This is a genomic window from Chryseobacterium sp. YIM B08800 (assembly GCF_026163565.1).
GTDB lineage: Bacteria > Bacteroidota > Bacteroidia > Flavobacteriales > Weeksellaceae > Chryseobacterium.
The window spans coordinates 1-57,671 of record NZ_JAPDKN010000042.1; the positions used below are offsets into that span (position 1 = coordinate 1).

Consider the following 57,671-nt stretch of genomic DNA (forward strand, 5'->3'; position numbering starts at 1 on the left):
TTTTAATATTCTTTGTTTGCCTTTGCGTTAAATTATACATCATTAATAAAAACGGATAAACATAATTGTTAATTAAAATGATCAACTTCTTAATGGCAAAAATGCTTTAAATATTCACAAACAAAAGATCCTTTCAAAAAATTGAAAGGATCTCCTTTTGATACAATATGAATTAAACTAAGTGTGCTCTATTTTACTGAACAATAATTTTAAAATTGCTGTTCAACTCCTCTCCTGAAACGTTCAGTATATAATTTCCTGAAACTTTTTTCCCGGCAATATTTAAATTAAATATTCCGTTTCCATTAGCATTTATTTTTTCTTTAACGATCACTTTTCCTGTCATATCTAAAATGGTAGCAGTTAAACTAGATCTTTTATATTCAGGAAGATTAATGAAGATCTGGTCTTTTATAGGATTCGGATATACCGTTCCTACATTTTTACTGATACTGAATTCCGCATTTCTCAACACCGCCTGACTGTACAAAGCAGATATTTCTGTTGGAGATAATGCATAATTGTACATCTTAAGTTCATCAAATGCACCTTTATAAGGAGCCGGAGCATTAGCGGTTGACAAAAATTCAAGTTCACCAATATTTCCGATGATCAAATCACTTGCTTCCCCAATTCCTGTAACGGCAGTCTCATCACCTTCAGCACTTAAAACACCATTTGTGTAAATTCTCATTTTATGCGCCGTAATATCTCTCTGGATCACAACATGCACCCAGTTATTGGTAAAATAATTGGCAATTGGTGAAGTGATTTCTTTCTTCGTAACATCATCATCAATTGCATATCGCAACTGACCACCTTTTATTTCTACATTAAAACGTTTCCCGGTGGCTCCTGTCGCTGTATTTTTGGTAAACGAACCTTTACACAACACATAAAGACTCGTCGCTGAAGACGATGGAATCATGCTTGTAGGAGCTTTCATCCAGAAAGAAACGGTGAAAGAATTAGCATTAAATAAAATCTGATCCTGATGCGGAATACTCGCTATGTACGGCGTATTGGGTGAAGTTGCCAGATCTAGTGCATAATTTTCTTTTCCGGGAATTCTTACGCTTGCATTATCATAAGCCACGTTTAATGTTCCATGATTCGCATAAGAAGTTAGATCTGCAATCTGCTCACCCGATAAAGGTGCTTCTGAAAATGGCCAGTTTCCAACCAAGCTCGGCGTCAATGCCCGGAAACTCCAAACATCGCCTGTTACAGAACCCAATGCATTAGACGAATCAATTCTCCAATAATAATTTGTTGCTGTATTTAAATTACTTAACTGATATGATGGCGCAGCAGAATAAGGAACTGTGGCTACATTATTTAAATTTTGTGGATTTGTTCCAAAATAAACAGTGTAAGTAGTGGTGTTGGTACTTCCTGTCCATTTTAAAAGTAAATTCCCATTGTTTAATTGGACATCATTAAAACCATTAGCAGGATTCGGAGCAGTGGCTTTTGTTGGAGCTGACGGAACAGGTGGTGTAGTTACAGAAGCATTTGAAGTATACACAGAAGATTCTGTAGCATTCACTGCTTTCACCCTGTAATAATATTGAGTGTTTGGCGTTAAACCCGCTTCATTATAGGTCGTTGTATTCGCAGGTAATGTTGCAATGACTGTAAATGCAGTTCCGTTTGTAGAACGTTCTAATACATAATTCGTTTCATTGGTTGCGTTATCGTTCCAGTTAACCGTTAATGAACTTGCAGCCGGAGTTCCCGTAGTTACTGGATTAGTAAAATTTAAATTGGATGGCGGAATAATAAAATCCGGAGCAGCGGTGTTGTGTAAACCGTTAATATAAACCTCAATATTCAGATACGGAGCATGTGTTGTGCTTACTGCCAAAGCATCGAAAACATTTGGATTCAGTCCGTTTGCAGTTTCCCAAGCATCGGGCATTCCGTCATTATCGGTATCTAAAGGAGCCGGAGCGCCATAAACGTGTCCCGCTCCACCATTGGTAAACCCAAATTGAGTAGTTAAATCGCTTTGCACATAAACATAAGTTGCGGTTGTTCCTTTCGACATCAAATCTGAAATCATCAACTGATCTACCTGATCACGTCTCGGATAAGACGCCCCTACTTTTGAAACAATATTATCAAAAGCTCCTTGTGCAGTCAAGGTCGGGTTTTTCATCGGATAATCATACGAAGTTGCCTGAATGGCGTTGATATCTCCGACAGGATATCCAGTTAAATTCTGAGGAACCAAAGTCCCGTCCAGAACTCCATTTTTATTATTATCAAAATAATTTCCGGAACCATATAGATTGAAGTTGGCATTTCCTACGCTGAAAGGTGTAGAAACCGTATTACTTGTATTAGGACCACCAATAAAATAATTGTTGATGATGTTTGCGTAAGAAGCTCCCGCAGAATCTCCACCCATAATATAGGCTTCTCCTGATTGGGTATGTCCGTAAGTATTTCCATAATTGCCCCAATTATACACTACATTGTTGACAAATTCATTGATGCCTTTTATTTTATTATTTCGGGTTTTATTACAGATATATAAATTCCCGATCAAGCTGATCTTTCCACCTGGAGGAGGCTGCATTAAACCACCTGCTGAATGATTATGACGATGTAATCCCTGTCCAATAATAGAATTCTGGATCGTGATATTATCAGGAGCAGTGCCATTATTGTCCCAGTTTACAGAAAAAACCTCATCGGTACCCCAAGTAAAGGTCATGTGATCTAAAATAATATTAGCTCCATTCGCAATTCCTGATGCATCTTGATTTTGAGAAGTTCCTCCATAACGGACACGAAAATATCGGGCAATCGTATTATTCGACCCTGAAAATGAAACTCTCGGTCCTAAAAATAGAATTCCTTCTCCGGGAGCAGTTTGTCCGGCAATCGTGGTATTACTTGCAACAGCTACAACCGATTGTAGATTAACAATTCCGCCCACTTTAAAGATAACAAAACGACCTGGCTGACTTACAGCATCACGGAATGAGCCTGCTCCGCTATCATTTAGATTGGTCACCAAATAAATTTGAGGATTAGCTGCTCCTCTCGCTCCTGTAGTAAATCTACCAAAACCGGTAGCTTCAGGAAACGCTAATGTTTGAGCATTCAAATCTGCAGTAGAAAATGTGATTCCGCAAAGCAGTAAAGATTTAAGAGCCTGCTTAATGAGTAAAGATTTGTTTTTCATAAATATTAATTTTTTTGGATAAACCAATCTACCCAGAAACAGAAATATGAGCATCCTGCCCCATCCTGTTGATCTATTACAAATCAATTCATTAGCTACATTTCATCAAAGAAATTAATTTATTGATAAAAAAAATTCGTAACTAAATATATTAAATGAAAAATTCATCCATAAACTTTAAACAATTATGCATGGAATAATGAAAGATTGACTACATATTTAAATTATTCGTAATTTTTCATTGTAAACAATGTGTAAAACACATAAAAACAAACAAAAGCCTATGAAGAAAAAACTACTCTTTAATTATCTTTTAATGACGGCATTCTTTCTCTATTCATGTGGAAAAGAATACACTACAAAAAGTGATATTTCCATTAAAACAGTTTCGATTGTTACATTTATTTTTGGTGGAATTGCTATGTTGATTGTCTTTACCTCCAAAAAAAGGTAATTTTTAAATGTGAATTAAAAAAATCCCTCTCATCACTGAAAGGGATTTATTATATCTAAAAAACTTCTAATTACATATAAGCTTCAATTGGCTCACAAGTACAAACTAAGTTTCTGTCTCCGTAAGCTTCATCAACTCTGGAAACTGATGCAAAGAATTTGTGATCTCTTACCCACTCTAGCGGATAAGCAGCTTTCTCTCTGCTGTATGGTTTGTCCCAAGAATCAGAAATCACCAATTGTTCAGTGTGAGGAGCATTTTTCAATACATTGTTTGCCTGGTCAGCTTCTCCGTTGGCAATCTCATCAATTTCTTGTTTAATTGAAATTAACGCTTCAGCAAAACGATCAATTTCAGACTTGCTTTCAGATTCTGTAGGCTCAATCATTAATGTTCCTGCAACTGGGAAAGAAACTGTTGGAGCATGGAAACCATAATCCATCAATCTTTTCGCAACATCAGCAACCTCAATTCCTAAAGATTTGAACTGACGGAAATCTACGATACACTCGTGTGCTACTCTACCTTCAGTATTTGAATATAAAATTGGGAAATGCTCTGCTAAGATCTCTTTTAAATAGTTTGCATTTAAAATTGCGTGCTCAGTTGCTTTTTTCAAACCTGAAGTTCCCAACATTTTGATGTAAGCGTAAGAAATATTCAGAATCAATCCTGAACCGTAAGGTGCAGCAGAAATTCCTGCAATCGCTTCATTAGAACCAACATTAATGTTTGCATTCGTAGGCAAGAAAGGAACTAAGTGTTTAGCCACACAGATTGGACCAACTCCAGGACCTCCACCTCCGTGAGGAATAGCGAAAGTTTTGTGAAGATTTAAGTGACAAACGTCTGCTCCGATGTTTCCTGGACTTGTATATCCAACCTGAGCATTCATATTGGCACCGTCCATATACACTTGTCCACCATGATCATGAACTAATTTTGTAATCTCTTTAATGTTTGCATCAAAGAATCCGTAAGTTGACGGATACGTGATCATCACACAAGAAAGATTTTCAGAATGTTGCTCTGTTTTAGCTTTGAAATCTTCGAAATCAATTTCTCCATTTTCAAGGTTTTTAACAACCACAATCTTCATTCCTGCCATTGCAGCAGACGCCGGATTTGTTCCGTGTGCAGACTGAGGAATCAACACCACATTTCTGTGACCTTCACCTCTTGAGATATGATATTCTCTAATCACCATCAATCCTGCATATTCACCTTGAGCTCCAGAATTTGGCTGAAGAGAAGTCCCTGCAAAACCTGTGATTTCAGAAAGATCTTTTTCTAATTCTTTAATCATTTCCTGATAACCTCCTGCCTGATTTACCGGTACAAAAGGGTGAACACTTCCCCAATCTGCCCACGAAAGTGGCAACATCTGAGTCGCAGCGTTCAGTTTCATTGTACAAGACCCCAAAGAAATCATTGAATGAGTTAATGATAAATCTTTTCTTTCAAGACGCTTGATGTAACGCATCAATTCGGTCTCTGTATGATATTTGTTGAATACTTCTTCCGTAAGAATCTCATCTTTTCTAAGATTTTCTTCAGGAATGCTGTATCCTTCTTTTATTTCTAATTTGAAAGTCTGCTTGTCTTTAAACTGAGCGAAAGAAGCCATCAAAACATTTAGTTTTTCTAATGTAGTACTTTCATTGATGGCAACACTTACAACCCCTTCTGTGAAATAGTTAAGGTTTAAATTATGATCAAGCATCAATCTGTTTAATCTTGCTTTTTCATCTTCAGCCATCAAGATTTTTACCGTATCAAAGATTGGCTCTTCTGCAATTTCATATCCTAAAGCTTTCAATCCTCCTTTTAATGCATTAGCTTTAAAGTGAATCTGATCTGCAATATAGTTTAATCCTTTAGGACCGTGATAAACAGCGTACATTCCAGCCATTACAGCTAAAAGAACCTGAGCTGTACAAATATTTGAAGTCGCTCTTTCTCTTTTAATATGTTGCTCTCTTGTTTGCAAAGCCATTCTCAATGCACGTTTTCCGTACATATCCTGAGAAACCCCGATAATTCTTCCCGGAATATCTCTTTTATAATCTTCTCTACAAGAGAAAAACGCTGCGTGAGGACCACCATAACCTAATGGAATACCAAATCTTTGTGAAGTACCAACCGCACAGTCAGCTCCCATTGAAGCCGGAGATTTTAATTTCACCAAAGCCATAGGGTCACAAGCTACAACAACTTGTAAATCTAATTTTTTGTACTCAACAATGTCTTCTGTATAGTCTAAAACGATTCCGTTTTTACCAGGATATTGAAGTAAAACTCCGTAGTAAGATTCGTCGAACTGGTGAGTTTTGTGATCTCCTTCTACGATTTCGATTGCTAAACCTTCAGCTTTTGTTTTAAGAACAGAAACGGTTTGAGGCAATACTAAATCAGAAATAAAGAACTTGTTTGCTCCAGCTTTTTTCTGATCTTTTGTTCTGTTGTTAAAGAACATGTGCATTGCTTCTGCAGCTGCCGTAGATTCATCCAACAAAGATGCGTTTGCCAAAGCAAAACCTGTCAAATCGCACACAACAGTTTGATAATTAAGCAAAGCTTCTAATCTTCCCTGTGCAATTTCCGCTTGATAAGGCGTATAAGCTGTATACCAACTTGGATTTTCAAAGATGTTTCTCTGAATTGCAGATGGTAACAATGTATTGTGGTATCCAAACCCAATATAGCTTGTATAATCCGTGTTCTTCGATGCCAATTCTTTCGAATGATTCAGCATTTGATACTCTGAAAGTGGCTCAGAAATGTTCAAATCATTTTCTAAACGGATTGATGATGGAATGGTTTGAGAAATTAACTCTTCGATACTTGAAACGCCAACTTTTTCCAACATTGCCTGTTTATCGGCTTCGTTTAAGGAGATGTGACGGCTCACAAACTGTTCTGTATTCATTTTTTATATTAGATTTTGTTTGTAAAAAAAGATTCGTAAAATTACGATTTTTTAGCTGATTGCACAACCCATGTTAAGCTGATATTAATTCTCTTGACAAGTCATTTTGGTTAAACATTTTAAATCAAAATTTCAATTTAAATCGTTTTAAAAGTTGCGCAAACTCTTTGCTAATCAGCAAATACATATTTATTAAAATATATTAATTATATTTATTCTAAATTAATATATTTGCAACATGAATATCATCACTCCTTTTAAAGTTCCGCCATTGAGTCCTGCGTTTTCTTTCAAGAATGAAGAAATGTTCTGTGGTGACAAAAAATCTTGCTGTAAAAAGTTCAAGAAAGGAAAAAGGTGCAAAAAATGCCCTGGAAGAAAAAAACTGGCTTAGTTAGTTAGACTACTAATTAAAAAGTAAATTGCTAAAGCTAAAATCAACAACCCAAAGATTAATCTGAAAATTTTTGGCTGTCCTTTCCGATTTGTGGCTGTTCTTGGCTGTGATTTGAAAAGCTCTTCTGCCCTGTCTCTGAACTTCTCACCATCAGATTCAAAAACTTCGGTTATAGTGATTCCCTGAACAACGGTTTTGTGCAAAAGCGAATTGGTTGCATGCAACAGCAACTGAAATTTTCCGTTTTTAAATTCTGTGATTTTAAAAATTCTTTCTCCATAAGCTTTCTTTAATCCAAAGGGTAAAACTTTTACCACATCAGCATTTTGTGTTTGCCAGGTGATGATAATCTCCTCCCCTTTTTTTGCATGAATTTTATTAGCCGTAAAAGTTTTAATAGAAGGCGGAACAGTATATCTAAAGCTTTTTTGCTGACTTTCTAAATTCTGATCATACGTAATTCTTCTTCCTTTATCACTCAAAGTCTCATACGCTTCCTGAATTTCTTTGAAACGGTCTGCAAAGAAATCATCGTCTTGATTTTTGTCGGGATGGTATTTTAATGAAAGTTTTCTGTAGGATTTTTTGATGTCTTCATCCGAAGCATCGTGAGGAATACCGAGAAAATAGTAGTAGTCTTTCATGAAAGTGAATACAAAAATAAGGATTTTGTCGGTTTGGGCAAAAATAAAAAAGCCACGAATTCACGAATTTTGTTATTGCGAGCAAAGCGAAGTAGTCTCTTTTTTTAACACTAAAATCGCTAAGGTTTTATTTAAATTATTGAAAATATTTTTCGTCCGCAAGGGCGTTTCACTCAGCCAAGAGAATATTTAATTTTTTGAATTTTATTCTCCGTCGAGTTCGTCATTCCCCACGAATCTAAGCTATTTTTAGATTCGTTGCCGAGATTCTTGCAGAATGACAAACATTGTATTGTTAGAATAAATCATCCGTGAAAATTCGTGAAATCTGCGGGAGATTTTTCAAAATAATATTTCGTGCATTCGTGGCAAAAACTCATTCGCTGCAAAAAAAATTCAGGCTCGGGAAGCAAAGCTTCCCGAGCCTGAATAAGACAATTCTAATTTAGTTATTTCAAACTTATGCTTCGCAAGTGTTATCTTTTCTGCAACATTTTGCAAATTCTTTTTTGAACTTTCCTTTCAGTTCCTGATATTGTTCCTCATCCATTTCTCTGATCTTATCCGCCAATCCGAATGGAGATTTTTCTTTGATTCCGTATTCATTAAAAATACCTCTTACAAATCTTTTTCTTTCGATCACTTTTTTGGCAATTACGGCAACTCCTGCAACAGCAACAGCTCCTAAAATACCTTTTAATACTGAATTTTTCATTTTTTTTAATTTTAAATTTTACTACTTCTTGTTTTTAAAAATGTCTTACTAAAATCAAAAATTTTAACGCAAAGTTCGCTAAGGTTTCTTTTAAATTCTTTGCGTATATTTTTCGTTCGCAAAGGCGTTTCACTCAGCTAAGAACAGAAGGTTTTAATTACTTATAAGACATATTTTGTTTTTTATAGAGACAAATTCGTTCTTATTTTTACTTTACTACTTCTAAAAATTTTTAAACTATTCGTTATTTCTGTTGAAGAATCCGGTTGAGCATTTCTGTCTCCAGATCTCTTTGAATTTTTCTTTTTCTTCATCAGACATTCCTGCCATTTTATGTCTCAGGTGTTTTTCTTTCATATCTCTCATTCCTTGTCCGAATTTCCCATGAAAACCTCCGAAAAGAATTTTACTTAAAATCAAAATTCCCATTGCCTGCCAATAATTAATGGTTTTTACGCCAATAATTTCGGGAAGAATGCAATTCCACAATGACATTACGATCCATGCAACGACAAGGAATATCAAGGGTGGACATAAAATTAAAAGAGCCCAACTTTTCTTATATTTATTATTCATTTTATTTATTTCTAATTATTTAAATCTTCATACAATTGTTTCAATCTGTTTCTCAAATGCTTTACCGCATAATTTTTTCTACTGATGATGGTTTTAATATTTTCACCCTGTTCATCGGCGATTTGCTGTAAAGTTTTATCGTTGAGTTCGTTTTCCATGTAGACCAACTTTTGTTTTTCGGGAAGTTCTTCCAAAGCTGCAAACAGTTTTTTCCAAATTTCGTCCTGAAACATTTTTACTTCCGGTCCTGCACTGTCATCTAGAAGCAGAATGTCTTTTATAGAAAACGTTCCGTCTTCATCTTCGTAGACAAAATCTTCAAGATTTTCGGTTTTCTTTTTACGGTATTTATCGGTGATTTTATTTGCCGTTACCCGGTACAACCATCCGCCAACATTTACAATTTCAGAAAGATTGGTCAAACTGCTGAACTGGTACCAGACTTCCTGCAGAATATCTTCTGCATCTTCGGTATTTTTCACTTTCGGACGAATGAAAGACATCAGTTTTCCGCCGTAACTCGATACGGTTTGAGAAATAATGTTTTCCTTTTCCTTCTGTGGCATTGGTAATTTTTCGGCAATCTCCATATTGCTATGACGACTGTGTATTTTGTTTTACTTTAATAAATTTAAAATATTTTTTCGGAATTTTAGTTTTTCTTTTGTTTATCGAAGTTTTTTAAACACGAATGACACAAATATTTCTTCGCCAATTTCACAATTTTAGTATTATCCATTTGTGAAACTAGTGCAAAAATTAATGCTTATTTGTGTTTAAATAAAAAACGGAAAGCAAAATACTTCCCGTTCAATTAATTATAAAAACTGTCTTCTTTTATTTATTGAAATTCTCAGCAAAGAAACCTAACATCGATTTATAAAACTCAATTCTGTTGGGTTCTTTTCCAAAACCGTGTCCTTCGTCATATTTTACCATGTAAGGAACTTCAAATCCTTTGCTTCTTAAAGCTTTAACGATTTGGTCAGATTCATTGATGTTAACTCTCGGGTCATTAGCGCCCTGAACCACAAATAACGGCTTTTTGATCTTATCAATCTGGAAAACAGGTGAAACTTCTTTTGCTATTTTAGCTTCTTCAGGATTGTCTAAATCATACCAGATCTGTTTTACCATTTCTTTATACGGCTTCCAATATTCCGGGAAAGAATCGAAGAACGTGAAAATATTGGAAACTCCTACATAATCAACGCCACAAGAGTACAAATCAGGAGTTTTAATCAATCCCATCAATGTAGCGTAACCACCGTGACTTCCGCCATAAATCGCTACTTTATTTTTATCAATCCAACCTTGTTCAATTGCATATTTTACGCCATCTTCTACATCATCCATCGCTTTACGGCCGATTTGTTTGTATCCGGTTGTTTGAAACTCTTTTCCATAGCCTCCTGAAATCCTAAAATTAACCTGTAACGTAGCGTATCCTCTGCTTGCGAACAATTGTGTTTCAGGATTGAAACCCCAATCATCTCTTATTCCTTGCGGACCGCCGTGAGGGTTTACAATCAAAGGAACTTTTTCACCGTTCAAAGCTGCTTTTGGGAGTGTAATATAACCATGAATTGTAAGTCCGTCTCTGCTTTTAAACTGAATTGGTCTCATTTCTGCCATATCTTCTTCTTTTAACTGAGGCATCAAATCAAAAAGAAGTTTGGTTGTTTTGGTTTTTGTATCGTATTCATAATACTTTCCATACAGTTTATCACTGTCAACAACAACCAATAATTTTTCGTTTTTATCGTCTGAAGAAGCAATTCCAAACTGTTTATCGCCAAATTCTGAAGTCAGCTTATCATGAATTTCTTTGTAAAATTTACTTACAGGAATCGTTTCATTTTTAATTCCGTTATAACTGATGTAATCCAGCTCATAATTTCTGCTTTTTCCAGCCTGTGCTATTGAAGAAACATCAAATGTCGGGTTGGAATAAACCTCCTTAATAATCGCGTTTTTCTTTAAATCGTATAAAACGATTCTAGATTTATCACTCCCAAGATTGGTTACCAAATAAACCTCATCTTTATTTTTAGAATTGTCATTAAAGCTGATTACGTTAAAGGTATCTTTCCAATCGGTTGCTTTAACAAGATTAAATTTTCCTGTTTGCAAATCTTTGTAAAATAGTTTGGTCGTTAAACCATTTTCAAGAATTGTGTAGCCTCTCAGATTCCCTTGTCTGTCGAAAAGATAATCGTCAATCGGGCTTTTTACATCTTTATTTTCATACAACTGAGTAATTTCACCAGTATTAAAATTGATTTTATACGGTTCGAAGATCTGTTTATTGTTCTTGTTCATGCTCACAATAACAAACTCTGTATCTTTAATCAATCTTACCGAATTTAACGTGATCCCTTCAAAAGGAGTCAAATCTTTTAAGTTTTTTCCGTCAATATCGGCGGCGTACAAATGGATATTTTCGTTTCCACCTTTATCTTGTGTGTAAAACAGACGCTTTTTATCGAGCCAGCCATAACTTCTTATCAAGTCATCTTTTTCAACCAATGCTTTTGTAATTTTACCCGATTTTAAATCTTTTACATAAACATGATTTTTGCTGTCCTTATCTTTTTCTTTGTAGGATAAGTACTGTCCGTCGGGAGAAATTTTAAATTGTGAAGCTTTCGGTCTTGCGAAATAGTCTTCCACTTTGTATTTAAAGTTTCCTTTGTCATAGGAAATAAGCTTTTCTATTGTAGCTTTTGATGAAACCAATGTCGGGTCACCCGGCAATTTGCTATCTTTAGTTTGTGCATTTATCATGAGACTTGTGATTACCACTTGTGTAATACCTAAAATTTTGGAATTTAAATTCATATTTGATGGATTTGGTTAAACTATATATTATAAGACGCTTCAAGTGCACAAAACGTTACATTATTTATCGCTAATTTGTGAAATTAATTGTGTTTTTGTATTTATAGTTTTCTTGTAATCAAACCTAACAGGTTTTCAAAACCTGTTAGGTTAGGTTTATTGGTAAAATATCATTATTAGCCCGGATAGAAACGACATCCTTTTTTGTGAAAACCGGAGCGAAGCGCAGGTTGTAACAAAAAAGATACAGTGGATAGCCGGAAAAAGCTACAAATTTTAAAAATTAGTATAAATATAAAAGCAGGAAGCCAATTTTGACTTCCTGTTTTTATTCTATTGATAGATTACTACATCATCTTTTTTAATTTGATATCCTTTTTTCTTGTACGGAACTAAAACATAGCTTTCTTTGATATGACTTCCGCTTTTCCATATTTTGCCATTTCCTACTCTATCGAGAATAATACTTTTTGCACTTTGATTTGGAATAAAAATCTCGGCTTTTTTCATGTTTTTACTGAAAATGACTGCCGTCATTGAAGTGGAACTTCCTTCTGGGTTTACCTCTTTCAGTTTTATTTTCTGATTAAAAACCTTTACGCAATTATTTCTGAGTTGAGAATAAGTGTAACCAGCAGAAGGTATACAACCGTGAACGTCTCTGTCGCCTCCTACAACAGGAGCTTTCTGGGCAAAAACAAGGGAACCAAGGAACATTGCACTGAATAAAATTGTTTTTTTCATACTTAAATTTTTAAATGTTTTCGATTTGGTAAAAAGTATGCCAAAAATATCGTATCGGCATATTTAGTTCTAAGATACAAAAAAGCCACTCATTTTGAGTGGCTTATAAAAATTATTTTGTCCAGTTGATTTTTGAATGTTTCACCTCTTCAGAGTTTGTACCAATCATGATATCAAATTCTCCGGCTTCCCAGTCGTATTTTAAATCTCCGTTGTAGAATTTCAAATTTTCAGGGGTAATGTCGAAAGTAACCTTTTTAGACTCTCCTTTTTTCAACATTATTTTTTGGAATCCTTTTAATTCTTTTACCGGTCTTGTAATGCTTCCCACCATATCTCTGATGTATAACTGAACAACTTCTGCTCCATCATAGTTTCCAGAATTCGTTACAGTAACTGAAGCCTGAATGGTTTGATTTCCTTTTGGATTTGCGTTAGAAACCGTTACATCAGAATAATTGAATTTAGAATAGCTCAATCCATATCCAAACGGATATAATGGCGTATTACATTCATCCATATAGTTTGAACGGAATCTTTCGTAAACACATTTATCCACTTTATCCTGAGCTAAAGGGCGACCAGTATTTTTAGCATTATAATAAATAGGAACCTGACCAAGACTTCTCGGGAATGTCATCGGCAATTTTCCTGAAGGATTTACCTTACCGAAAAGTACATCAGCAATGGCGTTACCTGCTTCTGAACCCGCAAACCAAGCATTCAAAATAGCATCAGGAGCATCTTTTACATTCGTTAATGCTAAAGGACGACCTGTGAAAAGTACCATTGCGATCGGTTTACCTGTTTTTTTCAATTCGTTCAGTAAATCAACCTGAGATTGAGGAATGGTAATTTCAGTTCTTGAAGAAGATTCTCCGCTCATTTCTGCAGATTCTCCAATTGCCAAGACAATAACGTCAGCTTTGTTGGCAATATCAACAGCTTCTTTTAATAAGGCTTCTTTTGAACGGTTATCTCTGTCGGTTTTTTTACCGTGAGCTGCATAAATATCTTCTAATTTGGCATCGTAATCAATGTTGGCTCCTTTTGCAGAAAGAAATTTCACATCTTTCCCATAATTAGCCTGAAGACCCTGCATTAAATTAACAGAAATTGCATGTTTTGTAGCGACACTCCAAGTTCCCGCCATGTTCAGAGAGTTGTTTACCAATGGACCAATTACTGCAACAGTTCCTGATTTTTTCAAAGGTAAAATCTGGTTTTCATTTTTCATCAAAACCATTGATTGCGCTGCCGCACTTCTTGCGATATTACGGTTTTCTAAATTATAAACTTCTTTAGCCGCTAATTTTGCATCACCGTGCTTGTAGGGATTATCGAATAAACCTAAATCGTATTTAGCTTCAAGAATTCTTCTTGCCGCCATATCGATTTCGGCTTGCGTTACTTTTCCTTCAGCTAAAGATTTTTTTAAAGTAGTTAAAAATCCTTCACCAACCATATCCATATCAACTCCGGCTTTTAAAGCTAAAGCAGAAACCTGCTGAAGATCTCCCATTCCGTGTTCTACCATTTCGTTGATCCCGGTATAATCGGTCACCACAAAACCTTTGAATTTCCACTGGTTTCTTAAAACCTCAGTTTGTAGCCATCTGCTTCCTGTCGCAGGAACTCCGTCGACTTCATTAAAAGAAGCCATTACAGAAGCTACTCCTGCATCAACAGCTGCTTTATAAGGTGGAAAATATTCGTTGAACATTCTTACGTGGCTCATGTCTACGGTGTTGTAATCTCTACCCGCTTCACCTGCTCCATACAATGCAAAATGTTTTACACAAGCCAAAATATTGCTTCCGTTTGCCAAGTCTTTTCCTTGATAACCGTAGACCATGTTTTTAGCAATTTCGCTCCCTAAATACGGATCTTCACCAGAACCTTCGGAAACTCTTCCCCATCTTGGTTCGCGAGAAATATCTACCATTGGCGAGAACGTCCAGTTGATTCCATCTGAAGCTGCTTCTCTTGCTGCAACTCTTGCTGACTGTTGTACCAAATTCATATCCCAAGAAGCTGCTAAACCTAATGGAATAGGGAAAGTAGTTTCGTACCCGTGAATGACATCCATCCCAAAAATCATTGGAATTTTAAGGCGACTTTTTTCAACAGCTACTTTCTGAACTGCCTTAATTTTATCGGCTCCTTTGATGTTGAATAATCCACCAACTAAACCTTGCTCTACTTTTTTTCCGATGTCTGAGCTTTGAGCCTGACCTGTTGTAAAGTCTCCTGAAGTTGGTAAATTTAACTGACCAATCTTCTCATCTAATGTCATCTTAGCTAAAAGAGCATCAACAAAAGCCTTTTTCTTTGATTGATATTGTACGGTCTGATAAGACTGAACCGGCTTTGTAACCATTTCCTGTGCAGAAAACACAGGAGCCAATGCTAAAGTCGCAATTATAATTAATTTTTTACTCATTACTTCTTCATTTTTTTAAGGAATTCGTGAATCTTCGATTTCATATATCTTACTTCTTAAATTATATTTCTTTTTGTTTTATCAATGATTCTATTTAAAGCAAAGAAAAACTAAATAGTTAATTTTTCAAAATTTTTTGTTATTTAATTCAATTATTTTTCTTTTCTCTTAGACAACATCCATTCGTATAACGCTGGATTTGAATAAGTAGAATCCCAAGAATTGTGGTTATCATTCGGGAAGATTGTCAATTCTGCAGACGGATTAATCGGATGAAGTTTTTGGTAAAAATTGAATGCATTTTCCGGCAACACGACATCATCCATTCCGCCATGAAAGATCTTCATATTTAAATTTTTGTACTGATGAATATTCGCATACATCACACGGTCTGTAGGTGCACAAACAGAAACCACAGAAGCAAACATTTCGGGATGTTCCATTGCCAGTTTCAGCGTTCCCCAACCACCCATAGAAAGCCCTGTAAGGTAAATTCTGGAAGCGTCAATTTTATATTTGGTCTGAATTTCTTTAATTAAATTATAAACGCTTACCGTGTCCCACCAAGTATTTTCAGGACATTGAGGAGCCAAAATTGCCACAGGTTCTTTAATAAGATCTTTGTATGTAAAAGGACTGTGCGCTTTTACCAATTCCAGATTATTACCTCTTTCTCCTGAACCATGAAGAAAGACAATTAAAGGAATATTACCTTTTGCTTTTTGGGGATAATCTAAAATATATGAGATTTTTTCCACTCTTTTAACTTCTTTATTCAGTTCTGCTTTGATTTCCTGAGCATTTAAGCTTAAAGAAAATGGCAAAAGTAAAAGTGGTAAGTGTTTTAGTTTTAAATTCATATTTCTTTAGGTTTTGGCTAAAGCCGTTTGATTTTGTTTTTGGTTAAAACGGGCTAAAGCCTGTTTCTATTGATTATTTTGTGAGTCTTGTCAAGGTTTAAAAACCTTGACAAGGCTTGGTTGTATTACTAGCCCCGATTGGAGCATTTGTTTGAGCTCATTTTGTGTATTTCGGCGGCGGCTTTGCCGCCGCCGAAATACACAAAATAGCGAGTGCGGAAAGCGGGATTAAGCTCCTAAAAACTATTTAATATTGTATTTTTCAGATTTAAAGCTTAGTTTTTTCAATCCTTTCTGAATTTCAGGAGCATTCATGAATAGTTTCCATAAAAATCCTGTTCTGTAATTTTCGATCATAGGAGAAATTGTTCCCTGATCAATTGCTAAATATCGTGGCGTCGTCCAATTATCATAATTGATTGACGTTGCGTCGTAAGGTCCTGCAGAACCGATGAATTCTGGTTTTTGAGTATAAATGAATCTCAAAAAGTCCATAGATTCTTTTGGTGAATATGGAAAACTGCTCAAAGCAGCTGTTGGAGTGATTACTCCATGATCGTTTTGCGGGAAGTGGGCATCGTAACCAACGCTTCCGTCTTTGTTTCTTGAATAACCTGCTGTTAATCCCCAATAATTTGGTCCGTAGCCTTTCCATTGTTTTGGGTTTTCGACACAGTATTTGTAATCAATAAGAACTTGATTTTTATTTAAATCGAAGTAATTTTTGATTAATTTATCTGACAAATTGGTAGGATCCAGACCGATGTAGGAATATTGAGTCCAAAATAATGGTCCGCCATATTCTTCGGCTCCATTATGTTTTACATACATCGGAAGTCCGTATTTTTCTTTGTCTGAAAGATAGGTTCCGTTTCTTGTCCAGCCTTTGTAATAGGTTTCAGCATCGATAGAATAAGTTGGTGATGAGGCTGCTAAAATATAAGTAATCAGACATTCATTATATCCTTCCAAAGGAAAATTCATTTCCCATTGATATTCTGGTGACCAATGCCAATACAGGACTTTTTCGCCGCCTTTAGTGTACCAGTTCCACTGAATACCTTTCCAAAGTTCGTCACATTTTTTGGCAAGAGCTTTTTCTTCGGCGTTTCCGTTTTTGAAGTATTCTCTCACCTGAATAATTCCTGTGGTAAGAAAAGCAGTTTCTACTAAATCTCCACCATTATCTTTTTTTCCGAAAGGAACAGTTTTGCCTGTTTCTCCGTTGATCCAGTGTGACCAAGCTCCTTTATGACGATCTGCTTTTGCAAGAAAATTCATTGCGATTGTCAATCTTTTCACCGCATCTTTTCTAGAAATAAACCCTCTCTCAACACCCACTAAAATAGTTGCTAAACCAAATCCAGATCCGCCTGTTGTAACTACATGTTTGTCGTTATCAGGATAGATATTGTCTTCATGATATCTTTCTCTACCCAACATAGAATTGGGTTCTGCATAATCCCAAAAATATTTTAAAGCATCTTTCTGAACTTTATCCATCAATTGCTCATCGGTAATGTTTGATTTTACAATTGATTTTTGAGTAGAATCTTGTTTTGAAACTTGAGAATTTTTGCATGAGACCATAAGTAATGATGTCGCTGCGATTGAGAGTATTATCCTTTTCATTATATCATTTTTTTAAACTTAAATACTAAAAGAAGAGGAGAACTTTCATTCTCCTCTACATATATTTGATTATTAATAACCAGGGTTTTGAACGAAGAGTCCATTACTTTGATTAATCGCATCCATAGGAATTGGGAAAAGTTCATTTTTCCCTGCTATAAATCCTTTAGATCCTAAAAATGTAGCAGCTTGTCCTGTTCTTACAAGATCCGGGAATCTATCCATTTCCATAGCTAATTCTACTCTTCTTTCTTGCCAAATGGCAGTTCTAAGAGCAGCTTGTGTAGAAGCTGTAGTATTTCCAAGATTTGCTCTAAATCTTACTTTATTAATATTTAAAATAGCAGCAGCGGTATTTCCTAATTCATTAGCAGCTTCTGCATTGATTAAAAGAATATCTGCAAATCTTAAGATTCTAAGATTCTGAATAGAACCGTAACCACAGGCATTATTATTCAGAGCTTTAGGTACATAAACTTTTTGGTTCCACATATCTCCCGCATTAGGGTCACCTTTCTTAATTAAGTCGCCTTCAATTGTAGTTTCACCTTCTCTTAAAATAGATAACTCTTTTCTAATATCACCTGGTTCAAATGCATTTTCTAAAGCTGTTGTTGGGGTGAAGAATCCCCATCCAAATTGGTTTCTAACTCCTTGAACTTCTGCATACTGACTACCTACTTCTTTACCTAAAGAAGGATCACAGCCACAATTTACTTCAAATACTGACTCTGTTCCAAATTCACCAGCAGGTCTAAATAAGTGGTTAAAATCTGGATCTAAAGAATATCCCATTGCAATAACCTGATTGGATGTATCATAAGCTTTTTGATAATCTTTCATATAAAGGTAAACCTTAGAAAGTAACCCTAATGCACCACCTCTTGTTACCCTTCCAAGATCTGAAGCCGGATAAGTTTGAGGTAACACTGCAGCAGCTTCTGTTAAATCTTTAACGATAAAGGCATAAACTTCGGCAACAGAATTTCTTGGTTTAGTGTAAATTCCATCAGCTGGAAGACCATCAAAAATAGGAACACCACCGTAGATTCTTACTAAATTGAAATAAAAGTAAGCTCTCAACATTTTAGTTTCCGCTATCAATCTATTTTTTAATGTAGCATCCATTTCTATTTTAGGCACGTTGGTAATCACCTGATTGGCTCTGTTTACAGCTTGCCACTGCCCAATCCAATACCCTCTTACTCCATCATCACTACTTGTAAAAGTAAAGTTGTCATATGCATTAATAAATGACGCATCTCCAGGATTGGATCCTTTCTCTACATCATCACCTGTTACTCCGAAAACATATTGTGCAGGAAAACCTGTATTCTCCCAGCTTCTTAAAAAACTGTAAACAGCATTAGTTGCGCGCATTGCGTCATCCTGTGTCGTGAAGAAATTTTCTATATCAATTTCACCCTCATCTTTAATATCTACAAAATCATCATTACAACTAACAATTAGTGAAAAAAGAGACAGTGTTAAAAATATTTTTTTCATGATTTTTTTAATTAAAATGTTAAGTTCATACCCATTGTATAAATTGCTGAAATTGGATAAATATTATTATCAATTCCCATTTGTACTCTATCCGTATTGTTAATCTCAGGAGAGAAACCGTTATATTTGAAACTTGTCCAAGGGTTTTGTGCACTTACGTACAATCTTAGTTTCGTTACAGATAAAGCATTTGCTAAAGATTTAGGCAGATTATAGCCAACCTGTATGTTTCTGATTCTAATATAGCTACCATCTTCTACATAAAAGCTGTTTGGTGCGATAATTAATTGGTTAGACGTAATCATAGAGTTAGTGTTGGAAGTACCTGCACCTTGCCATCTGTTTTCATACATATCTAAATCCCAAGTTTCGTTTCCGAAACGGCGTTCGCGGTTGTAATTGTAAATCTTATTACCAAATACACCTTGGAAATCGACTGCAATATCGACAGCATAGATATTAAAATTAACTCCAAAACCATAAGTTCCTTTAGGAATTGGACTTCCTAAGAATGTTTTATCTCTTGAGTCAATAACTCCGTTACCATCTTGGTCTGTAAATTTAAACCATCCAGCTTTTGCTCCTGCCTGTCCTGATGCTGCTGCTTCTGCATCTGTTTGGAAGACACCTGCAACATCATATCCATAATATGCACCTACAGGCTGACCAGCTTGTAATCTTACAATAGAGTTTCCAAATAAACTTGCACCTGTTTCTAAATATGATCCTCCGTAAACTGATGTAATCTCATTTTTAAGAGAAGTAAAATTACCATAAACTCCAAAGCTTATATTCTCATTCAACCTAGCATTATAATTGGCAGAAATCTCAAAACCTCTGTTATTAAAAGAATAAGCATTAGTTCTAAATGCATTCCAGTTAGCTGCCCCAGATACTGTTCCTTGGAAAACAGTGTATACAACATTTTTAGAATCTTTGTCAAAATAAGCAGCATCAATTTTTAATTTATTATTAAAAAGCGCCATCTCTAAACCAACATCTTTTCCTACAGTAGTTTCCCAACCAATATTTGTATCAACAAATTGGTCAATAGTAGCTGCAGGATATCCAGTATTTCCAAAATATGCTCCTCCTCCAATAATTGAGATATTTTGATTAAATTCTCTTTTTACATTAGGGTTACCTAGCTCACCATAACTTGCTCTTAATTTTAAAAGATTAAAAACATTTTGCTCGCTCATAAAATCTTCTTTAGATATTACCCAACCAGCACTTACAGCAGGAAAAACCCTCGCTCTATCAACATTAATCTGTGAGCTTGCATCTCTACGAATGGAAGCATTCACCAAATACTTTCCTTTATAATCATAATTTAATCTTCCAAAAAATGATTCGATTCTTTGCTGATCTTGATCTACTGCTAAATCATCTCTATCTATACCACTTACATATAATTGGCCAGTTCCATTTGCAACATTTAAAGAACCGTTAGTTCCATCATAATTAACTCCTCTTGAAGTCCAATAATCTTGAGATACTGTAGTTCTTGTTCTTGAAAAACCAGCTAACACATCAAAGTTATGATTACCAAAGTTCTTTTTCCAGTTGATTGTATTATCCCAAACATAATTTCTGTTTCTGTAGTTTCTAGTCACCAATGTTGATGGTGCCTGGCTTGATACAGGAACATAAGTAAGAGTTGGAGTATATTCATACTGACTTGGACTATAATTATCTGTAGAATAGCTAATTCTGAAATTAAAATCTTTCAAAAACTTCAATTCCCCATATATATTATTTAGCAATCTTTCCTGTCTTACTTGTGAGCGATACATATCTAGCTTTGCTCTAGGATTCGGTATAGAATACCCATTGAAAAACTGATAATCACCGGTAGTAGGATTCATAACAGAAAATATCGGTGGGGTATTGTATGCATCCAACAAAGGGTTTTGCGCTACATCAGTACGCATTTTAGAGAAACTAAAATTGTTTCCGATTGTAATATTATCTGTTATTTTATAACTTAGATTTAATTTAGTATTAAATCTATTAAAACCACTTCCAGAATTAATACCTCTACCTGCAGCCAAATTGCCTTCATCTTGAAGATAACCTACACTACCGTAATAATTAAGCTTTCCTAAACTTCCGGTTGCTGAAAAATCATTAGCATTAATGATGCTTGTACGGAAAATCTCATTAAACCAGTCTGTATCCGCCGGAAAATCTGCTCTAGAAATAGATCCTGCACTAGAGCCATTGTCATTCATCAGTTTTTCGTTGTATAACTCAATATACTGATCAGTGTTTACCATTTTAGGAATGTTGGTAACCTTTTTAAATCCAATATAAGAATTGACATTATAAACAGATTTTCCTTTTCCGGTTTTAGTTTTAATGATTACAGCACCATTCGCAGCCTGTGCTCCATAAATTGCCAAACTTGATGGATCTTTCAAAACACTCATCGATTCAATATCCTGAGGATTTAGATAAGAAATATCAGTAGTAATCATTCCATCAACAATAAACACCGTATTCCCAGTTAAAGATCCAACCCCTCTAATATCTACTCTTGGAGAGCCTCCCGGAGTACCAATATTGGTAATATTTACCCCTGCAAGTTTCCCCTGAACAGAACTCAATGGGTTTGCATTTGGCTTATCTGCTAAATCTTTAGCGCTAACCAAACCAATACTTCCAGTAACATTTTCTTTTTTTTGTGTACCATATCCTATGAGTACAACCTCCTCTATTTTCTGTTCTTTTGCAACAGTGTCTTTAGGAGCAACCTGCCCATTGACATTCATCCCAAAATAGAGAACGGCAATAAGACAAGAGTACTTTAAATTAGTTTGTTTCATATAGTTTAATTTTATCTTGTATAATCAAATGTGTAAAAATAGATTTTCAGTAATTCTATTTTCTCAAAAGAAGACTTTGGTTCAAAAATATAAAAAATATCAAATGATGTTAAATTTAGTTAAATAATTTATTAAATCCTTGTTAATTTGCGAAATATGTTAAATAAAATCAAATTTTAATAAATTTCACAATTAAAAATTTTAATATAAATGAATATTTCACATTGAAGCAAAGCTTTTTTTCAGGCGAAAAACACCCAAAAACTGCTTTTAATGTCTCAAATCTAAGCAATCAGGATTTTTGCATTAAATAACCACTTAATTCCCTATATAAAGACTATTATTATCTCAAACAAATAAATTTTTGTTAAACACACAATTGTCTTTACCTTTGGTGCGTTATTTGAAAATGATAAAAAAATTGACAATGAAAAAATATATTATAGCCGCTGCATTAATCTTCGGAACGGGTGCAGTGATTACCACAAGTTTAAACTCTTGCTCTACCCTTGCTACTTCAGATTTGGGATTAGCGGTCATTAAAAGAGTTTTATTAGGCGGAATCAACAAAGGAGCGAATATTTACGGCAACAAAGAAGCTTTCCTTCAAAACAATTTAGTCGATAAAGCATTACCAAAAGAGTTGAGAGACATCAATACTACTTTAGAAAAAATAGCTCCTTCAATCGTTGCAAAAGAGAGAGAATATATTGCCGAAGCTGCAGTTTACACGGTAGGTATTTCAAAACCAATTTTAGAAACAGCAGTAAATAGCTTGAATGCACAAGATGTGACCAGAATTATTCAGGGGGAAAAAGGAACTGCCACTTTAATCTTGAAAGAAAAAACTCAGGCGCAACTTGTTGCAGCAATTGCACCAAGAGTTGAGCAAGAACTTAACAAATATGGCATCGTAAAAACCATTAATACCGCATTATCGGGAAGCAATCTTTTGGGAAGTCTTTTAGGTGGAAATAAAACAAACGTCAACGCAGGTGGATTGAGCATGTTGGCTTCAGAGCAAATTGTAAACGGTCTTTTTAATATTATTGAAGATCACGAGAAGCAAAACTCGGCGTCGTTGCTTGCGCCATTTGGAAAATAGCTCAATTTTCATTAAATTTATATATAATTAAAGGAAGAAGATGGAAATATTACAAGGAAATGAAAACAAAAATCCTGAAGAATTTTATAAATCATTAAAGGAAAAACTAGAAAACAATCATGATTTTCCGGAAGATTATCTGTTTAAATTTATTGTCCCGACAGATGATGCAAAGCTTACAGAAATTTATAAAGTTTTCGACGGTATAAAGTTTACACTGGGAAACCGCGAAAGCAAGAACGGAAAATATACGGCATGTAACATCAATGCTTTTGTTTTGGATGCAGATCAGGTAGTTCGTATTTATAAAGAAGTTGCAACAATAGAAAATGTTATTTTATTGTAAGCTGAATAAAATTCAAAATAGAAAAAGGTTAGTTTATAAGCTAACCTTTTTTATTTTATGTAGATTTAAAATCTATTTTTCTATGAAGAATTTCACATTTTCGAGAGGTCTTCCCAACATGGCAACCGAACCTTTTATAATGATAGGTCTTTGTATTAGCGAAGGATTTTCAGACAAAATCTGAATCCATTCTTCCTCCGAATGGTCTTTTCCGGCAAATTTTTCAAGATATAATTTCTCTTCTTTTCTGATGATATGAAAAACACTTTGATTCAGTTTTTTTAAAACTGTTTTCAGTTCTAAAACACTTAAAGGATCTTCCACGATATTGATGATTTCAAACTGAACACCATTTTCATCTAAATACTCTAAAACAGCATTAGATTTTGAACAGTTTCCGTTGTGTAAGACCTTAATCATCATAATAAAATTTAAGCTAAATTATTTTAAAACAAACCGTTCAGTTCGGCATCTATTTTTTCTAAAATAAATCCGAAATCTTCCGGTTTTTCTACAAAATCAAGATCATCAACTTCGATAACCAATAATTTGCCTTCTGTGTAACCCGAAATCCATTTTTCGTACTTCTGATTCAGCTTAGAAAGATATTCTATACTGATTGAAGCTTCATATTCTCTTCCTCTTTTATAGATTTTTTTTACCAGATTAGGCACATCAGATTTAAGATAAATAAGCAAATCGGGTGCCGAAACAAAAGTTTTCATCAAATCAAAAAGCGACGCATAGTTTTTGAAATCTCTATCCGACAAAAGCTTCATATCATTCAGGTTTTCTGCAAAAATATGCGCATCTTCATAGATCGTACGATCTTGAATAATATTTTTCCCACTTTCTCTGATTTCTTTTACCTGTCGGAATCTGCTGCCCAGAAAATAAATCTGCAAAGCAAAACTCCACTTACTCATGTCTGCGTAAAAATCTTCCAGATAAGGATTGTGATCTACGTCTTCAAACTGGGCATCCCAACCGTAATGTTTGGCAAGCATCGTCGTTAAAGTAGTTTTTCCTGCACCAATGTTTCCTGTAACTGCAATATGCATATTTCTGTCTCTTTATTTTGAAATGTTAAAATCTAAAAGCCCAAATCCTGAATTTCATCCATTATTTTAAGAATATCTGTTTTTTCAGACTTTTCTTTTTCCAGTTTTTCGATGGATTTTTCAAGTTCTTTTTTCTGGTTTTCCGCCTCTTTAAGCTTTTTAATATCAGCGATATCTTCAAGGGTGTAAAGATAGAGTTTGTTGCCTTTTATTTCAAAATATGACAGCGAATTTTTATCCACAATCTGTGCGTCGGGATCGTCAAAAATCTTACTTAAACCTTTCTCAGGATTGTATTTGAATATGGTATTTTTAGCAATAATTAAAACCACTTCGTTTTCTCTGCGGAAACGTTTTGCATTCTCTACCGGAGCTTCAAAGAGTTTTTCGAACTTTAAATTGTATACCCTAAACTGATTTTTAGATAAAATATAAACCTTCGTTTCAAAAACCAAAAGATCAATCACCTCATCGAAACTGGCATCAAAAGGAAAGGAATTGATGGTTGTTTCGTTTCTGAAATTATACTGAAGAAGACGTTTTGTGCTTTCATCAAGCAACCAAATTTGTTGCAGATCTTCTGCATAGGCGTGTTTTATAAAACTGAATTTTTGTTTAAAATCAAGCTTTTGGATTTCATTAAGATTTTGATCTACAAATTTCATTTCCTGCGCATTTTCTGAAAAAAGTGCCACCGTTAAAGGATTTTGTATTTCCTGAACTTTAAATGGAACAGTAAACATCAGTTTGCCTAACTGTTTTCCCAGAGAATCGTATTTGGTAAAACTGAAATCTTTGTTTCGGTACAGATAGAGATTTCCGTAATCGTCTGAAAACATATCTTTCGTTTCCTTAAGCTTTAAGGTATCAAAAGGAAGTACTTTCTGCGCAGAAACCGAACAGAAAATCAAAACTAGAAAGAGAGATATTAATTTCAAAAAAACTTTTTTACAAAGATAGCGCTCCAAAAGGAACGCTACCAATTTACATACTTTATTTTATTCAATCTGAAATTGCTTTCAATTTTAACTATTTGATGGCAACTTCATAAATTTTTGACCATTTTTTTCCTGTCACAAGCATGTTGTCACCTTTAAAAGCGATTCCATTTAATACATTTTCGCTGTCTGCTTTAGTAAAAGGATCAGCAATTTTTGTAAAATCAAATTTCCCTACCACTTCACCGTTTGCAGGGTTTATTTTTAAAATAATAGGCTTGTGCCAAACGTTTGCATAGATAAATCCTTTGTAATATTCGAGTTCATTCAATTGGTCATACACTGAAGTATTCCCGGCAACTGAAATATATCTAATCATTTTCGACGGATCATTTTTATCTAAAAAGTAAAGATTCTTTGATCCGTCTGAAGCGATAAGATTTTTTCCGTCATACGTTAAACCCCAACCTTTTACCATCATATCGGGATAAGCAAATTCAGAAACCAGGCTTAAAGAGCTTTTGTCGTAAACAAACCCTTTTTTGTTTTCCCAAGTCAGCTGATATATTTTGTCTCCAGCAATTGTACTTCCTTCAGAAAAAACATCATCCGGTTGTTTTGTTTCTTTAATCGGAGTATTTTCTCCAAGTTTATAAGTGATTAATCTTGACGAACCGTATTGTCCTTCACTTTCATAAATTGTATTTCCATCAAGCTGGAAACCTTGTGTAAAGTTGTTTGGATCGTGCGGATATTCTGCTACAACTTCGTAGTTTAAATTTTGTTCAGGACTTTTACTGTAAACATTAATCGTTGCATCCTGATATAAAGTCTCGCCACCTTTCGTTTTAATATTAAAAGTTACCGCATTATCACCTAATGTAAAATATTTAGGATCTACGGTAAGGCTTGTAGATTCTTTTTCACCAAAACTGATGGTAATACTTTCTGCACTTTCTAAAACATCTTTAGGAAGATCTAGTTTGTCGCCAAAATGATAACCTGTAGTTTCCATTGATGCATTATAATCAGCCAGAGAAGTCAATATTTTTTCGTCGTTTTTACAAGACACTACCATAAAAGATGCTGCCAAAAGTAGTCCTGCACAACCTACAATTATTCTGTTTTTCATTTTTATTTCTAAAATTTCATCAAAAATAGCAAATTTTATTCCTCTCTGCTAATTTCTGACACAGGTTGAGCAAATTGCAGAATATATCCGTTGTTATCGTAGATGGCAAACTCTCTCATTCCCCATTCGAAAGTTTCAATTTCGTAGCAGATATTGGCTTTTGTTTTTAAATCTTCCCATACCTCATCTACATTTTCCACATTAAAATAAAACGAGCCTGAAAAACCGATTCCATTTAATTTCTCATGTTGATTGGGCTTTGAGATCATGATCTGAATACCATCTTTTTGCAAAGAAGCCCATTGCCAATCGTCATTTCTTTCATTTAAAGAAAATCCTAGAATATGAAGATAAAAACCGATGGTTTCATCTAAATTTTCAGTCCATAAAATTGGGTGGAGAGATTTGAATTTCATATTCATAAAGTATTTTAAGTTTTAATAATCTAAACTCTATACATATAATTCTCGCTGATTGTGCCGATTTTGCAGATTAAAAAACTAAAAACAATAGCGTAAATAAATATTTAATTTAAACCTTAAGACTAATTATTAATATATTTTTTGCCACGAATGCACAAATATACTTAGCAAATATGAAAAAACTCGTGCATTCGTGGCTTATAAATTAAACTCTAAATTTAATGAGCAAAACCTGTAATCTTAGCTTCATCAAAATCGAGCTGCATTTCGATGGTTCTCATCACATGGTCATCGAATATTTTTTCACGTTTCATACGGTGAAGCTCGTTTCTCTGTGCCTGAATGACTTGTCTTAAAACATCTTTATTTTCATTCATTGCGGTTGCATAATCTACAGCAGACCCCATACATTGCGTTTTATCGGCAATTAATTTCATTTCGTTTTCCAATTTATAGATCTGATGCTTTACGAGACTATTGCTTTCAGACAATTCCGAGAAATCTGAAGTCAGTTTTTCCAGTGCGGTTTCTTTTAATTTTTTCATTAAAATAGCTTCCTGCTTTTCTTCCGGAAGCTCACTTCCTGCATCTTCAATTTTTAGGAATTTTAAAATTGGTGCAAGTAATAATCCTTGTCCGACCAAAGTAATCAGAATAATCACAAAAGTTACAAACAGAATAATATTTCTATGCGGAAAGGCTTCTCCCGGACTGATATAAACCGGAATTGAAAGAGCAGCTGCCAAAGAAACAACTCCTCTCATCGCCGCAAAACTGATGATAAAAGGTTCTTTCCAATCGGGTTTGGGATTTTCCTGCCGAACTTTTTTAGACAACAATCTTGGAACATAAACAATTGCATAGCTGTAAGCCAAACGAGTGAAAATGATAGCGCCTCCAATCACTATACTGTAAAAAATACCTTCTGAAATTGTATAATCTTTCATTGCACCAACTACAATCGGTAATTCAAGCCCAATTAAAATGAAAATAATAGTATTCATTAAGAAAATAACGACGCTCCAAACATTCCCGGTTTGAATTCTTGAAGTATGGCTTAAATAACAATGCGAATTATAAGACATCAATAATCCTCCTGCAACAACCGCCAAAACTCCAGAAAAATGAAAATGTTCTGCAGCAACGTACATTACGTAAGGAACAATCAGAGTGATTACGGTATCAATATTAGAATTGGAAGGAATTAATCTTAAAAATTTTCCAAAAACCAAACCTGCTCCTATTCCTACTGCAACACCACCAATCGCCATTGTAAAGAAATCGGTTACTGCTTCACGGAAAATAAATTGTCCTGAAATTACCGCAGCCAAAGCAAATTTAAATACAATTAAACTCGATGCGTCATTAATTAAACTTTCGCCTTCTAAAATGGTGGTAATTTTTTTAGGAATCTTCATATTTTTTAAAACAGAAGTCGCTGCAACCGCATCTGGAGGAGAATTAACCCCGCCCAAAAGGAATCCCATTGCAACGGTCAATCCTGGAATGATTGATGAAGAAAGATAAGCAACGACAATCGATGTTAAGAAAACCAATCCGAATGCCATCGAAAAAATTTGTTTTCGCCATTTATGAAAATCCTGCCACGAAGTAAACCAGGCTGCTTCAAATAAAATGGGCGGAAGAAATATGAGAAATACCAAATCGGGCTCAATTTCTATTTGCGGCATTCCCGGAATGAAGCTTACGAGTAAACCTGCAATCACAAGAAAAATCGGATAAGCTACTTTGAGCTTCTGCCCTACCATCACCAAAATCATCACCGATAAAAGTACAGCGATGGAAATAATTACATAATCGTGAATCATGGTCTGTGATTATTTAGTTGTTATAAGAAAAATTTAGTTTTTAAGTATTTTAGTTTTCTAGTTTTCTAGTTTTGAAAACTCTTTACAGATTCTGCTTTTAAAGACCGAATCAAAGTCTTTTTTACCTTAGTTTTTTGAGACATAAATTTTAACCGCAAAAACTACAAAAGAAATGATTGAAGAAAGAGGATCTCAAAGGTTGCAAAAGGTAATATTTTACTACATTTACAATTTTGAAAACTTTTGAACAACGTAAGATTCATAAAATCTTTTGTTTCTTTTGTGGTTTAAAAATAATTAATTTTTAGTAAAAGGTATGTTATTATAAAAACCGATTTGTATCTGTCCGCGGTTTTTATTTTCCTGAAGCTGATTCATATATCCTGCTTCAATTCTCATATTTTTATTAATAATAAATCCTAAAGCGCCATAAACCCGGTTTCTGTCGAAAACAGGACTATCTAAATTAAGAAAAATCTCATTATACGCTGAAACATAAAGAGTTTTCGGCAACATTTCTTTGTTGTTGATCGGGATATTCAATCCTAATAAATAACGGAACCTCATCCTGAAATCATCCTGTAAAAAACGTTCTTCCAAACGATAACGGTGCTGCAAATTAAATCTTCCGAACTTCTGTTTTGTAATAAACTGCTGGAAAATACGATGTTCAATATTTTCTGATTTTTCACCTTTTACATAAGGCCGGCTTAAAATAAAACCATAACCCAGCAAAACATTATTGTTATTTTCTGTCAAATCATAACCAATTCCGGTACGGATTAATAATTGTTCCAAATCACCAATTCCATCAAAATTACGGTATTGAATTTCATTATGGAAATTCAGCTTTTTGCTGATTTTATTATTCCCAAAATACATATACCAAGCTCCCAAATCACTTTCCTGAGCAAATGACAGAACGCTTCCAAAGCACAAAACTGCAACAGCCACCTTCCTTAAAAACCTCATAACTTTAATATTTATTTATATTAACTATCATAATTAACAAAATTAATATTAAAAATCTATAATACCAAGAAAATTATATTTCGAAATTTATTTTAAGAAGGAACTATTTCTTCTAAAATATTATTGTGGTTTTTATCAATATACGTGCAGGTCATTTTGTTGAGATCCATTTTCCAACCTTCTATTCCATTTCGGCACAGTCTTTACAAAATGTTGGATAATCTGTTCCGCCTTGTTGATGGAGTTTTAATCTAATTTTAAAATTTTCAAGATTTGCATTTTCTGCTATTTCTAAAGCATCATATTTTTTTCCTGTTTCGGCAAAATTATTTTCAGCATCAAAATATTTTGTATTTCCATCAGCAACAAACGTTGTATAATGAGATACTCCCAGTTTTTTTATTTGTTGAATATAATTCGGAAAATCGGCACCACTTTTTACTTTTTGGTGTTCGTTTTTAATCTCGTCAATTGTAAATTTCATCTTGTTTATAGTTTTATAAGTTATTTTTCTGGTTACATTTTAACGCAAAGAACGCAAAAATTTTATTTGAACTGTTTGAAAATATTTTTCGTTCGCAAAGGCGTTTAACTCAGCAAAGAAAAACCTAATTTCTTAATAATTAAATTTTGATTGATTTTTAATAAACAAAATCCATTGTAAATTTTGAAGATATTTTCAAATATTTAGTATTTAAACTATTGTATTTCTTTATTAAATGAAATGCCTTTGTTTATCTTAAAAAAGAAATCTATCTGAATAAACTTTGTCTTTCTTAGCGATTAAAAAACGCAAGGATAGACAAGGAATTTAAAAAAAATTACTTGAATAAAGATAAACAAAGCCGTTTCATTTATATCCGAAAGACAAAATCTAAAATACACACCGGATTAAACAAATTAATCATACAATAATAACCGACAGATAATTGCCGGTTATTATTTTATTTTAATCAAATTTAGAATATAAATTTTAAGGATGTTGCTGCATTTTCGCAGGATCATCATAATTTACCATCCAGTTGATGTCAAATTTATCGGTGAACATTCCGAAATATGCTCCCCAAAAAGTATCTGCAAGAGGCATTGTAACATTTCCACCCGCAGAAAGTCCGTTAAAAAGCTTCTCTGCTTCTTCTTTAGAATCTGCATTGATGGAAACTGAAAAATTATTTCCCACTTTTAAGCTTGAAGCCCATTCTCCGCCGGTATCGCTTCCCATCAAAATCGTTTCTTTTGAAATCGGAAGAGACACATGCATAATTTTGTCTTTATCTTCCTGAGACATTTCTTTTCCTTCTTGTGGAGGCATTTCGCCAAAAGTTCCGATGTAAGGATATTCTCCGCCGAAAATCGATTTATAAAAATCAAAAGCTTCTTTGCAGTTTCCGTTGAAGGTAAGATAAACATTTACTGTTGCCATAATATAGTTTTTTATTTGATTGAGATATGAGATGCGAGATACGAGATTCGGGTTTCGAGGTGCGTGATTCGAGATGTGTGATTCCAGACGCGGAGCTCGAATCACGAAACCCGAAATCCGAACCACGAATGACAAATTAACGATGTTGGTCGATGAGAATCATATTTCCATCGGGATCTTTCAGGAAAATATGTTCCGGACCGGAGGTGGTTTCGTCTGCGGTTTTATCTAGTTCTACTCCGCTTTCTTTCAGTTTTTTCTGAATTTCTCTTACATCATCAAACTCTTCAAGATTTTGAGCATTTTCATCCCAACCCGGATTGAAAGTCAGCATATTTCCATCGAACATCGCCTGAAAAAGACCGATCAAAGTACTTCCGTTTTTCATGATGAGATAATTATTTTCCATGCCTCCTCCCATTGCAGAGAAACCTAATTTTTCGTAAAACTCTTTAGATTTAGCAAGATCTTTCACGCTCAAGCTTAGCGAAAATACGCCTAATTTCATATGTAAATTTTTATTATTTTTTATTTAAAGCTAATCTGTATCCTGCTAAAACCAGTGACCAAACTAAAATTCCGAGAACCCAAAACCAAATAGGTGTTGGTAAAACGGTCATATTGTAAATGGTGAAAACAAGAAAAATGATTCCGCAAATTAATGCTGCAGTAGGTTTTCCATCTTTTGAAATTTTTGTAGCTATGAATCCCGAAACCAAAGCTCCTAAAGCATAGCCAATAATCACCATAAACTTCCCTAAAAAAGGAAGAGTTTCAATATAATTTTTAAAACCTTCCATATCACCGGGTTTCATCCCTTCAGGATAAGGATATATGAGATGATTTACAGTTTCAACCGCCCAAACACAGATGGAACCAACAATAATTCCGGCAACAACTGCCAATATTTTTTTTAACATAGTTATTGATTTTTTAAACGTGTTTTGAAATCTAAAGTTTTGTCATAGCTTTTCCAATCACCAATCAGTTCGATATATTGGCTTTCAATTTTTTCGGTCGTCTTATTCCATTTAAAAGTATAAATAAATTTGCCTGTAAAGATCCCGGAATGCTTTCCTTTCATTTCTTCAGCCAACTCATAATCACCATATACAACACCTTTATTTTTCGTGTCTTTATACTTGGTAATTTTAAACTTTCCCTCAAATTTTGAATGGTTATTTTCTACTACAGAATATCCTGAAACAAAATATTCCTGATCTTTTTTCTTGTCCTGCTCAGAAATTTCTATTTTAAGTTTAATGGTTTCTTTATCGTTGCCAATAGTTCCTACATAAGGCTTTGAATTATTGAGCCAAACACCGGAAATATTGGGCATCTGTGCAAAAGCAAAATTGAATAGAAAAACAAAAAATAGTAACGATAATTTCATAATTAATTATTTAAAAACAACTTTGGACAGATCTGTATGTGTAAAATTTCCAAACCAAAATTCGGATTCTTTTCCAGTCTCGAAATTTTCCCAAACTCCTTTAAAAGTCGTAATAGAATAATTTCCGCGCTGACTTTGGTCTTTCATTGTCTCAATTCTGAATTTTCCTTTAAAAATTCCGTCATTATGATCAGGCTGAGTTCCGCTTAAATAAAAATCACCGAAAACGATCATTTGTTCCGGATGATCTTTCATGTTATAGACAGAATTAAATGTCAGTTTTCCTTTGCAGGTCAATGTTTTACCGTTGGTTGTAAAGATTCCTTTCACCGCGTAATTTTCTGGGTTTTTCGGATCTTTCGTTACGGTTTCAAATCTGACATCTACTTTTTCACCGTCAATATTACCATCAAAACCCAGCTTTTCATTAAATATAATTTTGGTGAAATCCTGTTCTTTTAAAGGAAAATTATTCGACTGCGCATAAAAATTTAAACACGAAAAAAATAAGAATAAGAATATTTTCATCCCGTCAATTTCTATACACCAAACTGACTCAAGTGATGATTAAGATGTTTCGCAAACATATTATTCCATTCCTGAGATTTTAATTTCCCAAAAGAAAATGATTCTTTACCGTCAAAAGCTGAAGCTCCCAATTGCTGAGTTTTTTGAATAAAGCCAATCAGTCTCTTTTTTTCTTCTTCAAAATCTTTTCTTTCTTTAATGATAAACTGAGGCGCCGTAGGAGAATCGTGTGGATATGCTTTTTCGCTTGTCACCTTTGGTTTTACAAAAGTTTTCAAAATAAACTTAGCAATTGCGCCCGGTTTTTTGTGCTTTTCCGGTTCGTAAACCATTTCATAAGAAACACAGCAGTGCGCTAACATTTGGTCTACCGTCATTCTTCCCCACAAACCGTGAGTTTCTTCTACAAGATTATTTATTCTATTGATATAATTCTGAGCATCTTTTGCGTCAAATACGTTTTCCATTTTTGTCTAAATCTTTAGAAACAAATATATCAGTTTTTTTGTTTCATTGAAATATTTTTTTTGATTTTGAAAGGTGAATTATCTATAAAATATTTAATCGGAAACTTCTCTTGTTTTTAATTCAGTTCCTCAAATGAAATTAGAATATTCTACAGAGTCAAATTCTTTTATTCTTGATATTTTAATGCAAAAAATGTCTTTCATTGCGAATTGTAAACGCAAGGAAAGACAAAGAATAATTTATTAGTATCTTAAATTTAATCTAAACAAAGGCGTTTTACTTATTTTTGAAAGACAAAGAGATGAATGAGTATAAAATTGTAAAAATAAAAAGCTCCATACAAATTTGCATGGAGCTTGACTAATTATTCTTATTAATTTATTTCTGAATCGCTTTTTTCATTGCTGCATCCGGACGTAAAATTCTGTAACGAACCTCTAAGTCTTTAGGCACATAAAAAACCAAAGGTAACTTGCTGTTGTATCTTACGATTTCAGGTTGTAAATAAACAAATTTCTTGGTCTTTTTCTGATCCGGACAAGCCATTAAAGTTCCGCCTGTTTCTCCGTTAGATTCTACTTCATAATAATTGTAGCCCCAACCTTGTAAATCCTGAGAAGTAACTTTTCCCATTAAAAAATGTTTGTTACAGTCCAATAATTTTTCAACGCCTACAAAAAATTCAACTTTCAAATCATTTTCGTTTTTTGCAACAGGTAATTGAATATAAACCTGCTTAAAACCTTCTTTAGCTTTTGGAAACATTTCTATCTCAAGTTTTTCAAATTTCTCTGTTTTTCTCTTCTGAGCAGAAACATTACCCACTACAAACATCATCAATACTACGGATACTGCTTTTAAAAATTTCATAATTATTTGATTTAAAATTTACAATTTCCTTATTCTCAAAAACTATTCCATAATTACCACATTCGAACCTTTTGTATGTGAATTCATCTGCGGCGCATAATAGTTTTGAATCGTGGTAATTCCGTTTGAGAATTTTCCTGATGCATTGGCTACATAATCATATTCAAAAACATATTTTCCTTTTGGCATATACTGAATATAGAAGTTTGTAGACGCATCTTTGGTTGACTGATAATACCCCAAACTATTTTTCCATTGATAACCTGAAAGTACATTCAACGGTTCAAATCCTGCAGCTCGCATGTCTTTGATGTGAATAAATTCCATCGCACGGTCTGTATTTAAAATCATTCTTACCGTTACTTTATCGCCAACTTTCAGCGGAGTTTCGGGAGAGATTTTATGTAATTCTTCACCATTTACCGTTTTCACTTTTTTGTAGAGTTCTTTTACTACAGAAATATAATTTTCGGAAGATTTTATTTTATCCAAGTCTTCATAATACTGCCAGAATAAACCTCCCTGAACAATTCCTGCGCCTGGTTTTGTTACTGTAACTGTTGCAAGATTTTTATCTAAAACATCTGTTTTCACAGCAGATTTCACATAACCTGTCGCCTGAGTTTGCGGTTTCAGTTCTTTTCCGCCCCAAATGATGGTTGCTTTATCGCTTTCCGCAGAAGTCCAAGATTTTCCTGAATTTAAAATCGTAAAAATCACTTCTGAAGTTCCTCTTGAGCTTCCCCAAGAATTGACTTCTTTCTGAGTAATCAACCAGATTTTCATGTCTTCAATGAATTTTTGGTCGTTTGGTTTCAGCTTATTAAATGCTTCCAAAGCTCCTGCATGATTCACAACTTTTGAACTGAACCAACCCCAGTCATCAAGATTTTGTTTCCAATAAATTCCCTGAGTTTTAGAATCTACTGAAGTTTCTTTTAAATAATTTAATAATTTATCTGAAACATCTTTTAAGCCATAATCGCTCATCAATAAAGCTGCACGATGTAATCCGAAGAATGTAAAATCGGTAATTTTTGTTGTTTTGGCCTTTTGTTTTACCAAAGATTTCAGTGTTGCGCCTTTTCCTTTTAAAGGATATTGTTTTTCCCAATAATTTCGGGTGTCAAGATAATCTAAAGTCCAGTTGTTGATTACATTTTCCTTTTTAACATCTGTGTATTTATTGATTTCATTGTCAACATAACCAATCAGTTTTGCTACCAATTCTTTCTGTTCGGAAAATTGATAGTCTTTCACATTATCTTTTAACCAAGCATTTATTTTTCCTAAGTTTTTAAGAATATAAAGAGACGTTCCGTATGAACTCGGATAACCTTGATACCAAGAAAAACCACCATCCGGATTTTGCAGCTTTTTGAAATCATCCCAATCCTGATTAATCGAATTTTTCATTGTATTGGCATCAAAAAGCAATGCTAATTTTGCCATCTGTTCCTCTTCGTTTTTACTTTCCAAAACCCAAGGTGTTTCTTCAAGCAACAACTGTTTCAGCTCCTGATTTTTTTCAAGATTTGAAGCTAATAATCCCTTGCTTTGATATTCTTCAAAAATAGTTTTCAGTTTCGGATTGGCTTTAAAAACTTCTGAAGCTAAAACATCTGCAAACCATTTATTGAAGATGACATCTGCAGAACTATTCTGGTCATTTTTCAGACTTGGAAGCGCAAACATAATTTCCCAAATCGGATTGGTCGTCAATTCTAAAGTATTCGAAACATTAGAAATCGTCGTCGAGTTTGTATTTTTAAGATTGTCTAAAACAAAAGTTTTTGTTTCGCCTTCTTTCACGAAAATTGGAACGGCATCAGTCACCAACATTCTGTTTGGTAAAACCGGAATGGCTTTTTGTTCACCATCAGAATATTGTCCGGCTTTTGCAATGACTTTTAAAATGATTGATGAAACATTATTCGGTACTTTTATTTTCCAGGTTAATACAGAATTTCCGTTTTCATTTACTGAAAAAGCCTGTTCCTTATTGTATCCGAAAACTGCCGTCAAAGTACTCAACTCGAATTTCTCTGAAATATCTTCGTTGGTAAATGCATCCAAAATCTGCAGTTGCGCAGAACCATTCAGTTTTTTGCTCGTTAAGTTTGATAGTTTTGACTGAAGATTCAATTCATCCCCTTCTCTCAAAAATCTTGGGTAATTTGGGGTAACAGAAAACTCTTTTTGCGTCACCACTTCTTTTTCCAATGTTGTTGCTCTTGCGTCTTTTGTATGAGCTAAGAACATCAATTTCCATTTTGTAAGCGCTTCGGGTGACGTGAATTCAAAATTAACATTCCCTTCTGCATCAGTTTTTAAATCTGGATAGAAGAATGCAGTTTCATTTAAGTTTTGACGAACTTGAACATTTTCTAAAGTCTCTTCAGTTGGAGGAGAATTTTCAACTTTTGGAGCTTTTAAAGGTTCAGGAACAACATTTTGCATTACCACAATCTTGTCTTCTGCCACTATTTCTCTTTTAGCCATACTTGCTCTCGCCCCAGAAACTGGTGGTGGCGGTGGCGGAGTATATGCAGCCGCTTTTACACCTTCCTGATTGACCATTCCTGTTGTGGTCTCCAATTGTCTGCTGTAATCTACAAAGTAAATGTTTCCATCAAACCAATTAAACTGGGGAATATCTACCACTTTATTATCAAAATACTCCATTCTGTTTTGATAATATTTTTCTTCAAGACCGGTATGAATCGCATAAGAAGACGTAAACGAATAAGGTCTGTACAGATTTTGCCAGCTAAAAGTATTCACAGAAAACTGGTCCAAAGACATATCGTACATATTGGCTAAAACCTCAGCATTAATCTTTTCTTTGTCGTTACCTGAAACTTTCACCGTCCATTTTTCTTTAGAATTAGGTTCGATTTTATCTCTGAATGTTACCGTTTCTATTTTCAATGGCTGTTCTGTGTCTTTAATTTTTAAATCAACTGTTTTGGTTTGAATATCATTAAATGAAGCCAACTGAAACTGAATATATAAACCCGTTACATTTTTATCATTCGGAATTTCAGTTTCATATTCCAGCACACCGTTTTTGAACTGATGAACTTCGGTAACTGTTTTTCCTAAACCATTTTGTAGGAAAATATTCACCAAAGCATTTGGAATTGATGAATACACATAAATTTTTGCCTTTTCACCTCTGGAAACCTCCTCTTTTGGTTCTAAAACTGTTAAAAAAGTTTTCTGAGTTGGCTTCAATGATTTTTTATCCCAAACAGAGAAATTTTGAGTAGATTTTATTGTGTCTTTCCCTTCAATATTATATAATTCCAGTTGATAATCTCCAGCGTTTAAAGAACCTAGATTCAAGACGCTAGAGTCAAGACTCTTATCGTTATTTTCAAGATTTGAATTCTTGATTCTTGATTCTTGATTCTCGATTCTATCTATTATTACTTTTTCAACTTTCCAGTTTTTTATTTCATCATTTTTATCATACAAATCATGTGGAAACTTGCTGATAAATTCTTCTTTTGAAAATTTCGGCAGATTCTGAACTTCTGTTTTAAAATTATCTCTGAAAATCCTGTTTGGGGTTTCCAGTTTTGAAAGTTTTACCTGATAAGATTTTTTAAGGTTTTGTTCATTATAATTTTTGGTTTCTACTTTTACGTTTAGGTTTTCATCCGCAAAAACATTTTTAATATCGTCTGCTTTGATGTAATGAGAAACCGAAGCTACTTTTAAATTGGTATTCGCTGTTTGAGTTTCACCATTAATGTCGGTAACCGAAGCGTTGATTTGGTAATTATCAATCTGAATCCCTTCTAATTTTTCGTCTTTTTTAAGGTCTAATCTTATGGTAAATTCTCCTTTTTCGTTGGTTTTTGCTTCTCCAAGAATCGAGTTTTCGTTATCATTATCATTTGGATACCAAGGGAAATATCTCCAACGGATGTTTTGTTTTTTAATTTCATAATTGACGTTGGTGTTACTCAAAGCCACTCCCGAAAACATCATTGCTTTACCTTTCAGTTCGATGGTTTGTCCGTATTTATATTCATCTTCTACAGGGTCAAAAGTCACTTCAAATTTTGGACGTTTGTATTCTTCCACCTTTATATATCTGTAACCACTCGTATTTCCATCAGTGATGATTCTAAAATTACCGTTCAGTTTTCCTTTAGGTAAAATAAAACTTCCGTGATAAGACCCGAATTCGTTGGTGGTGAAATTCTGTACCGAAACTTCCTGATTATTGGCATCTCTTAAAGTTATTTTCTGTTTTAAATTTGATGCAACAGATTCTATTTCATTGTCTATTTTTGTATTGATTACTTTAAAATAAACGGTTTGTCCGGGTCTGTAAATTGCTCGGTCTGTAAAAATCTGAGCTTTTGTGCGGGTTTGTTTATTCGGATTGTATATTTCCCGATTATTGTTACCATACATCTGCATCAGCTGAAAGTCATTGGTTTTCGGCTGTTGAATCAAAATCGCTCTGTAATAATCTTTACTATTGGTCATCGGAAATTTGAAAACCCCATTTTCATTGGTTTTACCGGCAACTTTATTTAAAGTTTTACCTTCTACAAATTCATAAAATGTAAGATTTTCATTATTGATTGGCTTCCCATTTTCAGAACTGATTAGTTTCAATTCATTAGAAAGTTTATTGCTTTCGTTGATATTCTGGTAAATAATTTTATGATTTGAAACAAAAAAATAAAAGTTATGATTACTTCCTTCTTCTGGTTTTGAACCGGAAACTTCATATTCGGCAACATAAATTCCGGAAGGAAGCGCCTTCATTTCAATCGAAGTTTTGTGAAGTTGATAATCTTGAGGATCATTCAACTGAAAAACCTCTTTTCTTACCAACGACTTTTTTATTTTTGAGTAAGCATTATCGTAAGGGCTTCTCGCAAATTGCATCAACGGCAAAAAATTATCTTTTACTTCATAAATATTTACAGAAAATTCTTTCACATTCTTAAACTCTGCAACCAAATGAATTGGCAAATTAGGCTGAGTTTGTTCTTCATATCTGAAGCTTAAAAAAGGATTAATAATCTGATTTTCCTTATTTTTAATGTTCTCCATAAAAGGAGATTTCGGATATTGATTTTTGATAGAATTGACAAGCTGAACCGCTTCTTTTTCTTTTTTTGCTTTAATTAATTCATCTATTACATCTTCTGCAATAAGCACTTTGTAATCACCTTCAATATTCGATTTCATCAGATTCTGAAGCTGTACTAATTTATCTTTGCACGAATTAGCAATGCAACTCTCAGAAAGTTTCTGATGTAGAAAATAAAGCTTAGAATTGCCTGTACTTTTAGCAATTAATTCATCAAAAATCGTGTTGATTAAAACTCTGTTTTCCGCCAGTTCGTTCTTTGTAAATAATTCATTACTGGATAAAAAATTTACCTTTTTCAAAGAATACCAATCCTGTAAAGTAGAGAAATAAGCAATGTAGTCTGTATTGGAAAAAATATCTTTGTAATTTACCAAAGCTATTTTATTCATTGCCTGATTTTCTGAGTCAAGCTCTTTAAAATTTTGAATTAAATAGTTTTTAAAATCAAGCTTGCTCCATGTTTCAATTTGCGAAACATCTTGAGAATTCATATTGGTTCTGCCATTGATTTCCCAAGAATGCTCATTGTAATAATCAAGAGTAAAACCGGATAACAAAACCTTGTATACTAAAAGGTCATCGCCTTTAATATTTTTTTCTGTAGTTTTTAGTTTAGCAAAAAACTTGGATGCCGCATCATTTTTCTCATCGTCATTGGTTCGATTTACAATGCTGAATTCTGCTTTCAGGGAGCGGATCAACTGTAAGGCATTATTTTCTTTCATAGCTTGTTTCTGAATTTCTAAAACAACCGGAAGATTTGATTTATAAGCTCCCTTTTCATAATTTACTTGTATTTTTTTCCATTGTGTATCGTAATACTTTTGGGCAAAAGCACCAGAAAAACATGATAAAAATAGGAGAACCAACAAAATCTTGGAAAATCTTTGCATAAGTGTTATTTTTGATAAATGAATTGCTTAAAATTACTGAAAAAATCTGTCATCGACAGCCAACTTTATGTCTCCTTAATGGGAACATTTTTCGCAGTATTTTTCATGATGGAGCAAAATACATTCCGTTTCCCTTCAATCCTTTTGATATTCATCACCTATTTCAGTGGATATTTGTACACGAAATACCAATACACAAAATATTTTTATAAAATCTTATTATTAAATATCATCACAGGAATTATTTCAGCATTACTAATTATTTTTAATCATAATGAAATACGTTTGGTAAAATGGTTTGTGATTGTGGTTTTAGGGTTATTGTACAACAGTTTTTTTCTAGAAACTTATATCAGAAAAATTCCTTTACTGAAAGTATTTTATGTAGGTTTAGTTTGGGCTTTGGTCAATTGTTGGCTTACTTTACCTTCATTTAATTTTCCCATATTTTTCATTAGTTTCTTCTTTGTAACAGCGCTAGTTTTACCATTTGATATTCGCGATATGAAAAGTGATACCGTTCAGACATTTCCAAAACTAATTGGTATTCAAAACACAAAATATCTTGCTTACGTTTTTATTTTCGTTGCTTGCATTTTAGCTATTTTTCATTTGAAAATTCAGTTTGCTGTAAGTTTTTTTCTAGCCTCGCTATTTACTTATATTCTGGTTTATTTTTCGGAGAATTCTAATAGAGATTCGTATTTTTCTTTTTGGGTTGAAACTTGTTCCTGCTTACCTTTTTTGTTTTTAATTCTGTTGGAAATGTTTTACCTTTACTAAAAATTTGCAGTAATGGAATCTTTTGAAAGTATTCAGAACAAATTAATCAGAGCTATCAGCGAAAGTTCTGACCGAGAAAAGATTTTCAGTCTGTGGGAGTTTTGGAATGGCAAGAATTCTAATTTATCAGTTGCTGAGCCTCACTCTTTTTACAACTCTGAAAAGCCGATGACAGATGAAGAAGTTGAGGAATATTTCAAGGAAGAAGAGATCATTTTACCTGATTATGTAATGAAAATGATTGAGCGTGGAATGGATGATGTAAAAAACGGACGTGTTATTGACAATGAAGAAGTAGAAAAATATTTTGAAGAATGGCTAAAAGATTAAAATGGACAGAGTTTTCAAAAAGCCAACGAAAAGATATTTTAGAATATTGGAACAATAGAAACAAATCAAAAGAATATTCAAAAAAATTGAATAAGCTTTTTGATAAAATAGCATTAATGATTTTGGAGCATCCTGAAATCGGAGTAAAAATAAATGGTTCAGAATGTCGTGGAAGATTGATTAAAGATTATTATATCATTTATATAAACTTCGAAAAAAGTATTGAAATTTTAAGTATTTTTGATACTCGTCAAAATCCTGAAAAACTTGAAAGCATTTTAGGATTATGATTATCAACAAACTCATCCTTTACAATTTTAAAAATCATTCTGAAAAAAAGTTTGAATTTTCCCCGCAAATCAACTGTTTTGTAGGAAATAACGGCGTAGGAAAAACCAACATTCTCGATGCGCTGCATTATCTTTCTGTAGGTAAAAGTTTCTTGGGAAATACCGATACCAACAACATCAAAAAAGATGAAGATTTTTTCACTCTCGATGCGGAAATTCAGAATGAAGAGAGCGAAGATACTTTAAAAATATCTCAGCCTAGAGAAGCAAAAAAAGTCATTAAAAAGAATGATAAAAGCTACGATAGAATGGCCGATCATATTGGTTATTTACCCAGTGTGATGATTTCTCCGTATGATTCAAACCTTATTTCAGATTCCGGGGAAAGTCGCAGGAAATTTTTAGATTCTATGATTTCTCAGACCGATTCAGGATATCTATATGATTTGATTCAGTATCAGAAAACCATTCAGCAACGAAATGCTTTATTAAAATATTTTGCTAAAAACAGAGTTTGGGATAAAGATTCTTTGGAAATTTACGATGATCCGATCACAAAATCCGGAACTAAAATCTTTGAAAAAAGAAGAGAATTTGTAGCAAAACTAAATCCTATCGTTCAAAATTTCTATCAAATTATTTCGGGTGGAAAAGAAAGTGTTTCTGTTATTTATGAATCTCATTTACTTAATGATTCTTTTGAAAGTTTATTAATTGAAAGTTTAGAAAGAGATAGAATGCTTACTTACACTTCAAAAGGAATTCACAAAGACGACCTGCTTTTTGAAATGGATTCTGTTCTCATAAAAAAAATAGGTTCACAAGGACAGCAAAAATCGTTTTTAATTTCATTAAAACTAGCTCAAATGAGCTTAGTAAAAGAACTAACGAATAAAACACCGATTCTTTTACTTGATGATATTTTTGACAAGCTTGATGATACACGCGTTGCTCAATTGATTAAATTGGTCAATCAGGAAAATTTCGGTCAGATTTTTATTACAGATACACACAGAGAACGTACAGAAAGTGTTGTGAAGAAAATCAATGAGGAAAGTATTATTTTTGAGATATGATACGAGATTGGGGATACGAGTTTCGAGATACGGGATGCGAGTTTTTAAATTCAGGGTTTTAGAGATTCGAAATCGTAGATTGGTAAATTGTATTTATTAATTTAAAAAACACAAATAATGAGTTACAGGAATTTAGAAATTTACAAAATGGCTTTTGATTTATTTACAAAAACCCATAAAGCTTCTTTTCTTCTTCCGAAATATGAAATGTACGAGTTAGGAAGCCAATTAAGAAGGTCTTCTGATTCTGTAATTACTAATATTGTTGAGGGTTATGGTCGCTCTGTTTATAAAAATGAGTATTATAGATTTTTAGTATTTAGCCATGCAAGTAATGATGAAACAATAAATCATCTTGAGAAAATTATAATTTTATATCCTGAATTTTCAGCAGAATTTGAAGTTTTAAAACAACAATACGATTTACTCGGTGGAAAAATTAATATTTACAAGAAATGGGTTAAAGAAAACTGGAATGAAAGCAAATCTTAAAAATTATAATCAGTTTAAAAATCTCGAATTAACGAATCACGAAACCCGTATCTCTTATGAAAAAAAATAAAAAACGTGAATTTCAATCTTCTGAGTTGGTAAAATCTTTTGCCCGAATTTATGGTTTTGAAGATAAGTTGGTTGCTTTTGATATTAAAGATTTTCTGGAAGATTATCTTGATGAAAGTCTTTTTCAGGAAATTGTAAGCGTTAATTTAGATGATAAAATTATTCAGATTAGAATCAATTCACCTTTGCTGAAAAACGATTTTAAAATGAGAAAAAGCTTTTATCTGAAAAAGTTTCAGGATAAATTTGGGGAAGAAAAATTTATCGATCTTCAGATTTTGTAGGCATTGAACTTTGCACTAATTGATCAGATTTCACATCAAAACTTGATCGAAGCGGAATAAAAAATTTCAAAGGGTTTCTTAAGAAATACTTATAAATCGCGCGGTAAATTTCCCTTACTTCACCAAAATTCATTTTTCTTGAACGGAATGCCAAGAACATCGACAAACTGAAACTTACCAGAAAATTGAAAAACCCGATAATAAACACGGTGATGAATGAGGTCCAAAAAACTGATGTTCCTACAACAAAATCTTTTCCGTACAAACCAATGGCAAAATTTCCGGCTGCAAAAGTGATGTGACGAATATCTAAATCGAGACCGAAGAATAAACCAACCGGCGCTGTTGCACCAAGAAAAACCCCAAACCAGAAATTAGAAATAATTCCGGCCCAGTTTTTAGCATAATATTTTGAAAGACTTTTCGCAAAACGAACTCCAAACATCCTTCTAATCGGAAGATTTTTTGCAATTCGATCCGGAATCTGATAAAACACCGAGTTATTTCCAATATTCCCTGAAATAATCCCTGAAATAAAAAGATAAAAACCTGCAATACAAGCGTGTAAAATAGCTTTAGATTCAAATGGATCAAGATCTTTCAGCAATTTGTCTGATTTTTCCACGGCTAAATTTTGCGAGAAGAAAACATCCAAACCATAAATAATCAGCAATGCAATCGGGAAAGAAAGAAGTACATTTCCTACAAAAGCAATAAACTGACTTCGGAATAATTTTGAAACCAGATCAGCAAATTCGGTGTAATTATTTTTGGTACTTTCCTGTTCAGATAAAACTTTGGTCATCGTTGCAGCGGTCATTGCAGGCTGTTTTGTTGCCAAAGTAAATCCCATCAGATAAATCATCACAAACCCCATCGCATAGTTTAATGAATACAAAAACGCATGAAAAAAATCACTTCCCGGCATAAAACCGTACAGCATTTTCAGAATACATAATGCTCCAACGATGATTCCGCCACCGCTTGCTTTGTAGAACATTTTCATGTACTGTTTGCGGCTTGAAGTAATATAATGACTTCCTGTTTCTGCAGTATGATTGGTAATCAAATGCGAAATCAAACGGGTGCTGCCATTAATAAGATCTGAGATATTATTCTTGTGAGATTTGTAGCTCAGAATATTAAAAATCAACTGTTTAGACTTGATAACAACATCTTCCGGCTGATCAATAATCAATAAATTGACAATCTCAGAAATTCTCTGGGTTTGTTGACGAATCTTAAGCAGAGACTGATTAATTTTCCCTGAAATACCGTATTTTGAAGAGTTTTTGAAAGCGATATTCACAAAATCCTGACATTGTTCCGCATAAATTTTAATCTGCTTATAACGGCTGTCTTTTGAGTGAAGCTGAATTTCAGGATTGATTTTAAATTCTTCCGCCAAAGCTTCAAGTTCGTTCTGCAATGCCAAAAATGGATTATCAAAATTCCTGTATTCAGGAGCCATTCTTACCACATCAACTTCAAGAGCCATCCCAGTAACGCGCCAGGAAAGAATATTCATTGAAAATATAAGTTCGCTTTTTACATTTTCTTTTTCAATAAAATCTGAAATTCCTAAAATATTCAGAAATTCATTTACCTCATCTTCAGGAATATTATGCAAATATTCAAGATCGGTTTTTGGTCTGAGACTTACGTTATCGATAAGATACCAAACCGTTTTTTCGTTTTCTACGGGTGGTAAGATTTTATTTAAGATCCTTTTTTTGAGCTCAGGAAAAAAGGCATTTTCTGAAAGAATATTGGCTTCTGTTAAAGAAAGATTGAAGGGTCTTTCTTCAAAAATATTGTAAATATAATGTTTGAAATGAGCTGCAGAGTTTGGGTTTGATTTTAAAAAATTTAGAACATTCTTAAAATCTGTCTTTTTTATTGCCTCCAAAAACTCAGCTAAAGGCTCCAACGAAGAAGTCTCATTCTTAAAAGAAAAATACTTTTTAAGGACAGATTCGAAATTTTTTGTACTTGAACTCAACAGTTTCATTAGTGCAAAGATACTATTTCAAACTTACATTCCTCATTTGTCTCATAATCCAGTTGTGCTTCTTTCTCAGATAAGCCGATGGATTTTTAGGATCGTATTTTTTAGGGTTGGGTAAAACAGCGGCAATCCATGCTGCTTCCGAAGTATTAAGATCTTTTGAAGACTTCCCAAAATAGTACTGTGCAGCGGCTTCCACTCCGAAAACACCTTGTCCCATTTCAATAGAATTCAGGTATCTTTCGAGGATAATATCTTTAGACCAAACTTTTTCGATAATGAAGGTATAAACAGCTTCAAGCCCTTTTCTCACCCAGCTTCTACCTTGCCAAAGGAAAATATTTTTAGCGGTTTGCTGTGAGATTGTACTTCCGCCTCTCAGTTTTTTACCTTTTTCATTGTTTTTCATCGCTTTTTCGATTGCTGTATAATCGAAACCATTGTGATTAAAAAACTTCTGATCTTCTGAAGCAATGACCGCTTTCTTCACATTAGATCCCATTTCATCATAAGAAATATAGTCTCGGTGCAATTTTCCGTATTCAAAAAGACCTCCGATCTGCGTGATCGTGATGGGTGGATTGAAAAATCTTCCCCAAACAATGAAAACTACATTCAGAATCAGAACAATAAAAATAAATTGTTTTATTTTTTTCCACATAAGCTAAAAACTTGGCACAAAAATATAAAAATACTGCGAGTTACTGCAATTCGTTCATGTAAGTCAGTTGATAATCTGGTAAAAGTTCAGGATGAAATATTTTGATATAATCTTTTAGAACCAGATCTGAACGTACCACTCCACTTTCAAAAAAATCATTGGCTTTCTGTTTTTCTTTTCCTGAAATCCCATAGATTTTCCCTTTGCTAAACACTTCCAGTTTCCCATAAAAAGGATTGATGTTCAGCATCTCTTTTTTAGATTTATGATTCCCTGCATTTACCCAATACTGAATGTTTTTAGATTTAGCAAAAACTTCTTCAAAGCTCATTGTTACAGCTTTTTCTTCGGTATTATCTTTTAAAATATAATTAGCATTTGCGTCTGCTACATAATTGGCTGTAAAAGTTTTTCCACCCGGCATATACCAAACATCACCATACATTTCGTTCGCTAAAACATTAGGTTTTGAAGTAGCTTTTGAAGCTAGTGTTTTTAAATCATTATAATTTTTCTGAATTTGATTAAATTTTTCTTCCGCCTCTTTCTCTTTTCCTAAAAGTTTTCCGAATAATTTAATGTAAGAAGTCTTTACCATCGGACTTTGCTCCATATATTCATCTAAAAAAATTACCTGAATATTATTATTTTTCAAAAGTTGGTACGTATTATCAAAACTCGCAATGTAGTTGGTAAAAATAGCATCCGGTTTCATTGAAATTATTTTTTCTACATCATATTTCTGTTCGTTCCCAACGTTTTGAATTTTTCCTGATTTTAATAATTGATCAATTTTTTCTGAATAAATATATTCTGGGCTTGCAATTCCAATTACCAAATTTTCAGCTTCCAGTTCAGAAACAAATCCCATCAAACTTGCATTCAAAAGTATAATTTTATGGAAAGGAACTTTATTTTTTTCAAAACTGTAAGTAAAGTTCCCCGATTTTAAGTCTAATTTTCCGCCACCATCCTTAAATTGCAGTCTTTCGGAGATGACTTCCCAATCTGAAGGCGATATTTTTTGTTCTCTTTTACAGTTGGTTAGAAATAAAAACGCGATTATTAGTAAAAAATTTGCTTTCATCTTTCAAAGAAACTAAAAAAGTATTATATTTGCAAACCTTTAAATGATAAGGAAACAACGGACTCGTGGCGCAACTGAATAGCGCATCTGATTACGGCTCAGAAGGTTACAGGTTTGAATCCTGTCGAGTTCACAAGACCGACATTTGAAGATTTCACTCTTCGATGTCGGTTTTTTTTATTTCCTAATCCGTTGTTATACTGGTAGATGCATTGAGCAACAATGTTCATTTTAGGTGTTTGAAAACTTTTTCCGTCAAATTCGACTTTTTGGGGAAATATCAAACACCCAATCGTCCTTTTTGTTTGTAGATCGCCCTGTTGATAAAGGTTTGCAAGGTTTTCCATCCCGTCAAGTGCATTTTCTATTTTTGCTCTAATGTCAAGTTCCTTGCTATCCGAAACCATTTGCTGAAGTTCCTGTTCCAATTGTTCAATTTGTGATTTTGTAATCCTTTTGATCTCTTTATAATCCTCTTCATCTAGTTTATCAATAAGATATTTATCTCTTGCGTTCGCAACCTTTTCATTAAGTAAGTTGATCTCTTTTGAAATTGACTTTCTTTTAGCTTCTATATCATAGGTGAATTGTTTATAATTATCTAAGAGTATCTCCTTCATAAGTTCTTTGATGATCGGATTGTATTCCAGTTTAGAAATTTCAAGCTCAAAGAGTTCATTTAACTTATCAGAGTCAAATCTGAATCCGCACTTATAATGGCAATGATAGTAATAATAGGTTTTAGCCTTTCCTTTTGCACCGCTTGCCGTAAGATTCTTTCCACATCTTGGACAGACCAGAAGACCTCTAAGGGGAAAGCGCTCGTTTCCGAAAACTCTTCCACCAGGACCTTCTACTTTTCTTTTTTTGTCCATAATGTGTTGAACCTGATTAAACAATCGTTCGCTAATCAATGCTTCATGCTTTCCTTCAGTGTAATAAGCCTCCTCTTGTTTATAGTCTTCAATATAGATCTTCCCGCAGTAAACCGGATTTCTCATCGCTTTGGCGAAAGCGCTTCTTGACATTGAGACACCCTCTCTTTTATTCATTTGCAACCTTACATGGTCGGCAGGAATATGACCTTTGGAAATCTCATTAAATGCCCAGATAATATTGGAAGCCTCAGGATCCTTAATGGCAATATATTTTTTACCATCTTCATGACTTCTATTGATATATCCATAAGGAGCTATTCCCATCAGTCGCCCCTCTTTCTTTGCTCTCCTCATTCCATGGAAAGTATTTAATGCTCTTCTGTCATTTTCCACCTCAGGAGTAGATAAATAAATAGCCAACATTAATTTATTTTCAGGAACTGACATATCCAAAGGCTGCTCAATGGCTTGGGGAATAACGTGATTTTTTTGGAGCAAACTGATCATTTGATAGGCATCACCGGTATTACGACTAAATCGATCCCACTTTGTAAATAGAACCAAACTGCTTTTATGGCTCTTCTTTTTAATTTCGAGAAGATACTTTTTCCACTCAGGACGTTCAAAGCTTTTAGCTGAATGGTCTTCATAGATTACTTTATTAATGGAAATATCATTGTTTGCACAATATCTGCGTAATCTTTCGTCCTGATCTCTTTGAGAATATCCTTTTTCCGCCTGCTCATCAGTGGAAACTCTTATATATAGATCTGCTATTATCATTATTCTGATGATTTCGTTAAAAATTAATTTTAGGGAGTAAACAATTAAAAATCGTTACAGTAGAAATTCATCATTCTAATATTTTACTAAAATACAAATAATCAATCAGATGTAAAAAATTCTTTGAGCGTAAGTTTTACAATAATGTATAGAAATTCCATAATTTCTTCTGATTGTTCTTCGTTAATATTATAACCAGCTGTTCTAAGGATTTCTAAAGCTTTATCGGGAGGAATTTTCTTTAGCTTTATTGCTGGAATATATTTTTTAATATCGTACTCAGATGCGGGTTGATTCTTGGATTTATCTTTCTTCATAACAATCTGATTGAGACTTTGACCTCAATAATTGTAATTTAGAAAGGGGCAAACAAAGTTCATTTGGTTGTCCTGTAATTGCAGTTGATGGCTTTACTATACTTTGAAAATCTTCAATGATTTTCTGAAATATTAGTACACAAATTTTTTATTTGATTTGTCTTTTAAGCTCTTCTTTGCTTGGAAGGATTGCTTTATATTCTTTAGCAAAAATGGTTTTATTATTTTCTGGAAGTGTAAATTCTATGACTGTTTTATTTTCTTCTTTGCATAGAATAATTCCAATAGTCGCGTTCTCGTCTTCAAGCTTTATTTTTCGGTCATAGTAGTTAACATACATCTGCATCTGTCCAATATCCTGATGGGTTAGCTTTCCTATTTTTAAATCTAGTAGAACGAAGCACTTTAACAGGCGATTATAGAAAACCAGATCTACAAAGAAACTGTCCCCCTCAAAAGTAAATCTTCGCTGACGACCTTCAAATAAGAAACCTTTACCTAATTCCAGCATAAAATGCTCCAGCTTATTTATGATTTCAGTTTCCAGATCACTTTCAGAATAACGGTTATCTTCTTTTAAATCTAAAAATTCCAGAACATAGTGGCTTTTTAACACATCCGTAGGCTTCTCCACAATTTGACCTTTCTGTGCTAATTGTTTCACACCTTCTTTATCCCTGCTTAATACCAATCTCTCATAAATCGCTGAACTATATTGACGTGTTAACTCTCTTACGCTCCAATTATTCTGACTTGCTTCTATTTCATAAAAATTTCGTTCTTCCTCATTTTCAATTTTCATCAATTGAATGTAGTGAGACCAGGATAATGAAAAAATAGAATTACGAGACACTGATTCATAATTTGAATCACCAGAAGAAATACGAAACGCTGTTTCGTAATTTTCTGTCATCCTATTTTGAAACGTCAGATAAAACTTTCTCATCCATTGCAAATTATCAACTGAATATCCTCTTCCAAACTCTTTTGTTAGTTGCTTACTCAAATTTTTCAACGTTTCCTTAGCATATTCCGCTCTATCCTTTCCACCCTGCTCATTCTCAACAATTATTTTCCCTATTTCAAAATAGGTCAATAACATGGTGGTATTTATATTTCGGACAAGGCTACTTTTAGCATTATCAATTAAATGCTTTATAGAAATGAAAAGGTTGGATGATAATTGACTCATATTTACAAATTTAAAATTATTTATTTACTAGACATCACTCGTATTTTGTGTGAAATATGACTTTTCAATGATATTAAAAGAAATGTACTGCACTTGGCAATAATTGGCAGTCTGTGGCATTTATCGGACAAGAAATAAACGTAAGAAAATATTTTTCATAATAAACCGGTAAAAAGGCAGCTAAGGTATTGTTGCCAGCCGACGGCCTATCCCACCAAAAGACTACGGCATAAACGGTCTCCTCCCTAAAGGTACCCTCCAATTATTCCGTTTCCTTTTGGTTTTTATTCTTTGGCAACACTTCATATCTGCTTTCTTTTTTCCAGTTTTTCTTTTGAAAAATATTCAGCGAAGCTTGAAAAGGCTTTTAAGGAATTAATCGGAAAAGAGACTGAAAACAAGTTAAAAATATAACAAGTACGGGAAATTCAAGTCTCTGCCGTATAAGAGCAATCACATGGATTTTAATATTGTCAATGAAATAAAACTAAGTTATTCAAGAAAAGGCAACTCTGAGAAATTAATAAGCTGTTCACGTGACGCCGTTGATGTATTCCGTCAATACTTTGACCCTGAAGAAATAGATTACAGAGAATCATTTTTTACATTGTATTTAAATCAGGCAAACAAAGTTTTAGGAATAAAGAAAATATCCGAATCAGGTATTTCTTCAACAATAGTTGATGTAAGAATTATTATGCAAGCAGCTCTTCTGTGCAATGCAACCGCGATAATTTTAGCACATAATCATCCGTCAGGCAATTTAAAACCCTCAGCAGAAGACTTGAAAATTACCCAGAGCATAAAAAACGCATCAGAATTTTTAAATATCAAATTATTGGATCATTGCATCTTAACCTCAACAGATTACCTATCATTTGCCGATGACGGTTATCTTTGAATCGGAATTATTGCTAATAAAGTAGGTGATAATCTTTAATTTTCGTTTATTTAGAATTCAGAAAAAATTTTTTTTTCATTTGTTGAAAACGTATTCGTCCACAAATTGAATAATTACTTATAAAAATATTTCATTAAATATCAACCAATTATAAACATTACATCATGTTAATTAATTTATCTGATAATGCTCTATATTGAAATTAATTGTAATTTAAATACCTAAAAAACTAGTTATTATGAAAACAATCTATTCAGCTGTACTTCTACTGCTAATTCTCGGTAATTCACTTTTTGCACAAACAAATAATCTTTTTGATGGATTTAAATTTATGAATATTCCAACAAACAACTTACCGATTGGTGCGCTATGGAACACTACATTAGGACCAATTGGAAATGGTGTTTCAGATGATCAATTATTGAAAAGTTTAAGCTACTCTAATTTGGATATGACAATTAATAAAGATTTAAAAACTTCTGTTGATGTAGGTATTAAAAAATTTTTAAGTTTAAACGGGGGATATAATGCTTTATCGAACATTTCTATATCTGTTAAAAAATTAGAGAAATTAACATTGAATTCTCTAGATGTACTTAAAGCTAATGTAGGAAATCAGATAATTTACGAGGGTCTTCGCGCTTCAGAATTTTCAATTGTAATTGATAAAAATAAAACTGCTGATGCTCAATTAGATTTAATGAAAATTTTCAGTAATTTAGATATGAAAGTTGATATTAACAATAATAACACGGAAACTATAACCGTATCTGGTGTAAATTTATTTATTGCTTACAGAGTTGCCGAAGTAGAAATTGGGAAAAAAAATTCTAAAAAATTGAAATTTACTACACAGGGCTATAGCTCTGATAATATGGTTAAACTATCCAGTACTTATGAATCTGTAACTCCCCAATATGTTGTAGCAATTTGTCCGTGTAATATTCAAAAATGTATGGCAGAATCTTATGAAAATGGCGATACCGCAAGATCTCTTTTCAGTCATTGTGCAGCAACCGTAGGTTTTGATTTAAAAGTAATTTTAAAAAATATTATTGATATGAAAACTGGAAAACCCCAAGAATATAAATACATTATTAAAAATCCAGGTGGTTCAATCAACAATTACAATCAGTCTATTTATAGCAAACCAACATCTTCAGGTTTAGAAGTATCTTATTTAAATTTTGAACGACTCGTATACGAAACAATTGGTGAGTCTAGAATGATATATATGCTGCATCAAAACAAAAATAGAAATGTATCTCTAGTTACTGAATCATTCAAATTTAACAATGTAGTTCCAAGCTCAGTAGCGGGTTGGTAATTTTTTGCAAAAAAGACAATTCCTTACTTTGTTAGGAAACGTCTTTTCGCAAATTGTTACGAGTAACCCTATTGAAAAAAATCTAGGTTAATTTTTTTCAAAAAGGTTACGATTAGTTTCTCTGGCTATTTCTTATAGCTTTGAATGACAAAAAATAAAAGGCTATTTCTGATGAAATAGCCTAAGTATATTACATTCTGCATAAAAATCTATCTACAATATCCCCTTATTTTGAGGATTAAATTGAAAATTGACTTTCTGCTTATTCCCCATTTCACAGCGGCCGCCTCAATTTCTTCCACAGTTATTATCCTCTGATCCTCCAGACGGAGCAATTCGGTTGCTCTTAATAGATATCCTTCAATTAATTTCAATCTGAATTCTGTGGGATTATTAATCGAAAGAAAGCTCATATACTCAACTCGCTCTTTCAATAGCGGAGCGTTTTGATGATGATTTAAATTTCTTTTAAATAATTGTGCTAACATATGTTTATGTTATACCTATTTATTCTAACGTTGAAGTGTAATTAAAAACTTGAATTTTAAATAGTTACTTATAAGGATCACTATTGGTAACCGAAAACAAAAAGTCCACATAAAATTTAGATCTGCATCTTTTTTATTTTGTATTTAAAAATAATATCGTAATATTGCAATATAATAATTTAATTATGGGAGCTACGAAGACAGATCATTTTACAGATAGTCAAAATCAAATTGCAGTTATTGCTAAAGCTTTGGGGCATCCGGCAAGAATTGCTATTATAGAATATTTATTGAAAGTCAATACTTGTATCACTGGAGATATTGTGAATGAATTACCATTAGCACAGCCTACCGTATCACAACATTTAAAAGAACTGAAAAATGCAGGATTGATACAAGGAAGTATCGAAGGTAATTCAGTTTGCTACTGTATTGACGAAAATACTTTTGGCATATTAAAAGAATATTTTTCAAAAATAATTTTTACGGTAACTAACCAAAAATGTTGTTAAGAATATGGAAATCGCTTTCTTAATATCCTCAATATTGTTGATCAGCTATTCGCTGTTGGCATTATTTGACGGTGTATTCTTACACCTATATAAATACCGTCTTTATCAACATAAAGAAAGCCGTTTTGAACATCTTACTCATACAATTAGAGCCTTATTATTTACTGGCATTCTTATTTCTTTGTTCATTAATATTGAAAACAATAATTTGTTTTTATTTGGCTGTATTTTGATTGTTGCTGACATTATCACTTTGTTGGTAGACGCATATTGTTGAAAAAGATAGTAGAGCGTTTATGGGGGGCCTGCCACGATGGGAATATATTGTTCATCTTTTGGTAAATGGATTCCACTTTGCCGCTATCGCTGTTTTTTTAGTGATTAAAATTAATCTTGACTCTGATGGAATCAGATTAATTGAAAATTTTCAAAAGATAGAAAACTATCAAACATTTAAGATTATAGCAATAAATCTTTTGCCGGGAGCAATTATAATAAGTCTTTTACATATACTGGTCTATAGTCCGAAATTCAATTATTACTTTAAAAAGATACAGCTTAAATGCTGTTAAAAAATTTGTTAATAAATATCGCAATATTGCATTATAACTATAAAATATTAAAACAATGAAATTATCAGAAATTAAAGAAATTCTTCCAACATTAGAAAATGTTGAATTTCAATTAGAAAACGGAACATTTGTACCTGAACATTTCCATGTTACAGAAGTGGGTCAGATCAATAAAAAATTTATTGATTGCGGTGGTGTAATCCGTGATGAAAAGGCTGTAAATTTTCAGCTTTGGAATGCGGATGATTATGAGCATCGTTTAAAACCTGGAAAATTATTAAGTATTATCAGACTTTCTGAGGAGAAATTAGGAATTGAAGATTCTGAGATCGAAGTAGAATATCAAAGCGATACGATCGGTAAATATGATCTAGAGTTTAACGGAAAAACGTTTGTATTGAAAAGCAAAACAACAGCATGCCTTGCCCAAGACGCTTGTGGTATTCCTTCTGAAAAGCAAAATAAAAACCTTTCTGAATTAAGTGTAAGTCAAAGCAATTCTTGTACACCCGGAGGTGGTTGTTGCTAAATATCTGGACAATATAATATATAACTTCTAAACAATATAAGAAATCAATGGAAGAAATTTTTGATGTTATTGTTATTGGAGGAGGACAGAGTGCCTTAGCTTGTGGATATTATCTGAGACGAGCAAAATTGAAATATATTATACTGGATAAACAGGCTGTTCCAGGTGGCGCATGGCTCCATACCTGGGATAGTCTGACTCTTTTTTCTCCTAGAGAGTACAGTTCCTTACCTGGCTGGTTAATGCCTAAATCTGAACATCAGTTTCCGCTAAGACAAGAAGTAATTGATTACTTGGGCAAGTATGAAGACCATTATCAACTGAATGTTCAAAGGAGTACTGAAGTTACTGAAATTAAAAAAAATGAAGGTTTATTTTACGTTCATACTCTTCAAGGGATTTTTAAAGCCAAAACAGTTATTTCAGCAACCGGAACTTGGGAGAATCCATTGATCCCAATGATTGATGGAATAGAAGATTATAAAGGTCTACAAATTCATTCAGGAAAATATCAGAACCCTGAAAAATTTATCGGACTGAAAACATTAGTAGTAGGCGAAGGTAATTCAGGTGCACAGATTGTCGCAGAGCTTTCAAAAGTTACCTCTGTAAAATGGTCAACCAAAAAGGAGCCCGAATTTTTACCTGATGATGTAGATGGCTATTATTTATTCACTGTTGCCTCTGCCCGATACAAGGCGGAAAAAGAAGGAAAACCGTTTGATTCATCACAATACAACTTAGGTAATATCGTAATGGTTCCAACCGTTAAGGAAGCTAAACAAAGAGGCGTATTTGTATCAAGTGGGACATTCCATCAGCTATACGATAAAGGGGTTATCTGGTACAATGGTGAAAAAGAGGAATTTGATGCCATTATTTGGTGCACGGGTTTCGGTTACAATACCTCTTATCTTAAATCACTTATAGAAACGGATGAAAAGGGCATTGCAAAAACTACAGAAAGCAAGTCCCTAGAAGTGAACGGACTATGGCTTGTAGGATATGGCAACTGGACTGGTTATGCCTCCGCAACATTAATAGGAGTAAACAGAATAGCAAAACAAACCATTCTTGAAATCGAAGAATATTTAAACCAAAATAACTAAAATGAAAATTGCATTATTCAGTGATATTCACGCTAATTTACCTGCACTGGAAGCTTTCTTTAATGATGTAGAAATCCGTAATCCGGATAGTATTTATTGTTTAGGAGATCTTGTAGGTTACAAGACCGACATTAGAAGACAATTCACTTCTTTGTCGGTTTTTTTCATCAATTTGTCCGCTATCCACAAACTATATCGTCCCACTTTCAGTGAGAGCATTTTCTGGCATTTTATCTGTTCCGGGTAAGCTAGATTTTTTTAACAATACAAAATTATCCTGAACATTTACTGTCCCGAAGTCCTGCCATTTTGTAAGGGAAAGTATCTGGAAGCCGTCATTAAAAATAAAGTTAGGTATCTGCTTTTCTACAGTTATATAGAGGTGATTTAGATATTTATTCTTCTTTATATAGAATTCTTTTTAATTGAGAAATTTCTTCTTTTACTAAACCAAATTGAAAATGACTATATAGAGCACTGTATGTGTTAATTTAGAACATTAAATGTTCTTACCAACAAGATTTACCTGACACAACATATTCTGTGCATTTTTCAATAGGAAAAAGCTTTTCTTGAATGATTTTATTTTTAATAAGTTTTCTTTCTCTAGTATCACTCACTCCTGTTATTAGATATTTTTCTGTTTTGTCCCATCCATAAAATGCCGCTTTATCGAAAAATTTTTCTTTATATAAAACCCCATTTTTACTACCTTTGAACATAACATATACGTCATTATCCCACATACTGTTCTGAAGATCGAGAAGTAAAATATCATCATAACCATCTTCGTCAACATCTACAACATATAAAAGTTTGGAAGAAGATTCTTTAAATTTACTTTTTTTATATTCTACTAAATCTGACCTTTTAAACTTCAGATTTTTATACATTTCGTAAGCAGACTTATAATCAGTATTAATTAGCCAAGTTGCTAAACCAAAATTTTCCTGCAATATTGTGTAAAATTCTTTTGGTAGAGATAAATTGCTTGTGATACTTGAAATATCTGTATAATTACTATCTTTTTCGCAAACTAGTTTGATGGAGTATTCTTTATTATCATAGTTTAAAGAAATATAAAATGTAAAAAAATCCGGTTTTCTTTCTTCAACAGAAATATTATCTGTTGAAAAATTAGTTTGTGCATCTTTAACTTTATTTGTACAATTAATATTAAAAAAAAACATTAAAGAAAGCAAGATTACTAATTTTGTCTTTTTATAGAAATTATTCATTGATTTTTCCTATTCTTTCGTTATAATTAAAATTCAAACTATTTTTTCTTTCTATACTTAATGTTCCGTCTTTAGAAATTCCAACAATGTAATGTCCACCATTGTATAATTTAATTATTTCTGCATCTAATATGGATTTTTCGTTCTGATTTGTAGATGTGTCCGGTAAAAACCCACTAAATTGTTGTAGTTCTGGAACTGAACTTGGACATGTTTTATATGTTAAATTTCCTTCTTCAATTGAATATGATTTTAATTGTTTGGTATTTTTCAAAAGACGACGAATATGATTAACTGCTGCTGTTATTTTTTCTGGTAATTTTAAATTCATTTTTACAGCAATATTTTCTTTCCAGTTCCAAATATAGTTAGGATTCTTAATTATTTCTTTTACTTCTGCAGTTGTTGTATTAAGGTTATTTTTTTCATATTTAAAATCTATTTGACATATTCCCCATCCATCAGGATAACCATA

At 33.3% G+C, this 57,671-nt stretch carries 51 protein-coding genes, 1 tRNA gene and 1 pseudogene (1 of these 53 running past the window's edge); 16 read left to right on the plus strand and 37 right to left on the minus strand.

Going from position 1 to position 57,671, the window contains the following annotated elements; all coding sequences use genetic code 11:
- Positions 1 to 193: 193 nt before the first annotated feature.
- Entirely contained in the window at positions 194 to 3,196 is a 3,003-nt protein-coding gene (locus OEW74_RS15455) for a LamG-like jellyroll fold domain-containing protein (protein ID WP_265429325.1), read from the minus strand.
- A 283-nt stretch (positions 3,197 to 3,479) separates the two neighbouring features.
- On the opposite strand from OEW74_RS15455, the gene OEW74_RS15460 reads away from it, so the two are divergent.
- Positions 3,480 to 3,650 carry a hypothetical protein gene (locus OEW74_RS15460; protein ID WP_265429326.1) on the plus strand — a complete coding sequence of 57 codons (171 nt, stop codon included), beginning with the start codon at positions 3,480 to 3,482 and terminating at the stop codon, positions 3,648 to 3,650.
- Positions 3,651 to 3,720: 70 nt separating this feature from the next.
- On the opposite strand, the gene gcvP is transcribed toward OEW74_RS15460, so the two are convergent.
- The 12 genes from gcvP to OEW74_RS15520 form a co-directional block, all read right to left on the minus strand.
- Positions 3,721 to 6,579 carry an aminomethyl-transferring glycine dehydrogenase gene (gene gcvP / locus OEW74_RS15465; RefSeq protein ID WP_265429327.1) on the minus strand — a complete coding sequence of 953 codons (2,859 nt, stop codon included), beginning with the start codon at positions 6,577 to 6,579 and terminating at the stop codon, positions 3,721 to 3,723.
- 390 nt (positions 6,580 to 6,969) lie between these two features.
- On the minus strand, positions 6,970 to 7,620 hold the full coding sequence (locus OEW74_RS15470; RefSeq protein WP_265429328.1) for a DnaJ domain-containing protein: 651 nt from the start codon (positions 7,618 to 7,620) through the stop codon (positions 6,970 to 6,972).
- Between the two features lie 460 nt (positions 7,621 to 8,080).
- The gene (locus OEW74_RS15475) at positions 8,081 to 8,335 is read right to left on the minus strand and encodes a hypothetical protein (protein WP_074229305.1); all 255 of its coding nucleotides are present in this window, start codon (positions 8,333 to 8,335) and stop codon (positions 8,081 to 8,083) included.
- Between the two features lie 237 nt (positions 8,336 to 8,572).
- On the minus strand, positions 8,573 to 8,911 hold the full coding sequence (locus OEW74_RS15480; RefSeq protein ID WP_265429329.1) for a hypothetical protein: 339 nt from the start codon (positions 8,909 to 8,911) through the stop codon (positions 8,573 to 8,575).
- An 11-nt stretch (positions 8,912 to 8,922) separates the two neighbouring features.
- Positions 8,923 to 9,477 carry an RNA polymerase sigma factor gene (locus OEW74_RS15485; protein ID WP_157444289.1) on the minus strand — a complete coding sequence of 185 codons (555 nt, stop codon included), beginning with the start codon at positions 9,475 to 9,477 and terminating at the stop codon, positions 8,923 to 8,925.
- A 271-nt stretch (positions 9,478 to 9,748) separates the two neighbouring features.
- The gene (locus tag OEW74_RS15490; RefSeq protein WP_265429330.1) at positions 9,749 to 11,752 is read right to left on the minus strand and encodes a S9 family peptidase; all 2,004 of its coding nucleotides are present in this window, start codon (positions 11,750 to 11,752) and stop codon (positions 9,749 to 9,751) included.
- Positions 11,753 to 12,085: 333 nt separating this feature from the next.
- Positions 12,086 to 12,496, minus strand: coding sequence for a hypothetical protein (locus tag OEW74_RS15495; RefSeq protein WP_265429331.1), 411 nt, complete (start codon positions 12,494 to 12,496; stop codon positions 12,086 to 12,088).
- A 112-nt stretch (positions 12,497 to 12,608) separates the two neighbouring features.
- Entirely contained in the window at positions 12,609 to 14,939 is a 2,331-nt protein-coding gene (gene bglX / locus OEW74_RS15500; RefSeq protein WP_265429332.1) for a beta-glucosidase BglX, read from the minus strand.
- Positions 14,940 to 15,091: 152 nt separating this feature from the next.
- On the minus strand, positions 15,092 to 15,799 hold the full coding sequence (locus tag OEW74_RS15505) for a prolyl oligopeptidase family serine peptidase (RefSeq protein ID WP_265429333.1): 708 nt from the start codon (positions 15,797 to 15,799) through the stop codon (positions 15,092 to 15,094).
- Positions 15,800 to 16,042: 243 nt separating this feature from the next.
- The gene (locus OEW74_RS15510) at positions 16,043 to 17,431 is read right to left on the minus strand and encodes a glucoamylase family protein (protein WP_265429334.1); all 1,389 of its coding nucleotides are present in this window, start codon (positions 17,429 to 17,431) and stop codon (positions 16,043 to 16,045) included.
- Between the two features lie 72 nt (positions 17,432 to 17,503).
- Positions 17,504 to 18,937 (minus strand): RagB/SusD family nutrient uptake outer membrane protein, encoded by a 1,434-nt coding sequence (locus OEW74_RS15515; RefSeq protein ID WP_265429335.1) that lies wholly within the window; start codon positions 18,935 to 18,937, stop codon positions 17,504 to 17,506.
- Positions 18,938 to 18,948: 11 nt separating this feature from the next.
- The gene (locus tag OEW74_RS15520; protein ID WP_265429336.1) at positions 18,949 to 21,765 is read right to left on the minus strand and encodes a SusC/RagA family TonB-linked outer membrane protein; all 2,817 of its coding nucleotides are present in this window, start codon (positions 21,763 to 21,765) and stop codon (positions 18,949 to 18,951) included.
- Between the two features lie 427 nt (positions 21,766 to 22,192).
- On the opposite strand from OEW74_RS15520, the gene OEW74_RS15525 reads away from it, so the two are divergent.
- Both OEW74_RS15525 and OEW74_RS15530 read left to right on the plus strand, forming a co-directional pair.
- Positions 22,193 to 22,870, plus strand: a complete 678-nt coding sequence (locus OEW74_RS15525; protein WP_265429337.1) for a DUF4197 family protein — start codon at positions 22,193 to 22,195, stop codon at positions 22,868 to 22,870.
- Between the two features lie 40 nt (positions 22,871 to 22,910).
- Positions 22,911 to 23,216 (plus strand): DUF493 family protein, encoded by a 306-nt coding sequence (locus tag OEW74_RS15530; RefSeq protein WP_265429338.1) that lies wholly within the window; start codon positions 22,911 to 22,913, stop codon positions 23,214 to 23,216.
- A gap of 72 nt (positions 23,217 to 23,288) precedes the next feature.
- Here the strand turns inward: OEW74_RS15530 and OEW74_RS15535 are convergent, their stop codons facing one another.
- The 16 genes and pseudogenes from OEW74_RS15535 to OEW74_RS15610 all read right to left on the minus strand — a co-directional run bounded on the left by OEW74_RS15535 (position 23,289) and on the right by OEW74_RS15610 (position 40,270).
- A complete protein-coding gene (locus OEW74_RS15535) occupies positions 23,289 to 23,636 on the minus strand; it encodes an ArsC/Spx/MgsR family protein (RefSeq protein ID WP_265429339.1) in 348 nt (115 codons plus the stop codon).
- A 26-nt stretch (positions 23,637 to 23,662) separates the two neighbouring features.
- Positions 23,663 to 24,277: a deoxynucleoside kinase gene (locus OEW74_RS15540; RefSeq protein WP_265429340.1), complete on the minus strand. Its 615-nt coding sequence runs from the start codon at positions 24,275 to 24,277 to the stop codon at positions 23,663 to 23,665.
- Positions 24,278 to 24,309: 32 nt separating this feature from the next.
- Entirely contained in the window at positions 24,310 to 25,215 is a 906-nt protein-coding gene (locus OEW74_RS15545) for a hypothetical protein (protein ID WP_265429341.1), read from the minus strand.
- Positions 25,216 to 25,306: 91 nt separating this feature from the next.
- Positions 25,307 to 26,347, minus strand: a complete 1,041-nt coding sequence (locus tag OEW74_RS15550) for a glutaminyl-peptide cyclotransferase (protein WP_265429342.1) — start codon at positions 26,345 to 26,347, stop codon at positions 25,307 to 25,309.
- 35 nt (positions 26,348 to 26,382) lie between these two features.
- Positions 26,383 to 26,763 carry a VOC family protein gene (locus tag OEW74_RS15555; RefSeq protein ID WP_322645582.1) on the minus strand — a complete coding sequence of 127 codons (381 nt, stop codon included), beginning with the start codon at positions 26,761 to 26,763 and terminating at the stop codon, positions 26,383 to 26,385.
- Positions 26,764 to 26,987: 224 nt separating this feature from the next.
- On the minus strand, positions 26,988 to 28,598 hold the full coding sequence (locus OEW74_RS15560) for a Na+/H+ antiporter (RefSeq protein WP_265429344.1): 1,611 nt from the start codon (positions 28,596 to 28,598) through the stop codon (positions 26,988 to 26,990).
- Between the two features lie 297 nt (positions 28,599 to 28,895).
- On the minus strand, positions 28,896 to 29,570 hold the full coding sequence (locus tag OEW74_RS15565) for a DUF2490 domain-containing protein (RefSeq protein ID WP_265429345.1): 675 nt from the start codon (positions 29,568 to 29,570) through the stop codon (positions 28,896 to 28,898).
- 92 nt (positions 29,571 to 29,662) lie between these two features.
- Positions 29,663 to 30,054: pseudogene (locus tag OEW74_RS15570) on the minus strand (DUF1398 domain-containing protein).
- 489 nt (positions 30,055 to 30,543) lie between these two features.
- Complete coding sequence (locus OEW74_RS15575) at positions 30,544 to 30,993, minus strand: VOC family protein (RefSeq protein WP_265429347.1); 450 nt, start codon at positions 30,991 to 30,993, stop codon at positions 30,544 to 30,546.
- A 136-nt stretch (positions 30,994 to 31,129) separates the two neighbouring features.
- Entirely contained in the window at positions 31,130 to 31,501 is a 372-nt protein-coding gene (locus OEW74_RS15580; protein ID WP_079465716.1) for a VOC family protein, read from the minus strand.
- Positions 31,502 to 31,514: 13 nt separating this feature from the next.
- Positions 31,515 to 31,913 (minus strand): hypothetical protein, encoded by a 399-nt coding sequence (locus OEW74_RS15585; RefSeq protein WP_265429348.1) that lies wholly within the window; start codon positions 31,911 to 31,913, stop codon positions 31,515 to 31,517.
- 2 nt (positions 31,914 to 31,915) lie between these two features.
- The gene (locus tag OEW74_RS15590; protein ID WP_265429349.1) at positions 31,916 to 32,386 is read right to left on the minus strand and encodes a hypothetical protein; all 471 of its coding nucleotides are present in this window, start codon (positions 32,384 to 32,386) and stop codon (positions 31,916 to 31,918) included.
- 6 nt (positions 32,387 to 32,392) lie between these two features.
- Positions 32,393 to 32,914, minus strand: a complete 522-nt coding sequence (locus OEW74_RS15595; protein ID WP_265429350.1) for a hypothetical protein — start codon at positions 32,912 to 32,914, stop codon at positions 32,393 to 32,395.
- Between the two features lie 11 nt (positions 32,915 to 32,925).
- A complete protein-coding gene (locus OEW74_RS15600; RefSeq protein ID WP_265429351.1) occupies positions 32,926 to 33,381 on the minus strand; it encodes a DUF1569 domain-containing protein in 456 nt (151 codons plus the stop codon).
- A 379-nt stretch (positions 33,382 to 33,760) separates the two neighbouring features.
- Complete coding sequence (eco, locus tag OEW74_RS15605; protein WP_265429352.1) at positions 33,761 to 34,252, minus strand: serine protease inhibitor ecotin; 492 nt, start codon at positions 34,250 to 34,252, stop codon at positions 33,761 to 33,763.
- 42 nt (positions 34,253 to 34,294) lie between these two features.
- On the minus strand, positions 34,295 to 40,270 hold the full coding sequence (locus tag OEW74_RS15610; RefSeq protein ID WP_265429353.1) for an alpha-2-macroglobulin family protein: 5,976 nt from the start codon (positions 40,268 to 40,270) through the stop codon (positions 34,295 to 34,297).
- 18 nt (positions 40,271 to 40,288) lie between these two features.
- On the opposite strand from OEW74_RS15610, the gene OEW74_RS15615 reads away from it, so the two are divergent.
- From OEW74_RS15615 to OEW74_RS15640, 6 genes are all read left to right on the plus strand, one after another.
- Positions 40,289 to 41,053 carry a hypothetical protein gene (locus tag OEW74_RS15615; protein WP_265429354.1) on the plus strand — a complete coding sequence of 255 codons (765 nt, stop codon included), beginning with the start codon at positions 40,289 to 40,291 and terminating at the stop codon, positions 41,051 to 41,053.
- 12 nt (positions 41,054 to 41,065) lie between these two features.
- Positions 41,066 to 41,383 carry a hypothetical protein gene (locus OEW74_RS15620; RefSeq protein ID WP_074229333.1) on the plus strand — a complete coding sequence of 106 codons (318 nt, stop codon included), beginning with the start codon at positions 41,066 to 41,068 and terminating at the stop codon, positions 41,381 to 41,383.
- The gene (locus OEW74_RS15625; protein ID WP_265429355.1) at positions 41,368 to 41,673 is read left to right on the plus strand and encodes a type II toxin-antitoxin system RelE/ParE family toxin; all 306 of its coding nucleotides are present in this window, start codon (positions 41,368 to 41,370) and stop codon (positions 41,671 to 41,673) included. Before OEW74_RS15620 ends, OEW74_RS15625 begins: the two co-directional genes overlap by 16 nt.
- Positions 41,670 to 42,749: a DNA replication/repair protein RecF gene (recF, locus tag OEW74_RS15630; RefSeq protein WP_265429356.1), complete on the plus strand. Its 1,080-nt coding sequence runs from the start codon at positions 41,670 to 41,672 to the stop codon at positions 42,747 to 42,749. The genes OEW74_RS15625 and recF overlap by 4 nt, the downstream gene beginning before the upstream one ends.
- Before the next feature lie 117 nt (positions 42,750 to 42,866).
- Complete coding sequence (locus OEW74_RS15635; RefSeq protein ID WP_265429357.1) at positions 42,867 to 43,241, plus strand: four helix bundle protein; 375 nt, start codon at positions 42,867 to 42,869, stop codon at positions 43,239 to 43,241.
- Between the two features lie 56 nt (positions 43,242 to 43,297).
- The gene (locus tag OEW74_RS15640) at positions 43,298 to 43,594 is read left to right on the plus strand and encodes a hypothetical protein (RefSeq protein ID WP_265429358.1); all 297 of its coding nucleotides are present in this window, start codon (positions 43,298 to 43,300) and stop codon (positions 43,592 to 43,594) included.
- Here OEW74_RS15640 and OEW74_RS15645 read toward each other — a convergent pair.
- The 3 genes from OEW74_RS15645 to OEW74_RS15655 are packed head-to-tail and all read right to left on the minus strand — an operon-like array spanning position 43,572 to position 47,350.
- Complete coding sequence (locus tag OEW74_RS15645) at positions 43,572 to 45,605, minus strand: recombinase (RefSeq protein WP_265429359.1); 2,034 nt, start codon at positions 45,603 to 45,605, stop codon at positions 43,572 to 43,574. The two genes, OEW74_RS15640 and OEW74_RS15645, sit on opposite strands and share 23 nt — an antisense overlap.
- A 13-nt stretch (positions 45,606 to 45,618) precedes the next feature.
- Complete coding sequence (gene mtgA / locus OEW74_RS15650; protein ID WP_265429360.1) at positions 45,619 to 46,263, minus strand: monofunctional biosynthetic peptidoglycan transglycosylase; 645 nt, start codon at positions 46,261 to 46,263, stop codon at positions 45,619 to 45,621.
- 40 nt (positions 46,264 to 46,303) lie between these two features.
- Positions 46,304 to 47,350: an ABC transporter substrate-binding protein gene (locus OEW74_RS15655; protein WP_265429361.1), complete on the minus strand. Its 1,047-nt coding sequence runs from the start codon at positions 47,348 to 47,350 to the stop codon at positions 46,304 to 46,306.
- Between the two features lie 59 nt (positions 47,351 to 47,409).
- On the opposite strand from OEW74_RS15655, the gene OEW74_RS15660 reads away from it, so the two are divergent.
- Positions 47,410 to 47,483 (plus strand) — tRNA-Arg (locus OEW74_RS15660).
- On the opposite strand, the gene OEW74_RS15665 is transcribed toward OEW74_RS15660, so the two are convergent.
- From OEW74_RS15665 to OEW74_RS15675, 3 genes are all read right to left on the minus strand, one after another.
- A complete protein-coding gene (locus tag OEW74_RS15665; RefSeq protein ID WP_265429362.1) occupies positions 47,449 to 49,011 on the minus strand; it encodes a recombinase family protein in 1,563 nt (520 codons plus the stop codon). The genes OEW74_RS15660 and OEW74_RS15665 overlap by 35 nt on opposite strands.
- Positions 49,012 to 49,112: 101 nt before the next feature.
- A complete protein-coding gene (locus tag OEW74_RS15670; RefSeq protein ID WP_265429363.1) occupies positions 49,113 to 49,328 on the minus strand; it encodes a hypothetical protein in 216 nt (71 codons plus the stop codon).
- A gap of 148 nt (positions 49,329 to 49,476) precedes the next feature.
- Complete coding sequence (locus tag OEW74_RS15675; RefSeq protein WP_265429364.1) at positions 49,477 to 50,520, minus strand: PDDEXK nuclease domain-containing protein; 1,044 nt, start codon at positions 50,518 to 50,520, stop codon at positions 49,477 to 49,479.
- 457 nt (positions 50,521 to 50,977) lie between these two features.
- On the opposite strand from OEW74_RS15675, the gene OEW74_RS15680 reads away from it, so the two are divergent.
- The 6 genes from OEW74_RS15680 to OEW74_RS15705 all read left to right on the plus strand — a co-directional run bounded on the left by OEW74_RS15680 (position 50,978) and on the right by OEW74_RS15705 (position 56,205).
- Positions 50,978 to 51,421: a JAB domain-containing protein gene (locus tag OEW74_RS15680; protein WP_265429365.1), complete on the plus strand. Its 444-nt coding sequence runs from the start codon at positions 50,978 to 50,980 to the stop codon at positions 51,419 to 51,421.
- 238 nt (positions 51,422 to 51,659) lie between these two features.
- A complete protein-coding gene (locus OEW74_RS15685) occupies positions 51,660 to 52,748 on the plus strand; it encodes a hypothetical protein (protein ID WP_265429366.1) in 1,089 nt (362 codons plus the stop codon).
- Positions 52,749 to 53,421: 673 nt separating this feature from the next.
- Positions 53,422 to 53,748, plus strand: coding sequence for an ArsR/SmtB family transcription factor (locus tag OEW74_RS15690; RefSeq protein ID WP_024566255.1), 327 nt, complete (start codon positions 53,422 to 53,424; stop codon positions 53,746 to 53,748).
- A gap of 627 nt (positions 53,749 to 54,375) precedes the next feature.
- The gene (locus tag OEW74_RS15695) at positions 54,376 to 54,849 is read left to right on the plus strand and encodes a DUF6428 family protein (protein ID WP_024566257.1); all 474 of its coding nucleotides are present in this window, start codon (positions 54,376 to 54,378) and stop codon (positions 54,847 to 54,849) included.
- A 47-nt stretch (positions 54,850 to 54,896) separates the two neighbouring features.
- Positions 54,897 to 55,958, plus strand: a complete 1,062-nt coding sequence (locus OEW74_RS15700) for an ArsO family NAD(P)H-dependent flavin-containing monooxygenase (protein ID WP_265429367.1) — start codon at positions 54,897 to 54,899, stop codon at positions 55,956 to 55,958.
- 1 nt (position 55,959) lies between these two features.
- Positions 55,960 to 56,205, plus strand: coding sequence for a metallophosphoesterase family protein (locus OEW74_RS15705; RefSeq protein WP_265429368.1), 246 nt, complete (start codon positions 55,960 to 55,962; stop codon positions 56,203 to 56,205).
- 262 nt (positions 56,206 to 56,467) lie between these two features.
- On the opposite strand, the gene OEW74_RS15710 is transcribed toward OEW74_RS15705, so the two are convergent.
- Both OEW74_RS15710 and OEW74_RS15715 read right to left on the minus strand, forming a co-directional pair.
- The gene (locus tag OEW74_RS15710) at positions 56,468 to 57,196 is read right to left on the minus strand and encodes a hypothetical protein (protein WP_265429369.1); all 729 of its coding nucleotides are present in this window, start codon (positions 57,194 to 57,196) and stop codon (positions 56,468 to 56,470) included.
- Positions 57,189 to 57,671 carry the end of a hypothetical protein gene (locus OEW74_RS15715; RefSeq protein ID WP_265429370.1) on the minus strand. It continues 768 nt past the right edge of the window, so only the last 483 of its 1,251 coding nucleotides appear in the window; its start codon lies beyond the right edge, outside the window; its stop codon occupies positions 57,189 to 57,191. Before OEW74_RS15715 ends, OEW74_RS15710 begins: the two co-directional genes overlap by 8 nt.

Coding starts and splice junctions, on each gene's coding strand:
- mtgA (WP_265429360.1), bottom strand. CDS start 46,263: ATGTGGAAAAAAATAAAACAATTTATTTTTATTGTTCTGATTCTGAAT.
- OEW74_RS15550 (WP_265429342.1), bottom strand. CDS start 26,347: ATGAAAAACAGAATAATTGTAGGTTGTGCAGGACTACTTTTGGCAGCA.
- OEW74_RS15575 (WP_265429347.1), bottom strand. CDS start 30,993: ATGGCAACAGTAAATGTTTATCTTACCTTCAACGGAAACTGCAAAGAA.
- OEW74_RS15675 (WP_265429364.1), bottom strand. CDS start 50,520: ATGAGTCAATTATCATCCAACCTTTTCATTTCTATAAAGCATTTAATT.
- OEW74_RS15505 (WP_265429333.1), bottom strand. CDS start 15,799: ATGAATTTAAAACTAAAACACTTACCACTTTTACTTTTGCCATTTTCT.
- OEW74_RS15540 (WP_265429340.1), bottom strand. CDS start 24,277: ATGCATATTGCAGTTACAGGAAACATTGGTGCAGGAAAAACTACTTTA.
- OEW74_RS15560 (WP_265429344.1), bottom strand. CDS start 28,598: ATGATTCACGATTATGTAATTATTTCCATCGCTGTACTTTTATCGGTG.
- OEW74_RS15620 (WP_074229333.1), top strand. CDS start 41,066: ATGGAATCTTTTGAAAGTATTCAGAACAAATTAATCAGAGCTATCAGC.
- OEW74_RS15460 (WP_265429326.1), top strand. CDS start 3,480: ATGAAGAAAAAACTACTCTTTAATTATCTTTTAATGACGGCATTCTTT.
- OEW74_RS15615 (WP_265429354.1), top strand. CDS start 40,289: ATGAATTGCTTAAAATTACTGAAAAAATCTGTCATCGACAGCCAACTT.
- OEW74_RS15480 (WP_265429329.1), bottom strand. CDS start 8,911: ATGAATAATAAATATAAGAAAAGTTGGGCTCTTTTAATTTTATGTCCA.
- OEW74_RS15475 (WP_074229305.1), bottom strand. CDS start 8,335: ATGAAAAATTCAGTATTAAAAGGTATTTTAGGAGCTGTTGCTGTTGCA.
- OEW74_RS15680 (WP_265429365.1), top strand. CDS start 50,978: ATGGATTTTAATATTGTCAATGAAATAAAACTAAGTTATTCAAGAAAA.
- OEW74_RS15690 (WP_024566255.1), top strand. CDS start 53,422: ATGGGAGCTACGAAGACAGATCATTTTACAGATAGTCAAAATCAAATT.
- OEW74_RS15535 (WP_265429339.1), bottom strand. CDS start 23,636: ATGATTAAGGTCTTACACAACGGAAACTGTTCAAAATCTAATGCTGTT.
- OEW74_RS15525 (WP_265429337.1), top strand. CDS start 22,193: ATGAAAAAATATATTATAGCCGCTGCATTAATCTTCGGAACGGGTGCA.
- OEW74_RS15510 (WP_265429334.1), bottom strand. CDS start 17,431: ATGAAAAGGATAATACTCTCAATCGCAGCGACATCATTACTTATGGTC.
- OEW74_RS15565 (WP_265429345.1), bottom strand. CDS start 29,570: ATGAGGTTTTTAAGGAAGGTGGCTGTTGCAGTTTTGTGCTTTGGAAGC.
- OEW74_RS15555 (WP_322645582.1), bottom strand. CDS start 26,763: ATGAAATTCAAATCTCTCCACCCAATTTTATGGACTGAAAATTTAGAT.
- OEW74_RS15710 (WP_265429369.1), bottom strand. CDS start 57,196: ATGAATAATTTCTATAAAAAGACAAAATTAGTAATCTTGCTTTCTTTA.
- OEW74_RS15685 (WP_265429366.1), top strand. CDS start 51,660: ATGAAAACAATCTATTCAGCTGTACTTCTACTGCTAATTCTCGGTAAT.
- OEW74_RS15585 (WP_265429348.1), bottom strand. CDS start 31,913: ATGTTAAAAAAAATATTGGCAGTTGTTGCCGGAATTATTGTTGGTTCC.
- OEW74_RS15705 (WP_265429368.1), top strand. CDS start 55,960: ATGAAAATTGCATTATTCAGTGATATTCACGCTAATTTACCTGCACTG.
- OEW74_RS15515 (WP_265429335.1), bottom strand. CDS start 18,937: ATGAAAAAAATATTTTTAACACTGTCTCTTTTTTCACTAATTGTTAGT.
- gcvP (WP_265429327.1), bottom strand. CDS start 6,579: ATGAATACAGAACAGTTTGTGAGCCGTCACATCTCCTTAAACGAAGCC.
- OEW74_RS15655 (WP_265429361.1), bottom strand. CDS start 47,350: ATGAAAGCAAATTTTTTACTAATAATCGCGTTTTTATTTCTAACCAAC.
- bglX (WP_265429332.1), bottom strand. CDS start 14,939: ATGAGTAAAAAATTAATTATAATTGCGACTTTAGCATTGGCTCCTGTG.
- OEW74_RS15695 (WP_024566257.1), top strand. CDS start 54,376: ATGAAATTATCAGAAATTAAAGAAATTCTTCCAACATTAGAAAATGTT.
- OEW74_RS15665 (WP_265429362.1), bottom strand. CDS start 49,011: ATGATAATAGCAGATCTATATATAAGAGTTTCCACTGATGAGCAGGCG.
- OEW74_RS15610 (WP_265429353.1), bottom strand. CDS start 40,270: ATGCAAAGATTTTCCAAGATTTTGTTGGTTCTCCTATTTTTATCATGT.
- OEW74_RS15470 (WP_265429328.1), bottom strand. CDS start 7,620: ATGAAAGACTACTACTATTTTCTCGGTATTCCTCACGATGCTTCGGAT.
- OEW74_RS15645 (WP_265429359.1), bottom strand. CDS start 45,605: ATGAAACTGTTGAGTTCAAGTACAAAAAATTTCGAATCTGTCCTTAAA.
- OEW74_RS15635 (WP_265429357.1), top strand. CDS start 42,867: ATGAGTTACAGGAATTTAGAAATTTACAAAATGGCTTTTGATTTATTT.
- OEW74_RS15485 (WP_157444289.1), bottom strand. CDS start 9,477: ATGCCACAGAAGGAAAAGGAAAACATTATTTCTCAAACCGTATCGAGT.
- OEW74_RS15700 (WP_265429367.1), top strand. CDS start 54,897: ATGGAAGAAATTTTTGATGTTATTGTTATTGGAGGAGGACAGAGTGCC.
- OEW74_RS15625 (WP_265429355.1), top strand. CDS start 41,368: ATGGCTAAAAGATTAAAATGGACAGAGTTTTCAAAAAGCCAACGAAAA.
- OEW74_RS15580 (WP_079465716.1), bottom strand. CDS start 31,501: ATGAAATTAGGCGTATTTTCGCTAAGCTTGAGCGTGAAAGATCTTGCT.
- OEW74_RS15590 (WP_265429349.1), bottom strand. CDS start 32,386: ATGAAATTATCGTTACTATTTTTTGTTTTTCTATTCAATTTTGCTTTT.
- OEW74_RS15600 (WP_265429351.1), bottom strand. CDS start 33,381: ATGGAAAACGTATTTGACGCAAAAGATGCTCAGAATTATATCAATAGA.
- OEW74_RS15455 (WP_265429325.1), bottom strand. CDS start 3,196: ATGAAAAACAAATCTTTACTCATTAAGCAGGCTCTTAAATCTTTACTG.
- OEW74_RS15495 (WP_265429331.1), bottom strand. CDS start 12,496: ATGAAAAAAACAATTTTATTCAGTGCAATGTTCCTTGGTTCCCTTGTT.
- OEW74_RS15520 (WP_265429336.1), bottom strand. CDS start 21,765: ATGAAACAAACTAATTTAAAGTACTCTTGTCTTATTGCCGTTCTCTAT.
- eco (WP_265429352.1), bottom strand. CDS start 34,252: ATGAAATTTTTAAAAGCAGTATCCGTAGTATTGATGATGTTTGTAGTG.
- OEW74_RS15670 (WP_265429363.1), bottom strand. CDS start 49,328: ATGAAGAAAGATAAATCCAAGAATCAACCCGCATCTGAGTACGATATT.
- OEW74_RS15490 (WP_265429330.1), bottom strand. CDS start 11,752: ATGAATTTAAATTCCAAAATTTTAGGTATTACACAAGTGGTAATCACA.
- OEW74_RS15595 (WP_265429350.1), bottom strand. CDS start 32,914: ATGAAAATATTCTTATTCTTATTTTTTTCGTGTTTAAATTTTTATGCG.
- OEW74_RS15640 (WP_265429358.1), top strand. CDS start 43,298: ATGAAAAAAAATAAAAAACGTGAATTTCAATCTTCTGAGTTGGTAAAA.
- OEW74_RS15530 (WP_265429338.1), top strand. CDS start 22,911: ATGGAAATATTACAAGGAAATGAAAACAAAAATCCTGAAGAATTTTAT.
- recF (WP_265429356.1), top strand. CDS start 41,670: ATGATTATCAACAAACTCATCCTTTACAATTTTAAAAATCATTCTGAA.